Source organism: Marinomonas shanghaiensis (assembly GCF_003259175.1).
Lineage (GTDB): Bacteria > Pseudomonadota > Gammaproteobacteria > Pseudomonadales > Marinomonadaceae > Marinomonas > Marinomonas shanghaiensis.
Map to the genome: position 1 here is coordinate 1 of NZ_QGOK01000015.1, position 57,671 is coordinate 57,671.

Annotated in this window: 49 protein-coding genes, 1 tRNA gene and 1 pseudogene (1 of these 51 running past the window's edge); 15 read left to right on the top strand and 36 right to left on the bottom strand. The window is 43.7% G+C overall.

Annotated elements, in window-relative coordinates; translation table 11 throughout:
• Positions 1 to 160 precede the first annotated feature (160 nt).
• From DKT73_RS12620 to DKT73_RS12630, 3 genes are all read right to left on the bottom strand, one after another.
• Positions 161 to 1,678 (bottom strand): fumarate hydratase, encoded by a 1,518-nt coding sequence (locus DKT73_RS12620; RefSeq protein WP_111638917.1) that lies wholly within the window; start codon positions 1,676 to 1,678, stop codon positions 161 to 163.
• A 165-nt stretch (positions 1,679 to 1,843) separates the two neighbouring features.
• Positions 1,844 to 3,445 carry a DUF2786 domain-containing protein gene (locus tag DKT73_RS12625; protein WP_111638918.1) on the bottom strand — a complete coding sequence of 534 codons (1,602 nt, stop codon included), beginning with the start codon at positions 3,443 to 3,445 and terminating at the stop codon, positions 1,844 to 1,846.
• 62 nt (positions 3,446 to 3,507) lie between these two features.
• Positions 3,508 to 3,951, bottom strand: a complete 444-nt coding sequence (locus DKT73_RS12630) for an HIT domain-containing protein (RefSeq protein ID WP_111638919.1) — start codon at positions 3,949 to 3,951, stop codon at positions 3,508 to 3,510.
• A gap of 85 nt (positions 3,952 to 4,036) precedes the next feature.
• Between DKT73_RS12630 and DKT73_RS12635 the strand changes: the two genes are divergently transcribed.
• The 4 genes from DKT73_RS12635 to wrbA all read left to right on the top strand — a co-directional run bounded on the left by DKT73_RS12635 (position 4,037) and on the right by wrbA (position 7,768).
• Entirely contained in the window at positions 4,037 to 4,906 is an 870-nt protein-coding gene (locus DKT73_RS12635; protein WP_111638920.1) for an SMP-30/gluconolactonase/LRE family protein, read from the top strand.
• A 77-nt stretch (positions 4,907 to 4,983) separates the two neighbouring features.
• Positions 4,984 to 6,708 (top strand): proline--tRNA ligase, encoded by a 1,725-nt coding sequence (locus DKT73_RS12640; RefSeq protein ID WP_111638921.1) that lies wholly within the window; start codon positions 4,984 to 4,986, stop codon positions 6,706 to 6,708.
• An 84-nt stretch (positions 6,709 to 6,792) separates the two neighbouring features.
• The gene (gene arsC / locus DKT73_RS12645) at positions 6,793 to 7,137 is read left to right on the top strand and encodes an arsenate reductase (glutaredoxin) (RefSeq protein WP_111638922.1); all 345 of its coding nucleotides are present in this window, start codon (positions 6,793 to 6,795) and stop codon (positions 7,135 to 7,137) included.
• Positions 7,138 to 7,165: 28 nt separating this feature from the next.
• Positions 7,166 to 7,768 (top strand): NAD(P)H:quinone oxidoreductase, encoded by a 603-nt coding sequence (gene wrbA, locus DKT73_RS12650; RefSeq protein ID WP_111638923.1) that lies wholly within the window; start codon positions 7,166 to 7,168, stop codon positions 7,766 to 7,768.
• 87 nt (positions 7,769 to 7,855) lie between these two features.
• Here wrbA and cysB read toward each other — a convergent pair whose 3' ends face one another.
• Positions 7,856 to 8,830, bottom strand: coding sequence for an HTH-type transcriptional regulator CysB (cysB, locus tag DKT73_RS12655; protein WP_111638924.1), 975 nt, complete (start codon positions 8,828 to 8,830; stop codon positions 7,856 to 7,858).
• Positions 8,831 to 8,938: 108 nt separating this feature from the next.
• On the opposite strand from cysB, the gene DKT73_RS12660 reads away from it, so the two are divergent.
• Both DKT73_RS12660 and DKT73_RS12665 read left to right on the top strand, forming a co-directional pair.
• Positions 8,939 to 9,700, top strand: a complete 762-nt coding sequence (locus DKT73_RS12660) for a sulfite exporter TauE/SafE family protein (protein WP_111638925.1) — start codon at positions 8,939 to 8,941, stop codon at positions 9,698 to 9,700.
• 96 nt (positions 9,701 to 9,796) lie between these two features.
• The gene (locus tag DKT73_RS12665) at positions 9,797 to 10,873 is read left to right on the top strand and encodes a 3-deoxy-7-phosphoheptulonate synthase (RefSeq protein ID WP_111638926.1); all 1,077 of its coding nucleotides are present in this window, start codon (positions 9,797 to 9,799) and stop codon (positions 10,871 to 10,873) included.
• Between the two features lie 86 nt (positions 10,874 to 10,959).
• On the opposite strand, the gene nfuA is transcribed toward DKT73_RS12665, so the two are convergent.
• Positions 10,960 to 11,541, bottom strand: a complete 582-nt coding sequence (gene nfuA, locus DKT73_RS12670) for a Fe-S biogenesis protein NfuA (protein WP_111638927.1) — start codon at positions 11,539 to 11,541, stop codon at positions 10,960 to 10,962.
• 250 nt (positions 11,542 to 11,791) lie between these two features.
• Between nfuA and DKT73_RS12675 the strand changes: the two genes are divergently transcribed.
• From DKT73_RS12675 to fusA, 4 genes are all read left to right on the top strand, one after another.
• Positions 11,792 to 13,453, top strand: coding sequence for a nitrite/sulfite reductase (locus DKT73_RS12675; RefSeq protein ID WP_111638928.1), 1,662 nt, complete (start codon positions 11,792 to 11,794; stop codon positions 13,451 to 13,453).
• Entirely contained in the window at positions 13,437 to 13,913 is a 477-nt protein-coding gene (locus tag DKT73_RS12680) for a DUF934 domain-containing protein (RefSeq protein ID WP_111638929.1), read from the top strand. Before DKT73_RS12675 ends, DKT73_RS12680 begins: the two co-directional genes overlap by 17 nt.
• A 123-nt stretch (positions 13,914 to 14,036) precedes the next feature.
• The gene (locus tag DKT73_RS12685) at positions 14,037 to 14,705 is read left to right on the top strand and encodes a TIGR04211 family SH3 domain-containing protein (RefSeq protein ID WP_111638930.1); all 669 of its coding nucleotides are present in this window, start codon (positions 14,037 to 14,039) and stop codon (positions 14,703 to 14,705) included.
• Positions 14,706 to 15,191: 486 nt separating this feature from the next.
• Entirely contained in the window at positions 15,192 to 17,282 is a 2,091-nt protein-coding gene (gene fusA / locus DKT73_RS12690; protein WP_111638931.1) for an elongation factor G, read from the top strand.
• A 166-nt stretch (positions 17,283 to 17,448) separates the two neighbouring features.
• On the opposite strand, the gene DKT73_RS12695 is transcribed toward fusA, so the two are convergent.
• The 14 genes from DKT73_RS12695 to gorA form a co-directional block, all read right to left on the bottom strand.
• Complete coding sequence (locus DKT73_RS12695) at positions 17,449 to 18,501, bottom strand: aldo/keto reductase (RefSeq protein ID WP_111638932.1); 1,053 nt, start codon at positions 18,499 to 18,501, stop codon at positions 17,449 to 17,451.
• A gap of 159 nt (positions 18,502 to 18,660) precedes the next feature.
• Positions 18,661 to 19,842, bottom strand: coding sequence for a cytochrome-c peroxidase (locus tag DKT73_RS12700; RefSeq protein ID WP_111638933.1), 1,182 nt, complete (start codon positions 19,840 to 19,842; stop codon positions 18,661 to 18,663).
• Positions 19,843 to 20,008: 166 nt separating this feature from the next.
• Complete coding sequence (gene minE / locus DKT73_RS12705; protein WP_111638934.1) at positions 20,009 to 20,266, bottom strand: cell division topological specificity factor MinE; 258 nt, start codon at positions 20,264 to 20,266, stop codon at positions 20,009 to 20,011.
• Position 20,267: 1 nt separating this feature from the next.
• A complete protein-coding gene (gene minD, locus DKT73_RS12710; RefSeq protein WP_111639028.1) occupies positions 20,268 to 21,077 on the bottom strand; it encodes a septum site-determining protein MinD in 810 nt (269 codons plus the stop codon).
• Between the two features lie 61 nt (positions 21,078 to 21,138).
• Positions 21,139 to 21,864 (bottom strand): septum site-determining protein MinC, encoded by a 726-nt coding sequence (gene minC / locus DKT73_RS12715; protein WP_111638935.1) that lies wholly within the window; start codon positions 21,862 to 21,864, stop codon positions 21,139 to 21,141.
• A 315-nt stretch (positions 21,865 to 22,179) separates the two neighbouring features.
• Positions 22,180 to 25,908: an AAA family ATPase gene (locus DKT73_RS12720; RefSeq protein WP_111638936.1), complete on the bottom strand. Its 3,729-nt coding sequence runs from the start codon at positions 25,906 to 25,908 to the stop codon at positions 22,180 to 22,182.
• Positions 25,905 to 27,182 carry an exonuclease subunit SbcD gene (gene sbcD / locus DKT73_RS12725; protein WP_111638937.1) on the bottom strand — a complete coding sequence of 426 codons (1,278 nt, stop codon included), beginning with the start codon at positions 27,180 to 27,182 and terminating at the stop codon, positions 25,905 to 25,907. The genes DKT73_RS12720 and sbcD overlap by 4 nt, the downstream gene beginning before the upstream one ends.
• Before the next feature lie 53 nt (positions 27,183 to 27,235).
• Positions 27,236 to 28,117 (bottom strand): 2Fe-2S iron-sulfur cluster-binding protein, encoded by an 882-nt coding sequence (locus DKT73_RS12730; RefSeq protein ID WP_111638938.1) that lies wholly within the window; start codon positions 28,115 to 28,117, stop codon positions 27,236 to 27,238.
• Positions 28,118 to 28,379: 262 nt separating this feature from the next.
• Positions 28,380 to 29,120 (bottom strand): protein NO VEIN domain-containing protein, encoded by a 741-nt coding sequence (locus tag DKT73_RS12735; RefSeq protein ID WP_111638939.1) that lies wholly within the window; start codon positions 29,118 to 29,120, stop codon positions 28,380 to 28,382.
• A gap of 112 nt (positions 29,121 to 29,232) precedes the next feature.
• Positions 29,233 to 29,637 (bottom strand): hypothetical protein, encoded by a 405-nt coding sequence (locus DKT73_RS12740; protein ID WP_111638940.1) that lies wholly within the window; start codon positions 29,635 to 29,637, stop codon positions 29,233 to 29,235.
• Positions 29,638 to 29,725: 88 nt separating this feature from the next.
• Entirely contained in the window at positions 29,726 to 30,577 is an 852-nt protein-coding gene (locus DKT73_RS20205; protein WP_198666620.1) for a nucleoside 2-deoxyribosyltransferase, read from the bottom strand.
• Positions 30,578 to 31,061: 484 nt separating this feature from the next.
• Positions 31,062 to 31,316 (bottom strand): hypothetical protein, encoded by a 255-nt coding sequence (locus tag DKT73_RS12750; protein ID WP_157959185.1) that lies wholly within the window; start codon positions 31,314 to 31,316, stop codon positions 31,062 to 31,064.
• A 232-nt stretch (positions 31,317 to 31,548) separates the two neighbouring features.
• A complete protein-coding gene (locus DKT73_RS12755; protein ID WP_111638942.1) occupies positions 31,549 to 33,021 on the bottom strand; it encodes an aminoacyl-histidine dipeptidase in 1,473 nt (490 codons plus the stop codon).
• 247 nt (positions 33,022 to 33,268) lie between these two features.
• Entirely contained in the window at positions 33,269 to 34,642 is a 1,374-nt protein-coding gene (gene gorA, locus DKT73_RS12760; RefSeq protein ID WP_111638943.1) for a glutathione-disulfide reductase, read from the bottom strand.
• Positions 34,643 to 34,826: 184 nt separating this feature from the next.
• Here gorA and xthA point away from each other — a divergent pair, with 184 nt between their 5' ends.
• Entirely contained in the window at positions 34,827 to 35,642 is an 816-nt protein-coding gene (gene xthA, locus DKT73_RS12765; RefSeq protein WP_111638944.1) for an exodeoxyribonuclease III, read from the top strand.
• A 177-nt stretch (positions 35,643 to 35,819) separates the two neighbouring features.
• Entirely contained in the window at positions 35,820 to 36,134 is a 315-nt protein-coding gene (locus DKT73_RS12770) for an ArsR/SmtB family transcription factor (RefSeq protein WP_232827866.1), read from the top strand.
• Between the two features lie 14 nt (positions 36,135 to 36,148).
• Here the strand turns inward: DKT73_RS12770 and DKT73_RS12775 are convergent, their stop codons facing one another.
• The 5 genes from DKT73_RS12775 to DKT73_RS12795 form a co-directional block, all read right to left on the bottom strand.
• Entirely contained in the window at positions 36,149 to 36,841 is a 693-nt protein-coding gene (locus DKT73_RS12775) for an alpha/beta fold hydrolase (protein WP_232827867.1), read from the bottom strand.
• A gap of 17 nt (positions 36,842 to 36,858) precedes the next feature.
• Complete coding sequence (locus tag DKT73_RS12780; RefSeq protein ID WP_111638945.1) at positions 36,859 to 37,701, bottom strand: DNA ligase; 843 nt, start codon at positions 37,699 to 37,701, stop codon at positions 36,859 to 36,861.
• 175 nt (positions 37,702 to 37,876) lie between these two features.
• On the bottom strand, positions 37,877 to 39,805 hold the full coding sequence (gene htpG / locus DKT73_RS12785) for a molecular chaperone HtpG (protein WP_111638946.1): 1,929 nt from the start codon (positions 39,803 to 39,805) through the stop codon (positions 37,877 to 37,879).
• Positions 39,806 to 40,020: 215 nt separating this feature from the next.
• Positions 40,021 to 40,725 (bottom strand): O-methyltransferase, encoded by a 705-nt coding sequence (locus DKT73_RS12790; RefSeq protein WP_111638947.1) that lies wholly within the window; start codon positions 40,723 to 40,725, stop codon positions 40,021 to 40,023.
• Positions 40,715 to 41,446 (bottom strand): DUF599 domain-containing protein, encoded by a 732-nt coding sequence (locus DKT73_RS12795; RefSeq protein ID WP_111605999.1) that lies wholly within the window; start codon positions 41,444 to 41,446, stop codon positions 40,715 to 40,717. The genes DKT73_RS12790 and DKT73_RS12795 overlap by 11 nt, the downstream gene beginning before the upstream one ends.
• 182 nt (positions 41,447 to 41,628) lie before the next feature.
• Here DKT73_RS12795 and DKT73_RS12800 point away from each other — a divergent pair.
• Positions 41,629 to 41,713: transfer RNA gene (locus DKT73_RS12800), tRNA-Leu, on the top strand.
• 150 nt (positions 41,714 to 41,863) lie between these two features.
• Here the strand turns inward: DKT73_RS12800 and pyrC are convergent.
• The 5 genes from pyrC to sbcB all read right to left on the bottom strand — a co-directional run bounded on the left by pyrC (position 41,864) and on the right by sbcB (position 49,508).
• Positions 41,864 to 42,895, bottom strand: a complete 1,032-nt coding sequence (gene pyrC, locus DKT73_RS12805) for a dihydroorotase (protein WP_111638948.1) — start codon at positions 42,893 to 42,895, stop codon at positions 41,864 to 41,866.
• A 7-nt stretch (positions 42,896 to 42,902) separates the two neighbouring features.
• Positions 42,903 to 44,678 carry an LTA synthase family protein gene (locus tag DKT73_RS12810; RefSeq protein WP_157959186.1) on the bottom strand — a complete coding sequence of 592 codons (1,776 nt, stop codon included), beginning with the start codon at positions 44,676 to 44,678 and terminating at the stop codon, positions 42,903 to 42,905.
• Between the two features lie 252 nt (positions 44,679 to 44,930).
• The gene (locus DKT73_RS12815; RefSeq protein WP_111638950.1) at positions 44,931 to 46,841 is read right to left on the bottom strand and encodes a DEAD/DEAH box helicase; all 1,911 of its coding nucleotides are present in this window, start codon (positions 46,839 to 46,841) and stop codon (positions 44,931 to 44,933) included.
• Between the two features lie 168 nt (positions 46,842 to 47,009).
• Positions 47,010 to 48,044: an AI-2E family transporter gene (locus DKT73_RS12820; RefSeq protein ID WP_111638951.1), complete on the bottom strand. Its 1,035-nt coding sequence runs from the start codon at positions 48,042 to 48,044 to the stop codon at positions 47,010 to 47,012.
• Positions 48,045 to 48,053: 9 nt separating this feature from the next.
• Positions 48,054 to 49,508, bottom strand: a complete 1,455-nt coding sequence (gene sbcB / locus DKT73_RS12825) for an exodeoxyribonuclease I (protein ID WP_111638952.1) — start codon at positions 49,506 to 49,508, stop codon at positions 48,054 to 48,056.
• Between the two features lie 92 nt (positions 49,509 to 49,600).
• Here sbcB and DKT73_RS12830 point away from each other — a divergent pair, with 92 nt between their 5' ends.
• Positions 49,601 to 50,110, top strand: a complete 510-nt coding sequence (locus DKT73_RS12830; RefSeq protein WP_111638953.1) for a YchJ family protein — start codon at positions 49,601 to 49,603, stop codon at positions 50,108 to 50,110.
• Here DKT73_RS12830 and DKT73_RS12835 read toward each other — a convergent pair.
• From DKT73_RS12835 to DKT73_RS12850, 4 genes are all read right to left on the bottom strand, one after another.
• Complete coding sequence (locus DKT73_RS12835; protein ID WP_111638954.1) at positions 50,107 to 51,150, bottom strand: response regulator; 1,044 nt, start codon at positions 51,148 to 51,150, stop codon at positions 50,107 to 50,109. The two genes, DKT73_RS12830 and DKT73_RS12835, sit on opposite strands and share 4 nt — an antisense overlap.
• A 32-nt stretch (positions 51,151 to 51,182) precedes the next feature.
• Positions 51,183 to 53,594: an ATP-binding protein gene (locus tag DKT73_RS12840; RefSeq protein WP_111638955.1), complete on the bottom strand. Its 2,412-nt coding sequence runs from the start codon at positions 53,592 to 53,594 to the stop codon at positions 51,183 to 51,185.
• Positions 53,595 to 53,601: 7 nt separating this feature from the next.
• Positions 53,602 to 54,111: a putative pterin-binding protein gene (locus DKT73_RS12845; RefSeq protein ID WP_111638956.1), complete on the bottom strand. Its 510-nt coding sequence runs from the start codon at positions 54,109 to 54,111 to the stop codon at positions 53,602 to 53,604.
• A gap of 188 nt (positions 54,112 to 54,299) precedes the next feature.
• The gene (locus DKT73_RS12850) at positions 54,300 to 55,199 is read right to left on the bottom strand and encodes an aldo/keto reductase (protein WP_111638957.1); all 900 of its coding nucleotides are present in this window, start codon (positions 55,197 to 55,199) and stop codon (positions 54,300 to 54,302) included.
• Between the two features lie 284 nt (positions 55,200 to 55,483).
• On the opposite strand from DKT73_RS12850, the gene aroA reads away from it, so the two are divergent.
• Positions 55,484 to 56,761 carry a 3-phosphoshikimate 1-carboxyvinyltransferase gene (gene aroA, locus DKT73_RS12855; protein WP_111638958.1) on the top strand — a complete coding sequence of 426 codons (1,278 nt, stop codon included), beginning with the start codon at positions 55,484 to 55,486 and terminating at the stop codon, positions 56,759 to 56,761.
• Positions 56,762 to 56,972: 211 nt separating this feature from the next.
• Here aroA and DKT73_RS20495 read toward each other — a convergent pair.
• The 3 genes and pseudogenes from DKT73_RS20495 to DKT73_RS12865 form a co-directional block, all read right to left on the bottom strand.
• Positions 56,973 to 57,107, bottom strand: a pseudogene (locus DKT73_RS20495) (type II toxin-antitoxin system RelE/ParE family toxin); the annotation flags it as partial.
• Between the two features lie 23 nt (positions 57,108 to 57,130).
• Positions 57,131 to 57,250 carry a type II toxin-antitoxin system ParD family antitoxin gene (locus DKT73_RS20500; RefSeq protein WP_408631194.1) on the bottom strand — a complete coding sequence of 40 codons (120 nt, stop codon included), beginning with the start codon at positions 57,248 to 57,250 and terminating at the stop codon, positions 57,131 to 57,133.
• A gap of 132 nt (positions 57,251 to 57,382) precedes the next feature.
• A protein-coding gene (locus tag DKT73_RS12865; protein ID WP_111638959.1) for a Spy/CpxP family protein refolding chaperone crosses the window boundary here: on the bottom strand, positions 57,383 to 57,671 show its 3' portion. It continues 194 nt past the right edge of the window; only the last 289 of its 483 coding nucleotides appear in the window; the start codon falls outside the window, past its right edge; its stop codon occupies positions 57,383 to 57,385.

A 57,671-nucleotide genomic window follows, 5' to 3' on the forward strand; every position in this document is an offset into this window, starting at 1 on the left:
AATTATCTGATTATCTATTTTAAAGAGCGTCACCGCACTCATTATGCGGCTGAGGTCGTGTATAATACAGAGTATTTTTATCCATGCAACTCTTTTTTAAACAAAAAACCACCACATCGAATAATGTAATGGTTTTTTTTCAAAAACTACCGCAGTCCGATTATTTTATTTCAAGCGCCTGCGCTTCAATTCTCGCTTTCCATTCTGCTGGGCCCGTAATATGCACAGACGTACCAGCAGTATCAACAGCAACCGTTACAGGCATATCAACAACATCAAATTCATATATTGCCTCCATCCCCAATTCTGGAAAAGCAACAACATCCGCTTTTTTAATCGCTTTGGAAACCAAGTAAGCCGCACCACCTACCGCCATAAGATAAACCGCACCAAATTCCTTAATAGCTTCAATAGCAACAGGGCCACGCTCAGATTTACCAATCATGCCAAGCAACCCCGTTTTATCAAGGATCGTTCTGGTGAACTTATCCATTCGAGTCGCGGTAGTTGGGCCCGCCGGACCGACAGCCTCATCTCTTACAGGGTCAACAGGCCCTACGTAATAAATAAAGCGCCCTTTCAGATCGACTGGGAGTTCTTCCCCATTCGCCATCATCTCAACCATTTTCTTATGGGCCGCATCACGACCTGTCAACATTTTGCCATTCAGCAAAATCGTTTCACCAGGCTGCCACTCTTTTACCTGCTCAGGCGTAATAGTGTTTAAGTCAACTCGACGCACACTTTCACCCACTTCCCAAGTGATTTCTGGCCAGTCATCCAACGAAGGCGGCACAAGATCAGCAGGGCCAGAACCATCAAGCACGAAATGCGCATGGCGTGTAGCCGCACAGTTTGGAATCATTGCAACGGGCAAAGAAGCCGCATGGGTTGGGTAATCCATGATTTTCACATCAAGAACCGTTGTCAAACCACCAAGCCCTTGCGCACCAATACCCAAATTGTTAACCGCCTCAAAAATAGCAAGACGAAGCTCTTCCACACGAGTCTGTGGACCACGAGCCTTCAATTCGTGAATATCAATTGGCTCCATTAGAGATTCTTTCGCCATCACCATGGCTTTCTCTGCGGTACCACCGATGCCGATACCAAGCATTCCTGGAGGACACCAGCCCGCCCCCATAGTAGGAACTGTCTTCTTAACCCATTCAACGATATCATCAGAAGGATTCAGCATAGCCAGTTTAGACTTATTTTCAGAACCACCACCTTTCGCAGCAACATGAACCTCTACTGTATCACCAGGCACTACCTCCATATGAATCACGGCAGGCGTGTTGTCTTTGGTGTTTTTACGAGCACCCGCAGGATCAGCAAGAATAGACGCACGCAATACATTATCAGGATGAAGATAAGCACGGCGCACACCTTCATTAATCATATCAGTGACACTTCTAGTACTTTCCCACTGAACATTCATACCAATCTTGACAAACACGGTAACAATCCCCGTATCCTGACAAATCGGACGCTTGCCTTCCGCACACATGCGAGAATTAATAAGAATTTGCGCCATAGAATCTTTTGCAGCCTTACTTTCCTCTCGTTCGTAGGCTTCATGTACGGCTTTTACAAAATCCAGAGGATGGTAGTAAGAGATAAACTGCAATGCGTCAGCGACGCTATCGATCAGATCATCTTCTTTGATAATGCTCATGCTTCTCTCCTGCTGAGTATTACGATTGAATCGAAAATGAAATGGTAAAAGATGCGGACCTGCAAAGAAAGCATTAAGGTGGGTTTTAAAGCTATATACCCCTCATCAATTGCATGAATGAGGGGTATATAGTTAAGAAATTAAGAGCATACCGCTATATACGCATCAGCGGTTCGCTTTTTGCTCTCTATCAGACTTAGGTTTTTGCACAGAGTGCTGAATGTACTCTTCTAAAATTTGGGCCGTGAATTTTTCACGCTCAGGCAAAGAGGCAATGCGCTCCGCCTCCCAATTAATTAAACGAATAAAAACAGAATACTTTTTAATAAACCCATAACCAATGTCTCTTACGCCTATACCATTGGTTTCCATTAGATAAATAACTTGCTCTAGATTTTTCTGAGCCTCGAATTGCCCACCCTCACTTGCTGCAACAAGCAAGCGCTGAATGTGCTGAATCGGATTTTCTGACGCACGAGACTCTTTCTTAGCTTGGCTAGAAGTTAAAAACTTGTCTAACATTTCTTCCGTATGCGCCTCTCTTGCATGCACATCAGAAATACTGGCGGACTCACGCTCCAGCAATCGAATAAATAAACTCTTATTTTTTATATCTGAAAACTCTAGATCTTTAAGAGACAGACCATTCTCCGACATAATATCAATCACTTTTTCATAGGATGCCGAGGCTTCAGCACCAACCGAAACAGCCAAGGCAAGATGACGACGCAGCTCATGCATAATTTTCGCCGCTCTGTAGTCTTCTTTACGCTGCAAATGTTGCTTAAAGGATTCTTTGTTCTTTGTCAGTGCATGACTAATAGCGTCGTACCCTTGAACCGCTTCCTGCTCTTCTCGCAGACGCTCCATACGAACTTTAGTACAGCTATTTTCCCATGCCTCGTAAGATTTGGCTCTTGCTTGAAAAGCACGCTCAATAGCTTCTTCAAAACTCTGTTCAATACGAGCTCGCTCGGAGCGCTCTTGAATCTCATTTTGCTCATGCTCATAACGCTTCTTCTTTTTGAGCTGCAAATTCTCTTGAGCCAAAAGAAGCTGCTTATTTAGCGCCTCTATGTCCGCTTGAACTTTAAGCTCATCAAAATCGACAAGCTTTTCATAGACATTAGACCAGTAACTATCCTCAACAAAGGGGACACTTGGATTACTGGTCGCATATTGTGTTTTTAGCGTTTCAGTAAATTCATATCCATCGGGACGGAAGGCTCTCGTCGCATTAATAACATTGTCACTAGACGTATAGCTTGTTGTGCTATCTTGTCCACTATCACTTACAACAGACTGAGCTGCCATTTCCACACCATCCAACCTATTTTCAGGCACAACATCATCGACATCAACACTTTCAACACTTTCAACAGTAGAAGACTCTTTAAAAGCCTCATCCGACTCTTGATAACCAGATAGATCTATATCATCCAAAATAGTACGCGCTGATTCATACGCCCTACTGGCATCACTATTTTTTTCACTGAAACGACGCTGATAAACCGAACCTTCAGATGCAGGTTTGACCGGATTGTCTTTTTGATGACGTGGCGCAGCACCACCCCAACTTACACGATAAAGCATGGAACGATCACACAATTGCAAGATAGGTAGCTCTTTTTGAGCAACCTGATACTGCCTAATTAAAGATTCTGCATGGCGCAGAGCCATGACAGATTCACTTGAATTAGTGGAAGTAGCTAAATTTAACAATTTAACAACTTTTTGTATGGCCTTCTTCCTTTTGCTGATGCTCATAAAACATGCGTTCCAAGTTGGCTAATTATCACCCAGTATAGATTATAAATTCAGAAGCTTATCTAATAATACAGCTCTGCGTCATTGCTCGGCAAAGTTAAGTCATCACTTAACAATGAATGAACCTTTTGCAATATCTCAGCCAAGTTTTGCTTTTCATAAGGAATAGCGGCTAATTTACCCCAAACCGGACCGGGCCAACAAGGATCTGCCTTGTAACGTACGATATGATGCACGTGCAGCTGAGGCACTTGATTACCAATGGCGGCAATATTTAGCTTAGTCGCCGAAAAAGCATCATGAAGCACTTCCGCTAAAAGGCAACTTTCTGCCATTAGCTGTTGACGATCTGCTTCTACTAATTGATATATTTCAGTAATATCATTTCTCTGTGGCACCAGTATAAACCAAGGAAACTGAGCATCATTAATCAGACGAAGCTGACACAGTGAAAAGTGCCCAACAAGGATGGAATCACGACTCAATACTGGATCTAACTCAAACATCTTTACATCTTCCTATTTACAAAAACGGCTTTCATAAGCACTATAGCACCCTATTTTCTAAAACTCTCAGAGACTTGGAGCCCGCATGACTGATATGCAGTGTGCAATAGATGCACAAGCAAAATTAGCCGAATGTCCTCGTTGGGACGAACGTACTCAAACGCTCTATTTTGTCGATATAGATTCTTTCATACTATACGCTTATGACACAAAATCCAAAAGCCTAGTACATCGTAAATTTGATGAAGAAATAGGCTGTTTCGCTTTAGACGAACAAGATGGTTTTATTGCCGCCTTCCGCTCTGGTGTTTACACATTCGAACAATTCAATGCCGCTTTAAAACCCTATTGGCCTGCCTCTTACGATCAAAAAACCACGCGTTTTAACGATGGACGCTGCGACGCAAAAGGACGCTTTTTAGCGGGTACAATGTACTCACCTAAGGATGCATTTAAAGGCGCTTTACATCAATTTAGCCAAGGAAAAGATGTTCTTATAGACCAAGCTGCGTGGACATCAAACGGTTTAGCCTTCTCACCCGATAACACCATCATGTATTACTCCGATACGCCAAACCATGTGGTGTACCAGTTCGATTATGATGTAGAAAGCGGTGTGGCAACCAATAAACGCGTATTCATCCAGTTTCCACATGGCAATGGTCGTCCTGATGGCGCCGCAGTAGACAGCGAAGGCAACTATTGGTCTGCTCTTTATCAAGGTCAACGCGTTGTTAAAATCAGCCCTCAAGGCAAAATTTTGGAAGAATATCCGGTTCCAGCCACCTACCCAACCATGGTTGCTTTTGGTGGACCCGATATGAAAACGCTATTTGTGAGCACTTGCCGTGGGGCACAAACTGAAGATGAACTAAAACAATTCCCCCATGCTGGCGGAATTTTTGCCCTTAAAACCAATGTAAAAGGTCAAATTGAGCCTCGCTTCGCTGGCTAAAACACTTAGCGTTATGATTCCGCTTTATATTTTGCAATCTTACATTAATCACTCAACCTTAAAGTACAAAGATTATTATGCGTGCAAGCAATTATTTATTCTCTACATTACGCGATGCCCCTACTGATGCCGTCGTCACCAGCCACCAGCTAATGATTCGCGCAGGCATGATTCGTCAAGTGTCAAAAGGCTTATACACTTGGCTGCCGACAGGATTAAAAGTTTTTCGCAAAGTCGAAAACATTGTTCGTGACGAAATGGAGAAAGCCGGCTCACTTGAAGTCATCATGCCTGGCGTTCAACCCGCAGAACTATGGCAAGAAACAGGACGCTGGCAGAAGTATGGCCCAGAACTTCTTCGCCTACAGGATCGCCATGGTCGCGACTATTGCCTTGGACCAACCCATGAAGAAGTGATTACTGAACTTGCGCGTAATGAATTGACCAGTTATAAACAACTGCCAATCAACTTCTTTCAGATACAAACCAAATTTCGTGACGAAGTTCGCCCTCGCTTTGGCGTAATGCGTTCCCGCGAGTTTTGCATGAAAGACGCCTATTCGTTTCACGTTGGTGCTGAATCGCTACAAGAAACCTATGACGTAATGCATCAAGCCTACTGCAACGTGTTTGATCGTATCGGGCTGGATTATCGCCCTGTGCGCGCAGACACAGGCAGTATCGGTGGCGCTTACTCACATGAATTTCATGTACTGGCTGACTCCGGTGAAGATGACATTGCGTTCAGCGATTCATCCGATTTTGCCGCCAACATTGAGCTTGCTGAAGCCATCTGCTTAAAAGAAAAAGCCGACGCCCCCACACAAGACATACAAGAAGTATTCACGCCTGACTGCAAAACCATTCAAAAAGTGGCTGAATTCTTGAAACTCGATGTCACCAGCACGGTAAAAACCATGCTAGTAAAAGCCCTTGATGAAGACAATGAGCCCACCATAGCAGCCCTTGTGCTTCGTGGCGACCATAACATCAACGAAATCAAAGTCGAGAAATTATCTGGCATCGTTTCTCCATTTGAATTTGCGGATGAAGCAGACATCATCGCCAAGATTGGCTGCGCTCCAGGTTCAATTGGACCAAAAGGCTTAGCGGAAAAAGGCGTTCGTGTCATTGCAGATCGTTCAGCAGCCGTTATGTCAGACTTCTGCGCTGGCGCAAACAAAGACGATTATCACTTTACCGGCTTGAACTGGGAACGTGATTGCGCGGCATTTGAGATTGCCGACATCCGCAACGTCGTTGAAGGCGACCCATCTCCAGACGGACAAGGCACTATCGTCATTAAACGCGGCATCGAAGTAGGCCACATCTTCCAGCTTGGTCAGCAATACGCAGAAGCACTAAAAGCTACGGTTCTAGATGAAAACGGCAAAGCACAAATCATGCACATGGGCTGTTATGGCATTGGCGTTTCTCGCATTGTTGCGGCCGCAATCGAACAAAACTTCGACGAAAAAGGCATTTTGTGGCCGGAAAGCATTGCACCATTCGATATCGCCATTGTTGCAATGAACTATGACAAGTCTGAAGCCGTCCGCACTGAATGTGACCGCTTGTATGCTGAACTCAAAGCAAAAGGTTTAGACGTATTATTAGACGATCGCAAAGAGCGCCCAGGTGTTAAATTCGCAGACTGCGAACTACTCGGCATTCCACATCGATTGGTCGTTGGTGACAAAGGGCTAGAAAAAGGCACATTGGAATACAGATACCGCAAAGCAAGTGACAACGAAGACATCGCCATTGCTGACGCAATCGAGTTTATTCTAAGCAAAAAATAAAACGATCAAGCCTAACGAAAGCAATCACTTCCGTTAGGCTTTTCCATCTCTATAGAAATATCCCATCGTAAAAAAGGGGCAAACATGACCACCATTTACCACAACCCTCGCTGCTCAAAATCCCGCCAAACCTTAGAACTTCTAGCAAAACATAACATCCAACCTGAGATTCGCTTATATTTACAAGACACCCCCAGTGTTGAAGAAATCAAAACACTATTGACACAGCTTGCGATAACACCGTTAGAGCTCATGCGCACCAAAGAATCCACTTTCAAAGAGCTTAATCTAGACAAAGATTCAACAGACGAAGAGTGTATAGAAGCCCTGCATACCCACCCAATTTTAATAGAACGCCCCATCGTCATACACAACAACAAAGCAAAAATTGGCCGCCCACCGGAAAGCGTTTTGGCTTTGTTTGAGTAAGTGAAAGTAACTAAATAGGAATCATTGAATGACTCAGCCACCTTACGTCTTGATTTTATTTTATAGCCGACACGGCTCAATTGCAGAAATGGCAAAACACATCGCCCGAGGCGTCAATAAAGTCAATGGCATGGAAGCAAAAATACGCCAAGTACCAGAAGTGTCTGACATTACGACGATCGCTTCACCAGCACTGCCTGATGAAGGCGCTCCTTACTGCACACTGGAAGAGCTGGCCAGCTGTTCCGGACTGGCTATAGGCTCACCATCTTATTTTGGCAGCATGGCAGCACCACTTAAGCACTTTATCGACCAGACATCGACATTATGGTTAACTGGAAGATTAATAGACAAGCCTGCTTGCGGCTTTACAAGCGCCAGCACCATGCATGGCGGCCAAGAACAGTGCATCCATAGCATGATGACCCCCTTACTTCATCATGGCATGGTTTGGCTCGGCCTCCCCTATAAAAACAAAGAGCTGATTAGCACAACAGCTGGCGGCACGCCTTACGGCGCCAGCCATCTTGCCAACAGCACGCATGAGACAACACTAACCGATGATGAAAAAGCACTGTGCGAAGCACAAGGAAAGCGCATCGCAGAGATGGCAATAAAGCTACAAAAATAAACATCTGACGCACCAGCAAAGACAAAAAAGCCGCCATTCGAACATTCGCGGCGGCTTTTTGATTTTCTTTCAAACAAGAAACTTACATCAATGTCGTGGCAGCTCAATATCTTTAAACAGCAGCTCAACATCTTGTCGATTGCCCGCCGCCATTGCCGCCATAACCAAATCCTTTGTAAGATGGGGCGCAAATGACTCAATAAACTTATACATATAACCTCGAATAAACGTGCTACTGCGAATGCCTATCTTGGTACAACTGTCCGCAAAAAGATGAGAGGCATCAAGAGCAACCAAATCCGTGTCCTGCACATCGTCATGCGCCATTGACGCAACAATCCCCACCCCAAGACCTAATCGAACGTATGTTTTTATAACATCAGAGTCAGCAGCGGTAAAAACAACGTTAGGCTGCAAATCCGCGTCCTGGAAAGCCTGATCTAATTGTGAACGCCCAGTAAAACCAAAGACATAAGTCACAATTGGATACTCAGCCAAGGCTTGCAAAGTAAGCTTTTTAACTTGCGCCAAAGGATGCCCTTTTGGCACAACCACAGAACGATTCCAAGTATAACAAGGCAGCATGACCAAGTTTCCAAACAGCTCCAACGCCTCTGTTGCAATCGCAAAATCCACCACGCCATCGTTTGCCATTTCGGCAATCTGCATCGGTGTACCTTGATGCATATGCAAACTCACATCAGGATACCCTTCAATAAACTGATTAATAACCTTGGGCAGTGCATACCGCGCTTGCGTATGAGTCGTTGCAATATCAAGAGAACCTTTGCGCTCATCACTAAATTCTTTTGCAACACGTTTAATATTTTGCGTCTGACTCAAAACCTCTCCGGCCAAAGCAATAATTTTTTCACCCGCTGGCGTAATATGTGTCAAGTGCTTTCCACTCCTCGCAAACACCTCAACACCCAGCTCATCCTCTAAAAGACGAATCTGTTTGCTAACGCCAGGCTGTGACGTGTATAAACTTTGCGCCGTCGCTGAAACATTTAAGTCATGACGCGCCACTTCCCATATGTACCTAAGCTGTTGTAACTTCATCGCGAGCCTTATTCGAAAAAGAGTTAAAAACATAATAAAATATTACTTTATAGAATAGTAAAAAACCTCTAGTGTTGCCAGCTTAAATAACCTCAATATGGCGTTCTAATGGATTTTCTTTGGTACATTTGCGCAGGTGCGGCCGTTGGATTGGCAGTCGGCATTACCGGCGTTGGCGGCGGCTCACTTATGACGCCACTTTTATTAATGTTCGGCTTTCCGCCTCATATCGCCATTGGCACAGACCTAATGTATGCCGGTATAGCGAAAAGCACTGGCGTCGTGATGCATGCAAAACGCGGCAATGTGAACTGGAAAATCGTTTTCGCCATGGCAGCAGGAAGCATCCCCGCCTCTTTTATCACCGTCTGGGCACTGTCTCAATTTGAAAAGCCAGACCATTACCAAGAAATCTTAACCAGTACGCTGGGAGTCATGCTGCTTCTAACCGCTATTGTCATCTTATTTAGAGCCAAGCTTACAAATGCATTAAGCGTCAATATAGCTGAGCACAATAGTACAAAGATTGTGTTTGTCTGTGGCTTTATTTTAGGCGTCCTTGTCACACTGACGTCAGTTGGCGCTGGCGCCTTAGGAACGGCCATTATGATGATATTATTTCCCGCCATGAGGGCAAGAAACATTGTCGGCACTGATCTTGCTCATGCCGTCCCCCTCACCCTAGTTGCAGGCACGGGGCATATTTTTTTAGGGAATGTTGACTACACATTGCTGGCGGCCCTTTTGATCGGCTCCATACCAACAATATACATAGGAACACGTATCGCCAGCCATGTGCCAAACCATGTACTACAACCTTTGCTAGCAACAGCTTTACTCTCTTTTGGGGTGAAGTATCTTTTCTTCTAAAAAGTCAAAAAATCGCGGCTAAGCGGTTCATTCAAAGAGAAAAACACGATATTGTAAGCAGCTATAACTAAAAGCAAAAAAGCAGGAAACCCCGCAATGAGTAACAAACGTCTTGAAGACTTAAATATTGCCTCTTTTACCCCGCTGGTAACACCGAGTCAATTGAAGAAAGAGCTGCCAGTAAGCGAAAATATCAGCAGCCACGTAGCCCAATCACGTGACATCATCAAAAATATTATGGATGGTAAAGACCATCGCCTAGCGATCGTTATTGGACCATGCTCTATTCACGACCCACAAGCTGCACTCGATTATGCTACACGCCTAAAAGGGCTGGCCGAAAAACTGGATGATACTCTCTACATCATCATGCGCGCTTATTTTGAAAAACCACGCACAACCGTTGGCTGGAAAGGTTTGATAAACGACCCTAATCTAGATGGCACTTTTGATATCAACAAAGGCATTCGCATTGGCCGTAAGCTATTAATCGATTTAGCTGAACTTGGCCTACCTCTTGCCACTGAAGCCCTAGACCCTATCTCACCACAGTACATTCAAGACCTAATTAGCTGGTCTGCTATTGGCGCTCGGACCACTGAGTCGCAAACACACCGAGAAATGGCATCTGGCTTGTCTGGCCCAGTTGGCTTTAAAAACGGCACTGATGGCGGCCTGACGGTAGCGATTAATGCCATGCAATCTGTTTCTCACCCGCACTCTTTCTTGGGTATCAACGAAGAAGGCCAAGTTACAGTTGTCAACACAAAAGGCAATGATTACGGTCACATTGTACTTCGTGGCGGCGGCGGCAAACCTAACTACGAAGCAAAATTTGTTGTCGAAGCTGAGCAGGAATTAGCAAAAGCCAATCTCAAAGTGAACATCATGGTGGACACGTCTCACGAGAACTCCAGCAAAAAGCCTGAGCGTCAAATAACGGTTGCAGAAGATTCAACTCAACAGATCATTAATGGAAACCAATCCATTATGGGATTAATGATAGAAAGCAACATTGGCTGGGGCAATCAAAAAGTACCTGCTAACCTAAGCGATCTAGAATACGGTGTGTCTATTACAGACGCCTGCATTGATTGGGAAACCACTGAAAAAGCACTGACCGAGATGGCAAACGCTTTGCGTGATGTATTACCCAAACGCCAGCGCGGATAAATATTAGAAAAACATCTAACAAAAAAGGGGCACCTCAATTAAGAGATGCCCCTTTTTTTACATAACGCTTTCTTCGGTAAAGAAATTTACATGAACGCGTTATCAGTGACAGTATGATCCGTTGAATCTTTTACTGCAGTCAAGCCTGGCACCTTCTCCATCAAGGTTTTTTCCACACCTTCTTTAAGAGTAAGATCCACCGCACTACAGCCTTGGCAACCACCGCCAAATTTCAATACAGCAATTTTGCCATCAATCACTTCAAGCAGACTCACTTCACCACCATGAGCCGCCAAACCTGGATTGATATCGGAATAGAGCACGTAATTAATCTGATCTTCTATCGGACTGTCTGACGTAACTTTCGGCATTTTAGCATTAGGCGCCTTAATCGTTAACTGACCACCCATTTTTTCTGTGGCGTAATCGACAAAAGCTTCATCCAAAAAGTTGACTGAATTTTTTTCAATATATACTTTTAACTTTGGCAGATTCAAAATTTCATCTGTCTCATTCACTTCATCTGGACGGCAATAAGCAAGGCATGTTTCAGCATAAGGCGTACCCGGCTGCTGAATGAAAATTCGCACAGCAATACCTTCAACGCCTTGTTTTTCTAGTAACGAGGAAAGATATTCTTGGGCACCATCAGTAATTGTAATATTCATAATAACCCTTTCAAAATCTACATAACGATCAATGCACACTATATTACAGGAGAAGAAGCGCAAAGCCAAAGACCAAGTAAAAAAGTAGGGTATTTTTCCTCTTTCTATTCGCGGCTTTTTCTCATCATAAGATTCTTAATAAGGCTTATTAGGAAAACCCCTAAAGATATAGATAAATATTCATTTTTAGAATAAAGGATATTTGCTAACATGGGTCAACTTACATTTATCAACCACGGTTCATTTCACTATGTATCAGTACGACGCCATTGACCAACAGCTTGTTGAAGAGCGTGTAGCACAATTCCGCGACCAGACACGCCGCTATTTAAACAAAGAATTGAGCGATCAAGAATTCTTACCATTGAGACTGCAAAATGGTCTTTATGTGCAACGCTACGCCCCTATGCTACGCATTGCGATTCCATATGGAATGCTATCCAGCGCGCAGTTAAGAAAACTGGCCGATATTAGCTGTCGCTATGACAGATCATATGGTCATTTTAGTACGCGTCAAAACCTGCAACTGAACTGGCCAAAGATAGAAGATGTGCCGGATATTTTGGCAGAACTGGCACAAGTGCAAATGCACGCTGTTCAAACAAGCGGTAACTGCATTCGTAATACAACGACTGACCAGTACGCAGGCGTCATCTCTGATGAAATCGTTGACCCACGCCCATACTGCGAACTGATTCGTCAATGGTCTACTTTTCACCCAGAATTTGCCTTTTTGCCACGTAAATTCAAGATCGCTGTCAACGCCACCGAATCCGCGGATCGCGCAGCGACACAAGTGCATGACATTGGCTTACATATTAAGAAAAATGACGCTGGCGAAATCGGCTTTAAAGTCATCGTTGGTGGCGGTTTAGGCCGTACACCTATGGTTGGCGTTACCATCAGTGAATTCATTCCACGAATGGACCTATTGACGTATCTTGATGCCATTATTCGCGTCTACAACCAACAAGGCCGTCGTGACAACAAATACAAGGCTCGTATCAAAATATTGGTCAAAGCCCTTGGCATTGAAGAGTTCCGCAACCGTGTTGAAGCAGAATGGCAACATTTACGCGGTAAAGAAAGCACAGTTCCAATGAGTGAATTCGAACGCTTACAAAGCTTTTTTAGCGAACCAAACTACAATGCATTGGAAAACAATCCTGCAAGTTTGACCAGCAAACTAGCAGACAGTGCCGGCTTTGCTCGTTGGTTCGAACGCAATACATTCGAACACAAAAAAGCGGGTTACCGCATAGTAACACTGACACTGAAAAAAGCAGGTCAAGCACCAGGCGATGCAACTGCCGAGCAAATGCACAAAGCGGCTGATCTTGCCGATCGATTCAGTTTTGGCGAACTGCGCGTGAGCCATGAACAAAATCTTGTTCTAGCAGATGTCCGCCAAGACCAATTAGTAGAACTTTGGGATGCCGCCAAAGAGGCAGGTTTTGCGACCCCAACGCTTGGCCTATTAACCGACATGATTTGCTGCCCAGGCGGTGATTTCTGCGCCCTAGCAAACGCTAAATCAATCCCCATTGCCGCTCAAATCCAAGAAACATTCAATGATCTAGACTACCTATACGACCTAGGCAATATTGACCTGAACATTTCTGGCTGTATGAACGCATGTGGTCACCACCATGTCGGCAACATAGGCATCTTGGGGGTAGATAAAAAAGGCGAGGAGTTTTATCAAATTTCTATCGGAGGCGCATCTGGCCACGACGCAAGCATAGGCAAAATCTTAGGCCCCTCCTTTGCTCAAGAAGAAATCAGTAGTGTTATTCAGAAGCTGATGAATGTTTACGTCGAAAACCGCTATGAAGATGAACGTTTCATCGACACTTATCGCCGCGTTGGCATCACACCATTTAAAGAGGCCGCTTATGCCAAAGCTAATTAAAAACGGTGAAATCATCGAAAACCAATACCACTGGCTACAAGAGGCGGAACAAGAAGTAACCGCAACCAGTATTGTTGCCGCGCAAAAGTGGCTAACGGAAAAAGATACAATGACCGGTATCGCAGGCATTTGGCTTGAAGCCGGTGACGGGGTTGAGTTTCTAGAGGGCGTTGACTTAACCCAATTTGATGTTATTGGCGTACATTTTCCAGCCTTTACCGATGGAAGAGGCTTCAGTTATGCACGCCTTCTCAGAGAAAGATTGAACTACCAAGGCGAAATCAGAGCACTTGGCAACTTCATACCTGACCAATTGGGCTATCTTTTACGAGTCGGATTTAACAGCTTTCAATTTAATGAAAGCGTCGATTTAGAAAAAGCGCTTCTTTTGCATAAGTCCTTCTCGATCGCGTATCAGGGTGATGTTTCGGAACCAAGACCGCTGTTTCTACGCCGTTAACCATACTTTTTACAATTAAAACCACAGAAAAGGCCATTACGATGGCCTTTTCTATTGCGTAATGATCACCTCATGATTATCGTACTAATTAGATAAAGTGATTGATTGTTAAAGGAACTTAACGTGTCTAAAAAACGCATTACAGGCCTAATTGTTGGCCTACTACTTTCTGCCACTGCGCACTCAGCGACAGTGTACATCTCCGACATCCAATTTGTCGCCATTAGAGAAGGACTTGATAACAACACAAGAGCGGTAGAAAGAGGCTTAAAAAGCGGTACACCACTCGAGGTATTAGAACAAAGCGAAGGCTACACTAAGGTTCGCACCCCCAGCGGCAACGAAGGCTGGGTGGCTGATTATTTTCTGAGTGACAACATCATTACGAGAGATCAGCTGGACGCAATGCAGACTGAGCTCGACAAAAGTGCGGCTAGCCGTGAAGAGATAGCAAAATCGCTCAACTTGAGCCAAGGCAAAATCCAAGAACTCAACAACCTCAATAATACCCTAAAAGAAGAAAACAACGCTCTTAAGCAACAATTGCAAGAAGCGGTAAACTTAACGAAAAAAGCACAAGTCATTGTTTCCCAAAATAACGACGCAAGTTATCAACTAGAAAGTCTAAAACAACAAGCAGACGCCGCCATCGCCCAATCGGAAAAACTGCAAGATACAACCCAGCAACAATGGTTTATTATTGGTGCGGCCACACTGTTTGGCGGTTTATTACTGGGCACTTTATTGCCCATGCTAAGACGTAAAAAGAACAGTTCTGGCTCTTGGGGCTGATCAAAATAATGGCATAGAGGTACCGATTGATTGTTCTTAGTTTTTCAAATTAACTAAAACAAGCGTCGTTGCCTCTGGTGCTTAACCCAAAAAAACCAAACACCTTCACCCTAAACCTCTCTCCTTGTACTTTCGCACTCAGAGCAAACAGACTGTTTGTTATCGGACAAACCACTATTACCCCACCCTCTCAATCATGCCCTTGATGTTTTCATACACAGCCAGTCTTAACCAAACGAAGCTAGAATGACAATGAGATCGATTAACCACTTTTGACATAAAGAACAAAAGGGGCCGAGATAAGAGCTTTTAGAAACATTTTCATCACAATTCCATCATCTTACTATTCATTTCTAAAATGCTTTTATCTTACCCTTCCTTTAAACACATAAAATATAATAGAATAGCGCGAAATACCTGACTACAAAGCAAAAAGTCTTGTATACTAACGCGCAAATTTCGTCCTCACTTATTTAGAGTAATGTAATGGCTGACTTATCAAAATACAGAAACATCGGTATTTTTGCTCACGTTGACGCGGGCAAAACCACCACCACAGAACGTATTCTTAAACTTACCGGTATGATCCACAAAATCGGTGAAGTTCACGAGGGTGAATCTACTACTGACTTCATGGAACAAGAAGCGGAGCGCGGTATTACCATCCAGTCTGCGGCTGTTAGTTGTTTTTGGAAAGATCACCGCTTTAACGTTATCGACACACCTGGACACGTTGACTTCACAGTAGAAGTATACCGTTCCCTAAAAGTTCTTGATGGTGGTATCGGTGTATTCTGTGGTTCTGGTGGTGTTGAACCACAATCAGAAACAAACTGGCGTTACGCGAACGATTCAGAAGTTTCACGTCTGATTTTCGTTAACAAACTAGACCGTCTTGGCGCTAACTTCTTCCGTGTAACAGAACAAGTTAAAAAAGTACTAGGCGCGACACCACTAATCATGGTTCTACCTATTGGTACTGAAGACCAATTCTCAGGTGTTGTTGATCTGCTAACTCGCAAAGCGTACATCTGGGACGAATCTGGCCAACCAGAAAACTACAGCGTTGAAGACATTCCAGCTGACATGGAAGAGATTGTTGAAGAATACCGTGAAAAGCTAATCGAAACTGCGGTTGAGCAAGACGATGACGTGATGATGGCTTACATGGACGGCGAAGAGCCTTCTATTGAAGACCTAAAACGCTGCATCCGTATCGGTACTCGTGATCTAGCATTCTTCCCAACATACTGTGGTTCTGCTTTTAAAAACAAAGGCATGCAACTTCTTCTAGATGCGGTTGTTGACTACCTACCAAGCCCAACTGAAGTAGAGCCTCAAGATCTTACTGACGAAGAAGGTAACCCAACTGGTGCGAAAGCGATTGTTGATGCTAAAGAGCCTCTTAAAGCCCTTGCATTCAAAATCATGGACGACCGTTTCGGTGCTCTTACTTTCGTACGTATCTACTCAGGCGTATTGAACAAAGGCGACACCATTCTTAACAGCTTCACGGGCAAAACTGAACGTGTAGGTCGCATGGTGGAAATGCAAGCAAACGATCGTAACGAAATCAGCACGGCGCAAGCGGGCGACATCATTGCTATCGTAGGCATGAAGAACGTTCAAACTGGTCACACTCTATGTGATCCAAAACACCCTTGTACACTTGAAGCGATGGTTTTCCCTGAGCCAGTAATTTCTATCTCTGTTACACCAAAAGACAAAGGTGGTAACGAGAAGATGGGTATTGCTATCGGTAAAATGGTTGCAGAAGATCCAACTTTCCGCGTTGAAACGGATCAAGATTCTGGCGAAACTATCCTTAAAGGCATGGGCGAGCTTCACCTAGACATCAAAGTAGATATCTTAAAACGTACTTACGGTGTAGATCTAATCGTTGGTCAACCACAGGTTGCTTACCGCGAAACGATCACTAAATCGATTGAAGATACTTACACGCACAAGAAACAATCTGGTGGTTCTGGTCAATTCGGTAAGATCGACTACCGCATCAAACCAGGTGAAGTGGGTTCTGGCTTCAAGTTCACTTCTACCGTTGTTGGTGGTAACGTACCAAAAGAATTCTTCCCTGCGGTTGAAAAAGGCTTCAAGTCTATGATGAACCAAGGCGTTCTAGCAGGCTTCCCTGTACTAGACGTTGAAGTTGAATTGTTTGACGGTGGCTTCCACGCGGTTGACTCTTCTGCGATTGCCTTCGAAATCGCAGCAAAAGGTGCATTCCGTCAATCTGTGCCAAAAGCTGGCCCACAATTGATCGAACCAATCATGAAAGTTGACGTGTTCACTCCAGATGACCACGTTGGTGACGTAATCGGTGACCTTAACCGTCGTCGCGGCATGATCAAAGACCAAGAGAAAGGCCTAACAGGCGTTCGCATCAAAGCGGAAGTACCTCTTTCTGAAATGTTTGGTTACATCAGTACTCTACGTACAATGACATCTGGTCGTGGTCAGTTCTCTATGGAGTTCTCTCACTACCTACCATGTCCTTCTAACGTAGCTGAAACAGTTATCGCTGCTGTTAAAGAAAAGAAAGAAAGAGAAAAGAACTAATCACTCGTTTTTATTAGTTTCTAAAAAAACCCGATACACTTGTGTATCGGGTTTTTTATTGCTAAAAATAAAGACGAGATAACACTTAGCCAGCCACCTCATTTTAAAGAAATAAAAAAAGCGCCGAAGCGCTTTTTAAGTTCATTCCAACTCGCTAGTCTAGCAACTAAAAAGGCACTGGATATTCTTTAAAGACGGCCATAATATCTTTGAGCGCCTCTTCAGATAGCACCATATCAAATGCGGCCATATCTTCTTTAAGCTGCTCCAATGAGGTCGCACCAATGATAGTTGAACTCACCCCATCCACCTGATCACACCAAGCAAGAGCAAGCTGAGCCGCTGTAAAGCCATGTTTCTTAGCAACTTCAATATAGGCACTCACCGCCTTATCCACCAAAGGGGTATCACGGAAAATCCCATTGCGCTGCGAATATGTCCAACGACTCCCTTCAGGACGAGCACCACCAAGATATTTCCCCGTTAAAGCACCAGCTGCTAAAGGCGACCAAGGCAAATACGCCACATCCTCGTGCACACAGTTTTCGATCAAATAAGGCCAGTCTTTTGTATGCAATAAACTAAACTCATTTTGAATAGAAGCAACTCGAGGCAAATCATGCTTTTCACTCAGACGAATGAACTCATTAATCCCCCAAGTGGTGTCATCAGACAAACCAAAATGACGAATTTTGCCCGCTTTAATACAAGCATCAAGCCCTTGCAAAATATCCAACATCTGAGCAGAGTGATCTTCACGATCAACATCGGTAAAACTGATAACACCAGGAAAATGCTTAGCAAAGTGAGGAGTAGAACGATTTGGCCAATGAAGCTGATAAAGGTCAATATAATCTGTTTGCAAACGCTTTAAAGAAGCATCAACCGCTTCAATAACTGTCTTACCAGAGATATTGCTACCGTTACGTACGTATTTCATACCAGGACCAGCAATCTTCGTAGCAAGCACAAACTCTTTACGACGAGATGGGTTGCGAGAGAGCCAATTCCCTATGATGGTTTCCGTTTTACCGTAAGACTCTGGCGTTGGCGGAACAGAATACATCTCAGCCGTATCAATAAAATTCACACCATTTGCTAACGCATATTCAATCTGTACATCCGCATCGGCTTGGTTGTTTTGCGTCCCCCAAGTCATAGTACCCAAGCAAACACGAGAAACTTCTAAGCCAGTTCGGCCGAGTGGAACGTATTTCATTCTCTCAATCCTTCAAATCCAAGTGACACATACAAGATGCAAAAAGATAAACCAAAGAGACAATGTAATAAAAAAACCGCTCACTCGCCAGTTTTATCAATGAAAACAATAAGGAGACACAACATCACCAATACGCCACTTCACCTAAACGCCTTATGCTCAATGATTAAGCAATGGCTCATAGCGCTTATCCGTTAGCGTTTTTAGAAACGCAACAATGGCATCCACACGCTGATCAGGTAATGCCGGACCTTTTTCGAGATTGACCAAATCAATATTTTCAGCCACCTCAGGTTCCGCCCAAGGCTCCCCCGTCTCCGGATTCACAGTACGCTTTGGGTTGTTATACTTATCGTAAAAAAGCACCACAGTACGGAGGTCTTTAAACACACCGTTATGCATATAAGGCCCCGTTACAGCAACGTTACGTAAAGACGGCACTTTGAACTTACCCGCTTGCTTAGGGTCATCTATGGACGGATTATCCAATAAACCAAGATCTTTCTTATTACCATTATGAGCCATCAAATCTGGGTTGGCCGGGACACCAATATTGCGATACTCATAATTACTAAAGGTTTCTTGCGCATTAAGCGGTGACGTACTCAACTGATGGCAAGCATTACAATTTGTAAACTGCTGAGAGAAAAACAGCGTTTTCCCTAACTCCTCTTGCGGCGTCAATTTCTCTTCGCCACGTAAAGCACGATCATATTTTGAATCAAATGGCATAAACAAAGACGTTTTCTCAAACGTAGCGATGGCGTTCGTAATGGCTACGTAGCCTTGTTCGGCATCGTCTAAAATACCTTGACCATAAAGCGTATTAAACAAGTCGACGTAACGCGCGTTCTCTTTTACGCGCGCAACAACAGAGGCACCATCGGGAAGCGCCATTTCTAAGGGATTCACAAAAGGCCCTTCGGCTTGTTGAGCCAAGCCAGAGGCTCGACCATCCAAAAATTGCCCGCCACGATATTCACCATTAGGCAGGCGATAAAAAGCAGGGGCAAAAGCCGCGTAACCGGCGGTTGGCGTATTTCGCCCGCCTATTGAATGCCCATCACTTCCCAACGAAACAGCACCAAACAAGGCATCCTGTCTTTTATCAACAAATGCATTGGCAATGTCATGACACGTGCCACAAGACTGATTACGGTTTTTTGACAAATTTGTGTCAAAGAACAACTGCGAACCAAGCAGTGCTTTCGGATCTGAAAGAGAAACAGGAAGTTCATCAGAAGATTGCCCAACTTTAGACACATTCACCACTTGTTTAGGCTCACTACAAGCAGAAAGGCACACCACAACAGCTATCACACTAAGACAAGAACGCAGCATTAAATTTTGCTCAAGTAGGAAAACGAATAACCTAGATAATACACCGACGCAAAATATCAGTAAAACAATGACAATGATTCTTAATTCATTTTACATAAAAAAGCACCTAACACGACCTATATCAAGATCTTGTTAAGTGCTTTTAATAGCGACCCGTAAGCTAAGACTAATTTTGCTCAGGCAAAGTCACATTCAACTCCAACACAGAACAATCATCTGTATTATCGAGCTGTATCTGCACATCTTCATTACCGATATTCACATACTTACGAATCACATCAATGATTTCCTGTTGCATCTGCGGCAAATAATCCGGCTGATGGCGTTTACTACGCTCATGAGCCACAATAATCTGCAGTCTATCTTTAGCAACAGACGCGGAGCTAGGCGCACTTTTACTTTTAAAATAGTCAAAAATTCCCACTCTAACCCCCTAATAATCGTTTGATGAAGCCCTTTTTCTGGACCTCTAAGAAGCGCAACGGGCGCTCTTCACCCATCAAGCGATCAACCGCATCCATGTAAGCAAGACCCGCCTCGGATTCGGTATCCAAAATAACAGGCGTTCCTTGGTTTGATGCCTTTAAAACCGCCTCGGATTCTGGAATGACCCCAAGTAATGGAATCGCTAAAATGTCTTCAACGTCCGATACGCTTAACATCTCCCCCAAAGCAACGCGCCCTGGATGATAGCGAGTCAAAAGAAGGTGCTCCTCTATCGGCTCTCTTCCTTCCTCTGCGCGCTTTGATTTACTCTGCAGAATCCCCAAGATACGATCTGAGTCACGTACAGAGGAAACCTCAGGATTGGTGACCACAATGGCAGCATCGGCAAAATACAAAGCCATTTGAGCACCCTTCTCAATTCCTGCTGGGGAATCACAAATGATATACTCAAACTCTTTTGCTAGCTCTTCAAGAACGCCTTGAACACCTTCAACAGTCAACGCATCTTTGTCACGAGTCTGAGACGCTGGCAAAATAAACAAATCTTTAGTACGTTTATCTTTAATCAACGCCTGAGACAATGTTGCTTCTTTGTTGATGACATTAACAAAGTCATAAACAACTCGACGCTCGCAGCCCATAATCAAATCTAAATTACGCAAGCCCACATCAAAATCAATGATAACCGTTTTATGCCCTTTTAACGCAATACCAGTCCCAATAGCAGCACTGGATGTCGTCTTGCCGACGCCACCCTTGCCTGAGGTGACTACTATAATTTTTGCCAATGCCTTATCCCCCGACAAACCCAAAAGAGGCTTATCTAACTAATTAAATGAATAGTAAATCTTAAAGCGGTACGATTTCTAAGCTATCGTCAACTAATAACACTTGCGCGCTGTCTTTCCAAACGATATTTCGCAGCGCATCGCTCAACATAAAATTACCCGCAATAGAAACCAACTCCGCTTCCATGCTTCTACAAAAAATTCTTGCGTCTACATCACCCTTAACACCCGCCAAAGCTCGGCCTCGCAGGGCACCATAAACATGAATATTGCCATCGGCTAGGACTTCTGCCCCCGCACTCACCTGATTCAAAATAATCAAGTCTCCTTCGGCATAAACTTGCTGACCAGAACGAATCGGCTTGGTAATCACTTTTGTTGCTTGAGGCACTAAACGCTCTTCAACCACCGTTTTCACCACCACATCTGGACTTGCGTTTTCTTTGTCCACCGGTGACGTATTAATCGATCTCGCTTTACTTGCAGGCAAAAGCGGGATAGTCACAGAAGCCTTCCATACTGGCAACGCCTCTGGATCACAACGCCAGCCTATAACACCAAGACCGAGTGCACTGACCGACTGAATCAAGAGTTCAAATTCGTCTATCGTAATGCCGCGCTTCATTTTTGAAATATCAATAATGATCGGCGCTTGATTAAAAAAATGCGGAACCTGATCAATCTTTTCTTTTAAATGAAACACAATGTCATCTAATGAAAAAGTCTGAATCTCCAGCAAAATCGTCGTAACGACACTCCCTTTAAGTCGGAAGCCTGAGTCTGTCATGCAAACTGTCCTTTTTTAATACCTTAAATGGCCCCAAATACTGCCAAACCGTACTGAATGTTCACTATCAGCATTGAAAATCTATTCTATCAAGCTGCCTGATTAAAGAAAGCCACCAAGACACACTATTTACATTCTTAGTACATATTATTTGCTCTCTTACAGTGCCAAGAATAACGCAAAATGCGCAATAATGAACGAAAGATTAAGCGTTTGATTTAATTAATATTTTACAACTTACTTACATACTTGTTCCCATTAATCTGGGGAAAACTTTTGCACCATGAACGTCCAACACATCAGCCCACTCTCATCTCACTCTTCTGACGAATGAACCGCAAATTCAGGCGCAAGGCGGCTGACACCTAGACCACTTTGCTTGGTTAACTTAATCTGTACCGGAATACGCTCTTTTAGGGCATTGATATGACTGATAATACCAATGGTTTTGCCACTGGAATGCAAATTATCCAAAGCATCCAGAGCTGACTCTAACGTCTCGCTATCCAAAGTACCAAAACCCTCGTCCAAAAATAAAGAATCAATACTGGTTTTATGGGACACCAAATCAGACAAGGCCAACGCCAAGGCAAGACTTACCAAGAAAGATTCACCACCAGACAAGGTTTTCGTGTCACGTGCCGCATTGGCTTGCCACGTATCGACAACCAACAAAGACAATGCCTCCTCGTTGCGCATCAACTGATAACGACGATGTAAAATATCCAAATGCTGATTGGCCAAATACACCAGATGATCCAAGGTAAGACTTTGCGCAAAACGACGGAACTTTGCGCCATCTGCCGAACCAATCAAATGATTCAAACGCTCTAAATGCACAAAAGCCTCTCGACGAACCGCTAACGCTTCCTTAGATTTCGCCACCTGTTCCCTACGCTGAATTTCCTCTTGAATCTGCTGAGAAACCACACCCCATTGGCGATGCAATGCTTGGCGCTCCGCATCCAGCTCAGCATAATTCGCTTCTAAGGTCTCTAAAGAGAGCCCCTCAAACTCCGCACCAACCAATTCACTCAGCTCAGATTTGCTGTCGTTGTGCTTAAACAAGGACTCTTCAGACTGATGAAACAGTGTCTGCAATCGAGAAAACGCTTCCTGAAGCCCCTTGAGCGTGGTTTGACGCTGATCGATCTCGTCTTTTGACAAACTCGCCTGTAACCAAATCGCTTCGCTCTCAAAGCCTTTTTCAGAAAGCGACGTTTGCCAATGAGCCAGCGCCGCGTCATAGTCTTTTTCAAGCGTTAAACGGGACTTATTAAGTGTTTCTAACGTCGCTTTGCTAGACGCCAAAGCTTGCGCAGTGTGTTGTCGCTCCGCTTCGACCTTTTCAAGGGTTTGCTGAGCATGATCAACCAGTAACTGTGCGGCTTGGCGAAGCTCACCAATGCTCTTATCGCCTAGCAACTCATGCAACTGCTGGGCGATATCCGCCAAGCTAGCCTCAAGCTCAGCGACTTTCTTTTGAACATCGTCACGTAATTGCAAGCTCTCTTCTAAAGCACTTTCTAGGCTTTTTGCTTCATAGCTAAGCTGTTCGCGTTGCTGCAAAAGCGCCTCGTAACCCGCTTTACTGTCGCGCCATTGCTGCATCGCTTCTTGCAACTGCGCCAAGGCTTCAAGCAATGACAATTCAAAATAACGGTCTGGCACCCCCGCTTGCTGCATAGCATTGCGCAAATGCCCAACAATTTGTTCTTGCTCATCTTTCTTGCTAACGAGACTTTGTTGCTGTGAAGCTAAGGTTTGCCACAACAATTGACAGTGAGAATCCTCTTTCGCTACCTGCTGTAGTGTTACTTGATAGCGGGCATTCATGTTTTGTAACTCAGTCTCTAGGGCTAAACGAGACTGATGTAATGTTTCAATCTGAGATGCATTACCTTGCTGAACGTGCCAATCCTGGCCAACCAGCTGAACCAATGCCAAGATCGACTCTTTATCAGACAAGCTAACCACAATATCTTGGCTATTGGCATACTCAGTAAGCGACGCCAACCATGCTTGCAGATCCTTCTCTGTCGCCAGCAAACCATTGACTAAAGGCTCCCGTCGAGTTTGACCCGCTGTTAATTCTCGCTGCATGGCTTCCAAGTCTGCTGCCAGCTGCATTCCTTGGCCTTTAAGACTGTCCAGCTCCTTAGCTAAACGAGCAAATTCTTCTTGGCTGCCAGAATCCGCTTGATACAAAGCATGAGCAAGATTGTGCTCCGCTGAACCACACAAGGGACAAGCATCCTGCTCACCCAACTCATTGCGCAATTGTGTTAATGTCACAATATGACGCTCTGCCTCAGCAAGTCTCTCAACCGATTTTTGATGACGCAACTTGTCTTTGTAGGTTTGCCTTTGTTGTTCCAACTGGCTTTGCTGTTGCTCAATGCGGCTTGCCATCGCCTTCAAATTCGCGTCCAGCTCGGCCAATTGCGAGTGCTGATCTTGGTATTGGTGAAACTGCTTCCAAAGAGACTGCGCATTATACTGAGCACGTTCAGCCTGATGATAACTTTTCTGCCAATCCGCATAGTCACGGTGTGCTGACATCTGCATAAAAGCATCTGTAGCACTCTGCAGCATTTGCTGACGTTCGACTATGCTAGCTTGCTCCTGTTCTAACGTAGCCCGATTATTTTCATAAACAGAGCGAGCGTCCTCATAGCCTTGTGTCGTTTGCGCAATATTCGTCTCAAGCTCGCTGATGGCGTGAGCATTCGCCGTCATGCTTTGCGCTTGATGCTGCCAACTAGACAATTCACTTTCAATTTTTTCTGGTGACGGCCAACGATTCAAAATCGCTTTGCTATCGTCACACGCTTGATGAATTTCGGTCTGTTTGACCTTTATGCTGTTTAATTGCGCCTGCTGATTGTCGACCTTTTCGGACGCGTGTTTTAAGCGAGCAGACACATCCTGATGCTGTGCTTTCACACTTTCTTGACGAGATAAAACCGGCTGAATGTCATCATTGATCTTATTATTCAACGCTTGCCATTCGGCACGAGCATTGGCTAATGTTTCTTTTGCCTGTTCAACGGATTCATTCAAGATCTGGCTTTGCTTGAGTTGCGCTTCTTGCGTTTCAGTATATTGGCTAACATCCGCCTGATTCTGCTCCAAGCGAGCTTTTAAGCCTTGCTGCTTTTCATAATCCGCTTGCAGGACTTGCGCAGTCAATGCTTGCTCAAGTTGCTGCTGTTGAGGCGCGAAATCCGTCAGAGCCTGATTCGCTTCGTCAAGTTGCTGCTGATATTGAGCCACTTGTTGTTGCAACTTTTGCTCCGTTCGACGCCATTCAAGAATACTCTGATGAGCTTTGAGCGCTTGTGCATTGGTTTGCTCTTTAGACGCAAAACTCGACTCAGTCTGCTTTAATTCAACAAAAGCGTCGTCCGCCATTAATTGAGCTTGCTCACTAACACTTTCTAAGGCAGCAATAGCCTGTTTTTCCTGCTTGTGTTTATCAAACACCCACTTAGACACATCGCCATAAATTTCTGTGCCAGTTAACTCTTCTAATAACTCCGCTCTGTCATTGGGCGACGCGTTCAAAAAGGCCGAAAAACCGCCTTGGGCCAGCAACATAGACTTGGTAAAACGCGAAAAATCCAACCCGGTGATTTCGGCAATCTTATCGATTTTTTCGTTAATCTTAGTGGTAATAATGGTACCGTCGCGTTCGCACAGCTCACAGGTCATCGGCTGCAACTTGCCATCACTTTGACCACGGGCACGTCGTTGCCCCCAGAAAGCTCGATAGCCTTTTCCCTTGATTTCAAACTCCACTTCCGCCAAACACTCCGCCGTATGACGCGTCATCACATCATTCTGGCTTGGTGATACTTTTAAACGTGGTGTTTCATGATACAAAGCCAAACAGATGGCATCCAACAAGGTGGACTTACCCGCTCCCGTTGGCCCAACAATGGCGAATACGCCAGCGTCATCAAAGGGTGTCTTGGTAAAATCAATTTCCCATTCGCCTTTCAAGGAGTTCAGATTCTTTAAGCGCAGTTTGCAAATTTTCATAATGGCTTCTCCCCACCGTCTTGCTGGTGCTCTTCCAACTCCACCAAACACGCATTGAAAAGCTCGGTCAGGATTATAGACTCGTCTTCGTCCAGCTCTAAATTCGATTTAAGACTCTGTTCAAACACATCGCCCACGGTTAATTCTGACAAGGTTTTACGTGCCTCAAAGCCTTCGTTCTTTTTCTCTACCGTACTGCGGCGCATCACTCGAAGTAACTCTATGGGCTTGTCATCAATGGCCTCTAACACACGCTTATGCACATCGCTCAAATACTCATCAGCGATCACAGTGACTTCCAACCAAAGGGTTTTGTCTGCAGCCAATTCCAAAGCGGCGATCTGTTTGATCACCTCTTTTAAATTGCCTTTCAAACTCGCCATAGGCTGAAAATTTGGAATCGACACTAATTGCAAAGGGTCCGCTGGCTCGGCAAACAAATCGTCAACGAAAGCATCTTCTGCTAACAAATCGGTATCCACTATCACCACGGTTTTGTCACGACCCAGCTCATCAAAGCTTAACGGAATAGGTGAACCGCTGTAGCGGAATCGTCCATTTTTACTGATCGGTTGAGCACGATGAATGTGCCCAAGGGCGAGATAATCAAACGCAGGAAACACCGACGTCGGTAAAGCCTCCAAAGTACCTACATAAAGATCACGCACCGATTCACTCACCTGACCGCCTACCGCCGTCAGATGCCCAGTTCCAATAATTGGCACAGGTGTTTTTAAGCTTTTATTTTTCTCACAAGCGGCGTCATATACACGTTGGTAGAAATCCCCAATCATCTGCAACAAGCCAAGTTTCTTCTCCTGCTCAGATTGTCCTGCCACGCTGTGCATCACATCTTTTGGGCGTAAATACGGTACCGCACACACCCAAGCAGCCACATCGCCTTCTTTGTTTTTAAGCGCAATCACATGGGAATCGATCTCCTCAAGATTCGCCTGACTCGCTACTTGAGTATCCAGATACGCCAGCAAACTCTTAGATTCGTTTAGCATACTGACCGAATCGTGATTGCCCGCGACGATCACCAACTGACATTGACGCGCCTTCATGTCCAACACCAACTGATGATACATTTCCCGCGCATAACTTGGCGGTGACCCAGTATCAAACACATCGCCCGCGATAATCACCGCATCAATGGATTCTTTGTCCACCAGCGCCAACAGCCAATCGATAAAGGCTTTGTGCTCATCGCGTCGAGATTTCCCCATAAAATGCTGACCAAGGTGCCAATCTGAGGTGTGCAGAATTTTCATTTATAAATCCAAGCCATAAAAAAACATAAAAGTAAAAAACCAAAAAGGCCAAACTACCGAACAAAATACAACTGATTCGGATGAATCCGCAAAGAGCGTAACAAGATCGCCCACTCTTTTGCAGACACCTTTTGACCATGGTAAATAAGTCGTAACGAAGCACCGCCGGCATTCGCCAACGCGTCGTTAAGAAAAGAGATAAGCGCATCGTCCGCCAAACTCAGTGCCAGATCCTGATTCGCAAACAGACTAAAATGCCCAAGAAAGCTTGGCGTATAATCCAACAAGGCGTCACGCCAGTAAGGCTCAAACATCGCATTGTCAGGAGAAGCAATCACCACAACCGGTGCATCGGCAATGTCCATTTCAAACAACAAACGCCCCTTCCTACTCCCAGCCAATAACTGAACCGCCATCGGATCCTCCGCTGAAAGCGCCAAGGCTCGCCACCAATCCTCATCGGAAAGGTGGTCTTTCTGAAGCACAATTTTCAAAGGCGCTCCAACAGGGTTTAGCGCCATACACTCGTAAAAATGAGCTCGCTCACCCAGCGACGTTTTGGGCCGTTCTTTAGACAAGGCTTTACACAGAAAAGCCACCGAAACACGGTCACCGAAGGATTCATCACTCGGCCCTAATAAGACAAGCTCGATAGAATGATCATTAAGGGGAACATTGCTTAATACAGAAAAAACAGAAAACTCAGCCAGTACTTGCCGAGTCAGTGACATAGACGACGTCACCGTAGTTTGACAGGAAAGAATCGACTCGCAATGGCTCGCATCATAAAGACGACACGCACCACAAGCCCCAGCGCGACAACCGTAACGAACATTCGCCCCCTGATTCAGCAAAGACGTCAGCAAATTTTCGCCTAACACCGCCTCAAACTGCTCATCATCCAACTCTATCGTCAGCGCCTGTGAATCCATCATCCAACCTCATCTTTGATCTGGCTATTATGCCATAATCTCACCCACAGACCTTGCACCAATCCTAAAAAAGAAAAGGCAATGCTTGGTGAAAAGCATTGCCTTGGGTATCAGGATAAATTAGGAATTTTGCTATAACTCAGCAATACGTGACAAAGTTTCCGGATGACGTTGCACCAATTTTAAAAGTGCCATGATGGCCTCTCCTAACCTAACGCAAACTAAGTGACGCTGCTTTGCTGCGTCCTTGCTTGAGCGCATTGTGTTATGTTTGCGGAATTCTACATTCCCAACATAAAGGTTCGAAGTTGAAAATTTTTTCCATTTCTTCAGTGTTATATATGGATAACTCTGGATTATCTAAAGCATTCGAAACAATAGCTAAACGCCATAGCGGATCAACTGACATAGCGCGCTCATTTCTGGAAAGGAAAAAGCGTTGTTCATCAAGTGATGTACCTTTAACTTCGATTTTTAGAACTACCTTACCCATTTTGGCAAACAAGTCATAACCACAATTATCACTCTGACGATCTGAAACAGAGTAGCCCTGACACTCATAGTGGGTTACAACATAATCAATGGCCGCAAGCTCGACCTTTTTACGTTTCTGGAGATCGGGAAAGCTCGGGGAAGTTACCTCAATATCATAACTTTCCTCTGCCGAGAGAAACAGTATTCCGTCAACTTTTTCAGCGGGACGGTGCTGGCGATGTCTTTCGATGATTTTTGGATCTTGCGAATATTTATCAGCCTTATATTTACCTAGCAACTTCCAAGCATTCACAGCCTGTTTTAGATAAACAGGTACATATTCCTGTTGCTCCAAAAACAACCTAGCATTTTCTTTAATACGTACACCATTGCCCACAACAATAACTTCAGGCGCTTCGGGATTTAGCTCAGTTGTAATGGCTAAACCTTTCACAACATTGTTCTTGGTTCGAATATAAGAGTCTCCGCCAGCCAATCTTTCAGCCAGGTCAGGAGTAGTTAAAATGGTCATTTGATTTCCATATATATGAGCAAATATAACGCCCCAAGAAGGGCCAATAATACGTGGACTAAATTACGGAACGAAGTGACAGCACGTGTTATTGTCCCGCTTACTTGGTTTGTTATGTGCCTACGATGTTTAAAACGAGGTAAGCACTGGTAGAGAGAATTGCCACACCTAGGGTTACGTAGGATGAGTGAATAAGCCAGTAGCGTTTTGACTTAAAGCCTTCATTTGCATCCCAATTTCGCTCTGTTTCAGGCTTGCTTAACTCTTTAGCCAACGAGAAGAAACGCTTTGCATCCATACGAAGTTCATACAGGCATAAAACTACTGTTAAAACAAATGCTATCAACGCTATTGAAAGCAGCCACTTTTCAGAACAAGCTAAAGGATTTTTATCTGTTTTATTAGTAAGCGCTAAGAAGAATACGCCTGTTGCACCAGATGAAACCGATAAAATGTAAGCCCTAAGCCGATTTCCTGCGTCCTTGGCTAATTCATGATATTTAGATATCTCATCCATGATTCAAATTTCCATTGCCACGTAACGCTCACAGCAGAGGCGCGAGCTTGCGAACGTCCTAATTGACGCGATTGTTATGTGAATTTTGCTAGAATGGAAACTCATCACACACGACATCAAGGGATAACTCATAGTCAAAGTTGCCTTCTGACGTAACCAACCTCAATATTGCTCGACCGGAAACCCTATACTCGCTTTTTATTTCTTCCCCTTTATGCGCAAATGCTAGGTACTTATTGCCTGAAAACTTGAGTTGCGCCCATGAATTCTTATGGAGCTTTCGTAGCGGGGGAGTAATAAAATGGCGCTTTCCAAAATCTGGAATATCTGAATCTGTTGACGGGCATTCTTTTCCATCTTGATCTAGCGTCCACCCTTTTGTGGAATAAAAGTAAATAGCTTCAATTTCTGCCGATGTTTTGGCAGAATCATTGAGTAGGTCAATTTTGAATTCCACTTTACCTTTTGCAGAACTCTTAGTCTTTTCCAACTCGCCGTGAAGATTTTTTAAGTTAACCTTGATATGGCTAGCCTTTACGTTTTCAATTTGTTTCTTTGCCCACGAAAGCTCATCAGTTAGCATAGTTCTAAGATTCGAAATCGAATCCCCATAGACAATATGCCGGTGATGCCTTAAATCAAAAGGAATATCACTTGTGTCGCTAGTTAAGAGAAGGCATATTTTTTCTTTGGCGTGCGCATATCCAACCTCATAAAACACATTTGGATTTTGCCCTGACATATCTGCAACAATTATGTCAGCGGCGTCAATCTGTCTATAGATGCGTTCAAGGATTCCCTCTTGGAATATTTGTTCGTCAACTCGCTCTGCAACAATATCAAGTTGAGCGGCAGTTTCTTTGATGCCCATTTTATATATATCATCAAATGATTTATCAAATGGCATAAGGACAAATGCAAAAATATTATCAGTGCTCAAGCTGTCTCCCTTTTCACATAACAATTAAGGGTTATACAGCAGCGTAGCTGCAGGTATAACCTACTGTTGAACGGCTGCGTTTCTATATAGGGAATTTGCTTTTTTCATGGTAGGACTTCCCTGTTATATAACTCGCTAGAGACCAAAATCTGTTTGGACGATGCCGCTTCAGATGGTCTTTGATCGCCGCTGTATTGGTTCTTTACTAATCCTTTTGTAGCGCGATTTGACCCGCGAGGCAAGCGATTCCCTCAGTTCTTATGATCGGATCTTTTTTTATACTCTAAAATCCCAAGTAGTCACTTCGAAAATCATTTCAATATCGGCCTAAAGTCGCGACTTACAAAAGTCTCTATAAACGGGACTAACGCGTGTCAATCACCTTGGTTTGGTTTTGCGCTGACGCGTTGAGCCTGCGAAACAGGCGCAAGCAAAGCAATGCCAAGGTGAGATATAAGCTGAACCTACAAAAATTTTTAGGCCCTCAAAACCTCATCACACCAAAGAAAATCCCTTGACGCGCTAAAGCACGACCTACAACAGCCAATAACCTCATCACACCAAAACAAAACCTTTGACGCGCTAAAGCACGACCTACAACAGCCAATAACCTCATCACACCAAAGAAAATCCCTTGACGCGCTAAAGCACGACCTACAACAGCCAATAACCTCATCACACCAAAACAAATCCCTTGACGCGCTAAAGCACGACCTACAACAGCCAATAACCTCATCACACCAAACAAATCCTTTGACGCGCTAAAGCACGACCTACAACAACCAATATATACAGGCGCAAGAAAAGCGAATACCAAGGTGATATATGGGACAACGGCCTTGCAGCCACAAAGAAGTCCATTCGATGCAACGATGCTGATTAACGAGAATAAGAGTGACATTCACCTGAGGTAGGCGATAGTTTCGAAGGGAATGTCACTCGGTTCGAGTTATGTGTGCGACTGCAAAAAGTTAGGCCTTTGGAACAGATTCTAATAGAGCGACAAGTAGTCGCCAGAAGTCCCCTACTGAATCGATTTCCATGCGTTCGGTTGGCGAATGGGCGCCGCGGATGTTGGGGCCGAATGAGACCATTTCCATGCCAGGGTATTTTGCGCCGATGATGCCGCATTCTAGGCCAGCATGAATCACTTTTACATTGGCTTCGTGGCCCATGACCTCGGTGTGAACCGTTAGGAAGTGTTTGAGCAAACCGGCATTTGGATCTGGGCGCCAGCCTGGGTAGCCGTTTTCTAATTTGACGTCGGCTTGGATCAATGAGAAGGCAGATTTTGCCACGTAAGCAAGGTGCTCTACCGCGGAGTCTACTAACGATCGCACTAACAAACAGGCATCAAAGGCTTTCTTGCCGTCGGCCGTATTACGCAGGTTCATCACGCCAAAGTTACAGGAAGTTTCTGTCACACCTTCCAAGTCTGCACTCATGCGATGAACACCATGAGGTGCGCAGTACATAGCGTTTAACAAAGCGTCTTTGGCGTTGGCCTCCAGTTCTGTATCCAATTCAGCGGTGGCTAATGTCACCGTGAGATTCGTTTCCGTGGCGCTAAATTCCGCTTTAGTGGTTTTTTCAAACGCTTCGATAAAAGCAAACAGCTTGGTTTGGTCTTGATCATTTACGTTTATTGTCGCTACAGCGTCTCGTGAAATCGCATTACGAAGTGTGCCGCCAGTAAAGGCGCTTAAGCCGAAATCACAACGTTCTTTTAGTAGGTTTAACAATCGAATCATCAAGACATTGGCACTGGCGCGGCCTTTGTGAATATCCAAACCGGAATGTCCGCCACGCAAACCTGAAACGGTAATTTTAAAGGCTTTTTTGTTGCTATCAGCCGCTATTACGGAATAGTGTTTTGCGATGTTGATGTCCATGCCACCCGCACAGCCGATGTAAACATCCCCGCGATCTTCCGAATCTAAGTTCAATAGGATCTTGCCTTTAAGAATGCCTTCTTCCAGCTGCAATGCACCTCGAAGGCTGGTTTCTTCTTCAATGGTAAACAAGGCTTCAATTGGCCCATGGGCTAGATCAGTCGATTCCAACACAGCCATGGCCGCCGCCACGCCTATGCCATTGTCCGCACCCAGCGTGGTTCCAGTGGCGTGAACCCAGCCATCAATTACTTGAGTAATAATCGGGTCTTTGGTGAAGTCGTGGTCAATGTCGGCGTTTTTCTGTGCCACTATGTCTAAATGACCTTGCAAGACAACGGTTTCTCTGTCTTCCATGCCTTTGCTCGCGGCTTTGCGGATTAACAAGTTACCGACGGGATCCACATAGGTTTCATGGCCTAGCTCGGTCGCCCATTGAATGAGGTGTTCTCTTAGTGCCGCTTCATGATAGGACGGTCTTGGTGTGTTACATAATGTTTGGAAATGGCGCCAAATAGCAGCAGGTTGTAACGTTGTTAGTACTTCGTTCATTTTAGTCTCGTGTATTTTTTTAAGAACATGTTGCGAATGCTAGCCACACTAATGAAGTGCCGCCATTGAGGCAATCGAAATTAAGACTATGCTGATAGAGAAAACGTATGCGCTGTACAATGTGATCGTGAAGAAGAAACCAAATTCTAGGCTAGATGGACAAACATTAGACAAACAAAAAAGACGCCCTGATAAACCGTATCAAGGCGTCTTTTTTCAGCGCATTACTCGAGCTTGTTTGTCCGTCTTATTTCTTCTTTAAAGACGCAGCGGAAAAAGTCACAAACTCTTCTGCGCTGGTTGGGTGAACCCCTACCGTATCGTCGAAATCGGCTTTGGTTGCACCGGCTTTGATCGCAATGCCTAAGCCTTGAATAATCTCACCGGCGTAATCACCCACCATGTGTGCGCCAATCACTTTATCGTCAGCATTGTTCACCAATAGCTTCATCAAAGAGCGTGATGTACTGCCACTTAATGTGTGTTTCATTGGACGGAAATCCGTTTGATAAACACGGAAATCTAAACCACGTGTTTCTGCTTCCTGCTCGGTTAAACCGACAGTGCCGATGGCGGGCTGGCTAAAGACGGCCGTTGGAATATTGTCGTAATCAAAGCTCACTTCTTTGCCATCAAACCAGTAGGCAATAAGCGCCATGGCTTCTTTTATGGCCACGGGGGTGAGCTGGATACGATCGGTCACATCACCCAACGCAAAAACACTTTTCGCTGAAGTGGTAAAGTTCTTATCAATGATCACGGCGCCATTTTTGCCTGTTTTAACGCCCGCTTTATCAAGCGCTAACGAGGCAATATTGGGCACACGTCCGGTTGCGTAAAGGATCAAACCAAACTCTTCAGCATGACCACCTTTAAAGTGAACAGTACGAGCCCCTTTGGGATCGGCTGGGTCGGTAAGCTCAATACTCTCAACATCGGTATTCAAACGCACATCAATGCCAGATTTTTTGTATTCTTCACTGGCGAAAGATCGAACATCTTGGTCAAAACCGCGTAATAGCTGATCGCCACGATAAGCAAGGCTGGTTTCAACACCTAAGCCATTTAGAATGCCAGCAAATTCCACTGCGATATAACCGCCGCCAACCACCAAGGCTTTTTTAGGCAATTCTTCTAAGAAGAACATGTCGTTGGAACTCACAACCAAATCATTGCCTTTGAATTCTGGAATAAAAGGCTTAGCACCTACCGCAATTAAGATTCGTTCAGCGGTATAAGTCTTTCCATCCACCATCACGGTATGCGCATCCACGAAGCTCGCATAGCCAGCAATCACTTCAACACCCGCATTGCCGAGTAAGTTTCCGTAGATACCATTTAGACGCTGAATTTCTTTGGTTTTATTGTCACGTAACACCGACCAGTTAAATTCAACCCCTTGATGAGACCAACCAAAACCAGCGGCCTCGTCGAAACCATGACCAAATTCAGAGCCATAAACAAAGAGTTTTTTCGGCACACAACCAATGTTTACACAAGTTCCACCTAACGCACTGCCTTCGGCAACCGCCACTTTATACCCTTTAGATGCCGCAACACGGCTAGCACGAACGCCACCTGAACCGGCGCCAATCACAAATAAATCGTACTGATAAGACATTATTCGTCTCCAAAAAATGATTCCATGATATATGGTGCAGAGTGTAACAGGGCTAACGAAAGATGTTAAAAAGAATGACACTATTAGCGTCATAACGAAAAGGTACCGTCTTTAAAACGTTAAGCACTTTATGGACTGACAACATCTAGGTATCATTAAGAAAATTCGCTATGGAATCCTTTGCATGAAATTTGTCTCTTTTAATATCAATGGCTTGCGCGCTCGACCGCATCAAATAGAAGCTCTTGTGCAATCACACGCACCCGATGTCATCGGCCTACAAGAAATCAAAGTCCACGATGACGCTTTCCCTCACGAGATCCCTGCGTCCATTGGCTATCACGCTTATTATTTTGGACAGAAATCCCACTATGGCGTGGCTATTTTTAGTAAGCAAGAAGCCACCAAAGTGGAATACGGTTTTCCAGGTGATGAAGAAGATGCTCAACGTCGTATGATCATTGCCACGTTTGACACGCCACAAGGTCCCGTTAAAGTCCTAAATGGATACTTCCCTCAAGGGGAAAGTCGAGACCATGAAACTAAGTTTCCGGCAAAACGTAAATTTTATGCAGACCTTATGGAATACCTTGCTGCGCACTCTCCAGATGAAAAAATCATCGTCATGGGCGACATCAATATCTCCCCAACGGATTTAGACATTGGCATTGGTGACGTTAATGCAAAACGCTGGCTAAAAACCGGCAAATGCAGCTTCTTACCTGAAGAAAGAGAATGGTTTACGACATTGGCAAATTGGGGGTTAACAGACACTTATCGTCAACTTAATCCCACAAAAAATGATCGTTTTAGCTGGTTTGACTATCGCTCAAAAGGCTTTGAAGACACACCGAAGCGTGGTTTAAGAATCGACGTTATCATGGCGTCGAACGGTTTGCTTCCTTACTTAGAAGACTCCGATGTCGACTATGATCTACGCGCACTGGAAAAGCCCTCTGATCATGCCCCCATATGGACTCGCTTTAATTTAGACAAGTAAAAGCACTAAGACGGTCATTGTGCAAATATCGTACAAAGCCATATAATGACCGTCTTACTTGCCAATCACTGCCGCTCAACAGCACTAGTCCCCGTCTTATCCACAGACAATGTGGATGGTTTTATGAATACCGTAAAGCGCAAGGTGCCATTTGCCGTATAAAAACGAGAAAAGATCATGAAAAACGAAACTCCGACCATGGAAGATATGCTGCAACAGTCCACGCAAGCAGCCACTTTTTTAAAGGCGCTCAGTAATGAAAATCGACTGATGATTTTATGCCACATATTAGATCAAGAGTTGTCAGTGACCGCTCTCAATGAAAAGCTCCCTTTGAGTCAGTCTGCTCTTTCTCAGCATTTAGCGGTGCTCAGAAAAGATGGACTGGTGCATACTCGCCGCGAATCCCAAACCATCTTTTACAGCATTGGCGATCACCGTGTCAAAGAGCTCATCAAGACCCTGCATGGCTTATTTTGCGCCACAGCTTGAACCGAGCGAGCTGTTTATTGATAAAAATTTCTCAGTGAATCTGCCAATAACGCAGGCTGCTCCAAGGGCACCATATGACCACACGCCTCTACAACTTGAAGCGTTATTTGATCAGACGTTTTCATCACTTCAATCGTATCATTCGATAAGAGCACGTCATCACGGCCAACTATAAAACCAAGTGGAAACTTGGTTTTTTCCAGTTTAGGCAATAAGTTAGGGCGATCTAAACTGCTTTTTAATTGCTGAATAAAAACGGCCTGTCCCAGCGTTTTGTCCATGGCTAAAATACACTCCAGCAACGCCGTTTTCGCTTGGTTTGAAGGACTCAGCATCGCGATGGCCTTTTTCCGTGGTATGCCATTATAACCTTGCTTTGCAACCCAATTAAGGGCAACTTCCCGCTGCTGACGCTCTGAGTCGAGTAAACCGCTTGCCGTATTAGATAACACCATCAGTCGATTAATACGTTCTGGGTAGGTCAAGGCAAAGGCACAAGCCAAATAACCGCCCATTGAAAACCCCAGTAGATTGATTGGGTCTTCCGGTAATACACTCGCGAGCTCTGCAAGGATTAATTCAATAGAATGTTCCATCGGAATAGCAACATGGCGCAGACTCAAGGAAGTGCCCAGCGCCTGTTGAGTGGTTTCCCAAAGACGCTGATCACACATAGTACCGGGTAAACAATAAACGTCTGTTAGCACAATCACCTCATAAAAAATTAAAACTCAATGTCTTCTCGAAGCCGCAAAAAACTGGCAAACCTTGGAATGCCTCGTTCTGTAAAACCATGGTATTTATAGGTGACATACTCCCCTGGCTGGGGCGGATGACGTCTTTCATCATCGGAAAAACCACTGCCTATTTTAAAGCGAATACCAGACGGCATTTCAACCAATATTGATCCCATCATGCCATCGTATTTTCCAGCGCCATTTAAAATCGCAACCACTTTAGCCTCCGCATCCATATAAGGCTTTAGTTTTAACAGGTTATCCGTACGACCGTTTTCAAATGTGGCCAATTTACGATGCAACATCAAACCCTCTGCGCCGTTTTTCACATAGGTCTCTAATAACAGAGACAAGGCTTGGTTGTTCTCTACAGAAAATTGTTCGACTGGGCGTACATGAGAGACATTTAGACGATTAACAATAAGACTATACCGTTGATAACGTTTTTCAAACGGCATTTCTTTTGCCTCGTCTGGGGCATCAAACACCATGTAACGGATTTTGCGCCATTCATGGTCAACTGGCGCATTCTTTCGTACCGTAGACATAATAAAAGCAAAATCATTGTGTGTAGACCAAAGCTCGCCATCAAGCCAAACATCCGGTAAGGGATCAGTAAACCAAGTGGGCGCATAGATAGGGTTACCTTGGCGGGTAATGAGCTTATCCCCGGTCCAAATAGCACGAATGCCATCGTATTTTTCGCTGACTAAATAGTCATCAACGTGAACGTCATCAGAAAATCGGGACGCCAGTTGCACGTCTTGTTGAGAAAGCGCAAATGCAGAAAAAAATAACAGGCAAGCGGCTAGGCATTGTTTTAAAAACATAATCTCACTCCTTTGATAGTAAACACACTGTCCTTAGTGCTTTATCAACCTAAAGAATTATCGAGCAAAAAGCAAACGTTCCGGCACAAAAAAAGCCTCTATCTGGCGAAAAATAGAGGCTTTATTGAGCTTAACCTGATGGCGTTTGTTTCAACAACTACGCCATTTAAAGGGGTTACTTACTTAGCTGCACGATCAATTTGTTCATACGGCTAACGAAGGTTGCTGGGTCCTCTAGCTGACCACCTTCAGACAAGGTCGCTTGTTCGAACAACAACCATGCCATATCAGCAAAGCGTTCTTCGTCCGTTTCCGCATCCATCTTAGCCACGATCGGATGATCTGGATTCACTTCCAATGTGGGTTTAGATTCTGGCAACTTCTGACCCGCTTGCTCAAGCAAACGACGCATCTGTAGACCCATGTCATATTCACCCACCACTAGACACGCAGGAGAGTTTGTCAAACGGTCTGTGCTGTTCACAGCAGTAACCTTAGACTCAAGCACGGCTTTCATTCGATCAAGAAGCGGCTTGATTTGCTCAGCCTTCTCTTCTTTCTCTTTCTTCTCTTCTTCGTTTTCTTGGTCAGCTAAGTCTAACTTACCTTTGGTCACATCTTGGAAAGATTTGCCTTCAAACTCTTGTAGAGAAGACATCATCCATTCATCGATACGATCGCTCAGCAGTAAAACTTCGAAACCTTTCTTACGCAAGATTTCTAAATGTGGACTGTTTTTCGCCGTATTATGGCTCTCAGCGTAGATGTAATAGATCTTATCTTGGCCTTCTTTCATGCGCTCGATGTAGTCCGCCAAAGACACGGTTTGTGCTGCTGCATCAGTGTGAGTAGAACTAAAACGCAACAAGCCTGCGATTTTGTCTTTGTTGCCCATGTCATCAGCAGGACCTTCTTTGATGACGTTACCAAACTCATTCCAGAATTTTTGGTAATCTTCAGGCTCGTTTTTCGCCATTTTGCTCAGCATATCCAATACACGCTTAGTCAATGCGGAGCGCATAGAATCAACAGCATGGTCGTTTTGCAAAATTTCACGAGAGACGTTCAGAGACAAATCATTTGAATCTACCACGCCTTTTACGAAACGCATGTATGGCGGCAAGAAGGCTTCTGCTTCATCCATAATGAACACACGCTGAACGTACAATTTCAGACCGCGTTGCATATCACGATTCCAAAGGTCATAAGGTGCTTTAGAAGGAATATACAACAAACTAGTGTATTCCAGTTTCCCTTCCACCTTGTTGTGAGACCATTTCAAAGGTTCTTGGTAGTCGTGTGAAATGTGCTTATAAAACTCTTGGTATTCTTCGTCTGTCACATCATTACGAGAACGTGTCCATAGCGCTTTAGCCGAGTTAACCGCTTCATATTCAGGCGCCTTGTTCTCATCAACTGGCTTAGGATTGCCCTCTTCGTCCATTTCTGGATAAACCGGTTTCTCCATTTCCACAGGAATGGAAATATGATCAGAATATTTTGTCACTAGATGACGAAGACGGAAATTATCCGCAAACTCTTTCTCATCTGCTTTTAAATGCAAGGTTATACGGGTACCACGTGTGGCTTTTTCAATGTTTTCAATGGTGAACTCACCAGAACCATCAGACACCCAGCGTACCGCTTGGTCGGCAGAAACGCCTGCACGACGGGTTTCCACAGTGACTTTATCCGCCACAATGAAGGCAGAATAAAAACCCACACCAAATTGACCAATTAGCTGACTGTCTTTTTTCTGATCGCCGCTCAATTGCTCTAGAAATGCAGATGTACCAGACTTAGCAATGGTACCTAGGTTGGTAATCGCTTCTTCACGGGACATGCCCACACCGTTATCGTCGATCACAACGGTATTTGTGTCTTTGTCAAATTCAATACGAACGCGTAGGCTTGGATCTTCGGCGAGAAGGTCTGCGTTAGCGACAGACTCAAAACGAAGCTTATCTACCGCATCGGATGCGTTCGAAATCAGCTCTCGTAGAAAGATCTCTTTGTTGGAGTACAAAGAGTGGATCATCAAATGAAGTAGTTGTTTAACTTCCGTTTGAAACCCTAACGTTTCTTTTTGAGTATCAGTTGCCATGTTGTAGCTTGCTCCTATTTGAATGAACCTTCGGACAAAAACCAAAGGCGTATTTCGTTTCACTTGTGACACATAGATAAAGCCTCTTGATGCAATTTCAAGAGGCTAATGCGATAAAAAGAGGCAAAAAGTCACAATAAACTTATAAGTAGAAAGGATTTAGAGGTGTTCAGATAGGAACAAAGCAAGATGCCTGATGATTTATCCATCAAGAATCAGGCATTTTTTCGAACTAAGGTCAGCCCATCACCAATCGGAATTAACGACAACTCAACCTCAGTGTCTTCGTGGATCGTTTTGTTTAATTCACGCACTATTTGGGTGTCTTTATCGGTAAAGGCCTCATCTGCGACATTCCCCCACCACAAAGTATTATCAATCACTAAGCAGCCACCAGGTCGCAATAGCGGCTTGGCCAACTGATAATAAGCCAAGAGATTTTGCTTATCGGCATCGATAAAAATGAAGTCGAAACTTTCCCGCTCAGCGACTAAGAAAGACTGCATGACAGGCAAAGCTTTATCGCAATAAGTGGTAACACGATCCATCACCCCTGCTTGCTCTAAATAACGCGTCGCAATATCTAGCCACATTTGTTTTTTTTCAATGGCAATTAGCCTTGCGTCTTTTGGCATGGCCATCGCCATCGATAAAGTACTGTACCCCGTAAACACCCCTATTTCGAGTAGCTTTTTAGGGGCTTGTAGTTTGACTAATAACGCCAGCAATTGCCCCACTTCAGGCGAAAGCTGCATACGCGCCATATGATACTGAGCTGTCTCACGGCGTAATTCTTTTAAAAGATCACCTTCACGAACAGAGACGTCGACTAGGTATTGATAAAGCCTGTCATCCACATTAACCGTTCGATTTACAGGCGTATCGTCTTCAGATAAAGGTTTGGGGAAATTAGGAAGCATGAGATTTCATCACGAGTCCACGGCTCAATGTTTTGAATGTTTTAGAACGGAATTCACGGCGATACAATACCGCTACCACCATGACACTGGCCGCCATACAAAAATAGGGACCCAGGAACCAACCACAAAACGCCATTGCAAAATAAAAAGCCCGCAGTCCATAGTTAAATTGATTTGCCGCTAAACTACAAATTTGCGCCATATGCATGGCATACAATTCACGCTCGCTGTCTTCAATACCACGCTCTGTTGCAAGTGGCGCACTGCCAACTAAAACAGAACAAAAGTTGTACTGTCTAACCGACCAAGTAAAGGTGAAAAACGCATAAGAAAAAATCGCCACTAACACGATTATTTTCAATTCCCACTCTTGCTGACTCATGGGTGAGACAAGGTAAAAATCGGATAAAATGCCAATGGCTTTTTCGGAATAATTAAAGGCAGTGAACAAACCTGCGATAATCAGCAAGCTACTCGATGCAAAAAACAAACTGCTGCGCTCCAAATTCGCCATTACCGAGGCATCAGCAATTCGATTGTCTCGTCTAAGTAAACGAGACATCCAAGCTAAGCGAAATTGATGCAACACACTCACCAAACAAGAGCGGCGCTTAGAATTGTATTGTGCATAAAAAGCGTATCCCCACCAGCAAGCAAAAAAGACAAAAAGTGTAACAAGATCAAGAGGATTTAATAACATTAACACCGAATGACTTTCCATATTTTCACTCTGCTGAAATAACAATTTAGGGTGCCGTTATTAGACCATTTTTGATTTTATAAGTCCTGTGTCATCTTATAAAATTCTCTACCCTATTCTAAAAAAATAAAAATAAATACTTCTCCAAAAAACGCTTGCATCGGCAAAAAATATCGGTAAGATCTCGCACATCAACACGACATGCGGATGTGGTGGAATTGGTAGACACGCTGGATTTAGGTTCCAGTGCTTCACGGCGTGAGAGTTCGAGTCTCTCCATCCGCACCATCTTATTTATGCCCTTCAATACAATCCATAAAGCAACTTTTCTTTTCTACTGCCACTCTATCTAATACACATTTTGCTTGCATGTAAAAATTAAAAAAACCGAACCCATCACTGAATTCGGCTTTATGCAATTACTTGCACTAGATTACTTTATTTCAGCTTCCACGATACTTGCTTACCAGCGAAGAAAGGCACAATGGGCTCACCATTTGGCAAGGTTATGCTGGTTGGCACTTCCCATGACTCACGCACCAAGGTCACGGTTTCTGTATTGCGAGGCAAGCCATAGAAATCAGCGCCATACAAACTAGCAAAACCCTCTAGCTTATCGAGTGCACCTAACTCATCAAATATTTGAGTGTAAAGCTCAAGTGCAGACCACGCACTGTAGCACCCAGCACAACCGCAATCAGATTCTTTGCGGTGTTTTGCATGTGGCGCAGAATCCGTGCCCAAGAAAAACTTCGACGATCCTGATTGCACCACGGCACGCAATGCTTGTTGATGGGTGCTGCGTTTAAGAACTGGCAAACAATAGTTGTGTGGGCGAATACCGCCATCCAACATATCATTTCGGTTCAACAATAAATGCTGAGGCGTAATCGTTGCGGCAACGCCCTCTCGAGCCGCCAACACAAAGTCAGCGGCATCTTTGGTTGTGATGTGCTCAAACACAACCTTGAGATGAGGCACGCGCTCGACAATCTTCACCATGTGTTGATCAATAAACTCTTTTTCACGGTCGAAGATATCAATGTGCTTCTGAGTTACCTCACCATGAATGAGCAGTAACATGTCATTATCCGCTAACGCCTCAAACACAGGATACAAAGACTCTAAAGAATTAACACCAGAATCAGAATTGGTTGTGGCCCCAGCAGGGTACATTTTTGCCGCCAAGACACCGGCATTTTTTGCTTCTTTGATGTCTTGCACACTGGTTTTATCTGTTAGATAAAGGGTCATGACAGGCATAAAAGTACTGCCTGCTGGACGAGCCGCCAAAATGCGTTCTTTGTAACTTAACGCCAATGCAGCCGTTGTCACTGGCGGCACTAAATTGGGCATTACCACAGCTCGCTCAAAACAACGCGCCGTCGCAGGAACGGTTTCAAGCAACATATCATGGTCGCGAAAGTGTAAGTGCCAATCATCTGGCTTGATAATAGTAATTTCGTTCATTAGTTACCTACTGTGTGTTATTAGATGAAAAGTCGTATAACGAATTATCAATCAGTCCATTGGTATAAATCTGCACATACGCTTTTAATCGCTTCTCTAGCTTATCGAGATTCGCTGACTCCTGCTTGTCAGCCGGCTGAACAAATGTCACGGGGAGATCCCCAGTTTCAATCATTTCACTTTCCCTCATGGACAACTTTACATATTTCCCCTGAGACAAAAGCCAGTATGAATCGTCTTCTTTGATAATAGCATCCGACCGGACATCATTTTTCAGCAATGAACGCCCAAATGGCAAAATTTTGTCATTTTCTGGCAAATTTAGGTAGTCAATAATAGTCGCCGGAATGTCTGTTTGTTGAGCAATGTCTGTCACTATGCCTGAATCTATTTCTTGGTTCGGCTGATACAAAATAATTGGAATTTGATGACGCCCTAAGGAGGTTGCAAAACGAGAATCAAAATTATCCGATGTATGATCAGCTGTGATAACGAAAAGTGTATCTTTATACCATTCTTGTTTTGACGCCTCTTCAAAGAAACGCTTCAAAGCAATATCTGAGTACTGAATCACACTGTGCATTGGTATAGCACCCTCTTTAATTCTATCCTTATACTGCTCAGGTAAGGTATATGGCGGATGAGAGCTGATAGTAAAAATACCCGCCATAAATGGCTTAGGCATTTTATCTATTTCATTGATTGTGAACTGAAGAAAAGGCTCGTCAAAAATACCCCATTGACCATCAAAATCGGAAGAATCTGGATACTCATTTAGTCCAAAATATCGATCAAAACCAAATCGGTACGTTGTCTCATCAAAATACATACTGCCATTTTTAGCACCATGAAAAAATGCAGTGCTGTACCCGTAAGGTTTTACAATCTGCCCCAAACCATGAACCGTGTTTGACTGATAAGGAGAGCGCATAAAGGCTTCGGACATCAATGAAGGGATACCCACCAAAATAGAAGGAACCGCCTCAATAGAACGACGTCCATTGGCAATTCCATTTGGAAAAAATCGGCTTTTTTTAGAGAGTTCCTCTAAAAATGGAACATAGGAATGCATACCGTAAGGTGGACCAAAATATTCTAAACCAAAGCTTTCTAGTATCAAAATCACCACATTGTGATTGTTGATTGCGGCCACGTCTTCTCTTTGCATTTCGGGGCGCAATGATGCTTTTATATCATCATATGACGAAAAATATGCCGCCCTATCGAGATGATCGGCATCTTCCTTCAACAAAGCAAAAGGTGTGTTTAATACCACTGCCCCCAGACTACTAGAAGGGTAACTGTACGCGTTAAGCGCTCGAATCGGCTTAGATTGAAAGCCTCCCCTAATCGCAACGACAAATACAATAAACAGTGTAAAACACAATAAAAGTGCGAAAAACTTATTTGAAAACACAAGAGGACAACGGCTTTTTATTTGTAAGAAAAACCAGTAATACGCTATAAGAATCAACGCACTAGCAACGGCATATCCCCAATAAACAACAATCAGTTCAGGCAACTGTGATACAACATCATTGGCCATGGAAAAAACTTCCATGCCGCTTCGACGACCAGTATATGGAAAATAAATCGTATCAACGAAATTAATGACAACAGCCAAGGCATTGACGACAAAAAGGTAGCAAAAAACCAACACCATGTTTGCTTTAAACAATACTCGAAACCAAATTGACACAAACAAAAACAGCAGTAGAGGTGCATTCAGGAGCGCTATTGCCGACAAATCAAAACGCACACCATGCCACATAGCGAGGAGCATGTTTATCAATGGCTCAGATGAAAAGTGCCCAAAATTTGCGACAAAAAAATATAGTCGGGTAAAAGAGTACCCTAACAATATAAAAAAAAGCCCAATACCCAAAAAGACAAACGGCGTTATATTTTTTTTCTGCCCATTAAGTAAAGCATTTTTTATCATTGCCTACCTTCTTCACCTGAATAAAAAATCGAGTGCTATATGATACAAAAAAAACCGCTATAAAGCGGCTTTTTTTGTCATTTTTTTACACAATTAACTATTCTTTCTTGGTGCTCTTGGGCGACGCTCGCTGCTACGATTTGCATCGCGGTCACGGCCGCCACCAGCGCCAGCACTTGCACGACGACGCTCGCCACCATTAGATGGACGACGCTCACCGCCACCAGCTGGACGCTTACGAGTAGAAGGTGCCGCTGCACGCTTATTCAACTCATCAGCATTGTCTAGCTTAGCAATGTCCGTACGTTGACCACAAATACGTGTTTTACCCAACTTACCTAGCGCCTCAGCACTTAAGTTTGAAGGCAAATCCACGGTTGCGAAGTCTTCATAGATTTCAATGTGACCAATGAAGCGACTTTCGATGTCCGCTTCGTTAGCAATTGCACCAACGATATTACCTGGCTTAACACCGTCACTGTAGCCGACTTGAACTACGTAGCGCGTCATTGATGTATCAGGATCATCTTTCAGCGGCATCGCATCTGCCGTAACAGGGCGAACTTTACGCTCACGCGGGGCACGATCACCTCTGTCACCACGATCGCCTCTGTCACCACGATCTGGACGAGAACCATCGCGATCTTCACGACGCTCTCTGCGCTCTTGACGAACTTCCATTTCAGACAATAGCAATGGCGTTTTACCTTGAGCCATATGTGCTAAAGCCGCCGCCATTTTCAAAGGATCCACTTCATTTTCTTTTTGGTAGCTCTCTACAAGCTCCAAGAAGAAATCAAGGTTTTCATTGTCCATAGCATCCGTGATGCGCTGCTTAAAACGATTAACGCGATGCGCGTTAATATCTGAAGCCGTTGGCAATGTCATGCTTTCGATTGGCTGACGTGTCGCACGTTCAATGGCTTGCAACATACGACGTTCACGATGAGCAACGAACAAAATCGCCGTTCCCAAACGACCAGCACGACCTGTACGTCCGATACGGTGAACATAAGATTCAGTATCGTATGGAATATCGTAGTTGACCACGTGACTAACGCGCTCTACATCTAGACCACGAGCAACAACATCAGTGGCAACAAGAATGTCAATTTGACCATTTTTAATGCGATCAACCGTACGCTCACGCAAGTTTTGACTAATATCACCATTCAACGCTTCACAAGCGTGACCGCGGGCAGTCAGTTTCTCAGCAAGCTCAATAGTCGCAGCTTTTGTACGAACGAAGATAATCATACCGTCATGTTCGTTCATCTCAAGAATACGAGTCAAAGCGTCTAATTTATGCAGACCACTTACTGACCAATATTTTTGAGTAATCGTCATTGCCGTAGACGTCTTTGTGACAATTTTCACTTCTTTTGGATTATTTAAGTGACGGTTAGCCACTTGTCTAATCACAGCAGGCATTGTTGCAGAGAACAAAGCAATTTGACGTGTAGGTGGTGTTTGCTCAAGGATCCATTCGACATCATCGATGAATCCCATGCGCAACATTTCATCCGCTTCATCAAGAACTAAGGCTTTAATGCCATCTAGTTTTAATGTTTTACGACGAATGTGATCCATTACACGACCAGGTGTTCCAACAACAACTTGAACACCACGTTTTAGTTGGCGAAGTTGAGTGTCATAAGACATGCCGCCATAAATAGGCAAAACATGAAAATCCGGAAGGTTGCGGGCATAGCTTTGAAATGCTTCAGAAACCTGAATAGCAAGTTCACGAGTTGGAGCCAGTACAAGTAATTGTGTCGTTTTATCTGTAACGTCAATGCGAGACAGTAATGGGAGCGCGAACGCTGCTGTCTTACCAGTACCCGTCTGCGCTTGCCCCAAAAGGTCTCGACCTTCTAATAGATATGGAATACTTTGCGCTTGGATAGCAGATGGTTGCTCGTAACCTAGGTCAGCAACCGCTTTAAGAACAGGGGCGATTAGGCCCAACGAATCAAATGTAGGCTGAGTATCAGCGTCAGACATGTAAATAAGTACCTTTTATTGGTGAGTATAAGGCCTGTAAGTATTTACATGCCTTAATAGATTTCTTCGGACGAAAATCCGATGGCGAAGTATACGTGGAAAAAGAAAAAAAAGCCAGTAAGGCTCAAAATAAGATCTTACTGGCTAAAATAACCATAACAGGCTCAATTAACGCTTAGAATTGGTCGAATCTGAGTCAATCATAATCGCCAGCCAATGCATTTTTGGGTGCGCCTCAAAAGCCAACTTCATGATAATAGTTAAAGGAATAGAGAGTAACATTCCAACAGGACCAAAAACCCAGCCCCACAAGAGTAAAGATAGAAAGACCACAAGCGTTGACAGCCCCAACCCCTTCCCCATATAACGTGGTTCAATCACATTGCCAATGACCAAATTAACCGCTAAAAAACCCGCTGCAGTTAGCCCAGCAGACAAGCTACCCAGTTGTACAAATGCCAACAACACGGCTGGCACAGCAGCAATGATGGAACCAATATTTGGAACAAAATTCAAAAGAAATGCGCACACACCCCATAAGATCGGAAAATCAACACCCAGCAACCAAAGCCACAGAGTAATAAGCACCCCAGTCAAAACACTTACTAACGTTTTGATAACAAGATAACGATTAACCGACTGAATAAAAGATTCAAATTTTTGCAGTGATTGCGACGCATCATTTAAGGCAATGGACAACTTTTTTGGCAATTCAACCGCCTCAAACAAAATAAAGATGACGATCATGACAACCAAAATAAGATTCGTTAGAGCACTGCCTAAGCCACGTAAAGCGTTGGCAACCATCTGCATCAAGGCGGATGGATCAATATACCCTTTCACCTGATCGTACGATATTTGCAAACCCAATCCATTAATAAGCTGGATCAAACGAGACGTTTCTTCAGCAAAGCGTGTCTTGTAACTGGGGAGCTGACTGGAAAAATTATCTAAGGAAGCGCCAACCAAAACCGCTAAAGACCCAATCCCAACCAATATCAGCATCACCACCAATATAATGGCCAACCAAGTTGGCACCCTACGCTGGCGTAAGCTTGACATCATAGGGGCGCAAATAATGGCGATGAACACAGATAGCATAAAAGGTATGACTATTTGTGAGGCCGCTTTTAATCCTGCAATGATGATGATAAAAGCAGCAAAACCGACTAACCAATTCGTACTATTATGTTGTTCGCTCATTTTGGTTCCTTATAGGGGAATAGGATAGATACTTTGTGCATAATCAGCTAAATCCTGCAACATTATCTGTTTTGCTGCTGGCAAATCTGGTGTTTGGGCAATCTGATTCAAACGCTCAAAATATTGCTCCATATAAATAGAACCACCGCCGTCTTTTTCAAGCAAACGAACTTGACGATACTCTTCCCATTCAACCATTTGCTGCTCACTCAATTGATCAGGATAATTTCGTCCAATATAACGCATCAACATTTCAGACAACCGACGATCATCAAAAGATAACGTCAGCTCAGACAAACAATCTGACGGTGTTGAGCGAATCGTCTCCATCCTCACCTTATCTTCACGGGAGAAAAAACCACCTGAGTACAACATCACATCAGGATCTTTGTGAATCGGCCGCTCTTCTTGCATAAAGACATCACTGAGCTTAGCTGCCAAACCAGCATAGCCTTTAATAATGGCAAGATTATGGCGACAAACCGAACCATCCAGTCCTAAGCGTTTGACAACATCACTGTCTTTTAGAAAAGTCGCCGGCGCTACCGCTGGAGATTTATTGTAGTGGATGACCTTTAAAGGCAGCCGCTCTTCGCCATTAAGCTCTTCTTGACGAGTAAAGACACGATGTCGAATCTCTTCCACACTTAAATCGATTAGGGGTTGAGCATCCGCCATTAAATCAAACACGATGACACCGTTTTTGTTGGTTGGATGTGGCGCAATGGGAACAACAAAGGCCGCATAATGCCTTGCCTGACCAAACATACCTGAAATATGCAAAAAAGGTTTCAGACGAGCAACATCGATAAATTGCTGCAGCTCATGTTTTTGACGCATCTTAAAATAGTAAGCAAATAACTTAGGTTGCTTCTCACGAATTAACTTAGCCATTTCAATAGTACCATACACATCTGACAAGGCATCATGTGCTTGTTCATGGACGATACCATTGGCTTTGGTAAGTGCCTCAAGCTTCATTGACACTTGCCCATCTTCTCCTTTCGGCCAAACAATACCATCAGGACGCATGGCATAAGTCATACGGACGAGATCAATAATGTCCCATCGAGAACAATGGTTTTGCCACTCGCGCGCGTAAGGATCAATAAAATTACGGTAGAAGCCATAGCGCACGACTTCGTCATCAAACCGAATGCTGTTATAACCCAAAGCACAAGTACCAGGTACCGACAGTTCCGCCTCGATCGCCTGCATAAACTCGGCTTCACACATTCCCTCTCTGTTGGCATCTTGCGGACTGATACCTGTTAACAAACAAGCTTCAGGCTGAGGCAACACATCCTCCGCGAGACGGCAGTAAAACATGATAGGCTCGCCAATGGGATTAAAATCGAGATCTGTTCTTATGCCTGCAAATTGCATGGGACGATCACGCGCAGGGTCCGTTCCGGTTGTTTCAAAATCAAACCAAAAAAATGAAGTAGGGCCCGATGAGGTCACAAATAATTCCTGTTAGCCATTAAATAAAAAGGTATTATACGCATCTTAAAGAATATTTGTGAAAGTGCATTTGGCGCTGAGAGGAGTGATGTATGCCAATCCCAGTAAATTGTCCTTGTGGAACAGGTAGTCCTTACGAGATATGTTGTGGTATGTACCATAACAATCCAGGCAGCGCCCCAACAGCAGAAACGTTAATGCGCTCTCGCTATACGGCGTTTGCTATTGGTAATTTTGACTACATCGCAGCCACACAAAAACTTCAAGATGAACCAGACCAATCTGGCTCCGACATACAGGACAGTAATGAACACACTCAGTGGATTAAGCTTGACATTAATGCGACAGAAGAAGGACTGGAAAAAGACAAAAAAGGGATAGTGGCTTTTTCCGCTCATTTCAAAGAAGGCAAACACATTGGCCGATTAAGCGAACGGTCCAATTTTAAAAAAGAACAAGGTCAATGGTTCTATGTATCGGGTGAACATGAAATCTTGAAAAACACACCATTGATCAATTCAGAAGCGATGAAAATAGGCCGTAATGACCCTTGTTTATGTGGGTCAGGTAAAAAATTCAAAAAATGCTGCGCCGTTGATTAATGAACGGCGTCCCACTTAGATTGAACATCACGTACCTGATTTTCAATAGATAAGAAACACGCCACTAACTCTGGATCAAAATGAGAATTGGCCGCATTTTTAATATGCTCAAGCGCCTCTTCGACACTCCAAGAACGTTTATAGGATCGCTTCATCGTGAGCGCATCAAACACATCAGCCAAGGCAACGATTCTAGCCGATTGTGGTATAGCCGTTCCTATTAGACCATAAGGATATCCCGAACCATCCCATTTCTCATGATGCCCTAACGCCACTTCTGCCGCCAATTTAAAAAGTGGAGCTTCACTTTTAATCAGTATTTGATGACCAATCACCGTATGCTGACGCATAATCTCCCACTCCGCTTCATTCAACTTGTTCGGTGATTTTAATATGGAATGTGGAATTCCCACTTTCCCGGTGTCATGAAGAGGCGCGGCTAATTTCAATAACTCAACTTGATCCTCACTCCAGCCAATTGCTCTTGCCAAAATGGCACAATAATCTGCCATACGCCACATATGTACACCCGTATCAGTATCATTAAGCTGGCCAACTTCGCCCAACATACCAATCGCAGACTGTAAGGCATCATCCAACTGCCTTGTTCTGTGTTCAATAATCTGCTTATTTTGCTTATTATTTTCCGCTAACTTCAAATGAGTCGCCACTCTCGACAGAGTTGTCAAAGGCGTTATTGGCTTAGTGATGAAATCAACACACCCAACATTAAAACCCTCTTGTTCATGCTGAGCATCATTAATTGCCGTTAAAAAAATAACGGGGATATCCATGGTCTCAGGAGCCGCTTTAAGTCGTTTACAGACTTCAAATCCGTTCATTCCTGGCATCATAATATCTAATAGTACAAGATCTGGAGGATAACGATGTATGATATCCAATGCCGCTTGACCGCTTTTTGCCACTTGTACTTGATAGTGTTCGGCGAGAATTTCTTTCAATAAATCAATGTTTCTCGGTACATCGTCCACGATAAGTACACGCTTATCCTTTAAGCCTATCTGATTCGTTACTTTCATTGTATTCGCCTATGCCTTTTATACAGTAAACCTTACAAAAAACGATTTTTAAAAGACTGCACTTTTAATAGAGCGTCTTGATAATCATAGGATAAAATATCTTCATAAGCCAAAGTCAGAAGATCCAGCCCTTTACTTGAAGCACACTCATTGATAATAAGCGACATCTCTTTTTCAGAAGCTGCATTTCCTTCAATCAACAATTGCTCTAAAGCTTCAAACTTTGAGAGAATAGATTCAATATTTTTGCTCTTCATGCGAGAGGAATTTTTCTCTTTGCTTTCTTTTAAAATCTCTCTCTGGTTGTTGGGCATGTAAAAAGACATTTTTTCAATCAATAGATAAGGATCTAAAGGTTTAAATATCACATCATCAATACCCGAGCTTTTTAGATCATCATTCTTAATGTTAAAAGTATCCGCAGTTAAAACAAGTATAGGTGGCTTCCTGTCACCGAGTGACTGAAAAATCTTCTCACTGGCCTGAAAACCATCCATAACAGGCATCCTAATATCCATAATTATCAAGTCATAGACATTGGAAAGAGACTTATTAACCGCTTCCTCACCGTTTTCAACCCAATCCACTGAGGCACCGACTTTTTCAACAATCGCTTTCACAATATTCGCATTAATTAAATTGTCTTCCGCCAATAAGACAACTCTATTTTTTAAATTCACAATTTCATTAGATGATTTTGGAATCGCTGGTACTGGTAAAGAGACAGTTCCCTTACTTCTCGATTCTAAGAAAAGTACCTGCTTAGTAATATTGTTAGGCGTCACAAGTCCTGACGAGAGATATTTTTTGTCATTCATTTTTCTCCCAGTTAAAAATAATACCTTTTCTCTTAAAAAATCTTCCATTTGTTCGGACACAATCGACTCAACATCAAGCCAATGACGGCTTGCTATAATAGCGGCATGACAATCTAAGAGGTCTGCTGTACTCCATTCGGTATAGTTATCAACATCAAGCGTCTTTAATAACTGAATCATCTCCTTATCTTCTTTGATACAAGCGATATTTTTTAAATGGGGATGGGCTGAGTTTTTATCTGGCTTATATGGAAGATTAATCAGAAAGGTGCAACCCTCACCCAAAACACTTGTGTAGGAAATAGTCCCACCCAACAAAGCGACTAATTTTTGTGTGATACTCAGTCCAAGACCCGTTCCGCCATAGAGACGAGTCGTACTGCTATCCGCCTGCTTAAATACATCGAACACATCGACACCATCTTGAATCCCAACACCACTATCTTTTACTTCGATGAACAAGTCTTGATGACTGGATAAAGACACGTTAACGTGCACAAAACCTTTGTGGGTAAATTTGATTGCGTTACCGACCACATTGAGCAGAATCTGCTGCAATCTTACCTTATCGCCCACCAAGCAATCAGCAATCAAGAAACTGCGTGATACAACAAAATCAATATCTTTGGACACCGCTACTGTTTCATTGCTTTGATATACATACTCTAAAACATCATCCAAACTAAAAGTTTTCTCTTCTAATTCCAGCTTACCGGAATCCACTTTAGAATAATCTAATATACTATTAATTATCTCAAGCAAACTATCGGCAGACTTTTGAATTTTTATTACTTTTTCACGGTGATCTTTTTCTAGCGCCTCGTCTAAAAGCAAGTAACTAAAACCGATAATAACATTCATCGGTGTTCTAATTTCATGACTCATTGTTGCTAAAAACTCGGACTTGATTTTCAAGGCTTTTTCTGCCGAATGAACGGCCACCTCTAATTCATCAGCTAGCTTTTGTGCTCTATTATACGACTCACGAGCAACCTTTAATTGTTTAAAAAGCATTAGTATTATGAAAATCATGGTTATGGTTAATAACGCAATCAAAGAGCCTAAATAGAGAAAAAGACCCAAAGAGTCATTTCTTTGCTTCACTTTTTCTTCTGATCTAAAAGCGACCGTTTCCAATACGGCATTCTCTATTTTCTTAGATAACTCATCAACCTCATTGATTAATAATGCAACATCCACTTCCCTCTTATTCAGGAAAAGCAAATGATCAATGGTGGCTATTTTCATTTTAAAAAAAGCCAATAACTCATCAGAATTTTCAAGCCGATCAAACAGCATTCTCAATTGGCCTTTTTCCAATATATGCACGCGGCTGTATAAAATATCAAATCGTGTTCTGGCATTTGCAAGACGCTCATCCGTGAATCCATCTGACAATAAATCAAGCGCACTTCTTAGTTTTAATGCCTCTCTATCCAATTGATAAGCCGCCCACATGGCATCTTCTTCTACGGCAGACATAATGATTTTTTGTCTATCAACTAACTCAGAGAAAATAAGTACCGACGCACCCATAAAGATAACGGCAGAAAATACCAATACAAAAAATGGAGAGAACTGCCTATCCGCTATTTTGTTAAACACAGGCAAAAAATGGAAGCGCATGATACTGCTACTCCACGCTTATTGATTTAATCTGCCAAACCGATCGATTGTAAATCACTTCATTATTTAAACTTGCAACATCACTGAAAGGGTACAATAAAAACAATGGGCCTTTGGTTCTAACAGACATGGGCTGCCCGTTAATATCCATGGCTAGAATGACTTTATAGTCATAAGCATCTTCAACCGGAACAACCGCACTAAAATCATTCAATGCAGTGACAGTTAAGGTACCGGATTTCACACCAAGAACAGCCATCAAAGATTTGAGCAAGGGACCTCGATATAAATCAACACCTTCACTCCAAGGTGTCGTTGTCTTTTGTTCAACCACCTCTAATTTCATAAGCATTTCACGATCAAATTCAGCGGTTTTGTTGTCTGTATTAGTATTTTTTATGTTACCAGTAACGGTTAAGATGACAGGACCTGTTGGTTTAGACAGCGCATGTGCATATAAACTGGAACAAACCGACATGCCGAACACGATTAAACCAACAGTAAAATATTGTTTCATTTCCAACACCTTAAATTAAAATGAGTTTTATAATGAAGGAGTATAGAGAATAAAAAACCACTTTCCATCTCGCAGTTACGAAATGATACGCTTTCTACACCAAGTAAAACAAAGACCTAACAATAGACACAAAAAAAGCTGCAAAGGCAGCTTTTTCTACAGGACAATCTCTTTACCAGAGTAACGCACTAAGGCACGGGTTGACCTTGGGAGGCAATCCAAATACGAAACCAATCATCATCACTAAGTGAAATTGACATACCATCAACCGCGGCCGCTAAACGCGCAACTTTCCCAGACCCCATAACAGGACAAATACCAGCTGGATGACGTAATAACCAAGCTACAACAATCTGATCCATCTCGCAGTTTTTTTCCTGCGCCAAATCATTCAATATCGTTTGCACACGCTTGGCCTTTTCACTGGAGCCTGAGAACAGTTCACCACCAGCAAAAGGCGACCAAGCCATTGGCGTCACAGCGTGTTGCTGTAAATGGTCCAAGGTACCATCTTCAAAGTGCTGTAAAGCCAAAGGGGATAATTCTACCTGATTAGTAATCAAAGGAGCATCAAGACGAGATTGCAACAAATCAAATTGACGAGGGGTAAAATTCGACACACCAAAATACTTTACCTTGCCAAGCGTAAACAGCAAATCAAACGCTTGCGCCACTTCATCCGCATCCATCAAAGGGCTTGGACGATGCAACAGGAGAGTATCAATGTACTCACACTGTAAATTAGCCAGTGACTTATCAACACTGGCTAGAATATGTTCAGCACGATAATCGTAACGATGAACCTGTATATCAGGACGGCTCTCAGATGGCAGCAATATTCCACACTTGGTTACAATCTCCATTTTATCGCGTAATGCTGGCTGGAGCTTAAGCGCCTTACCAAACAGAGCTTCGCACTGGTAACCACCATAAATGTCGGCATGATCCAATGTCGTTACGCCTAAATCCAGACACGCTTGAATAAAACCTAGCGTTTCTTCAGATGTCATATTCCATTCTTGTAGGCGCCAAAAACCTTGGGCGATACGAGACCCTTCGAAACCAAGAGGATGATACTGATGTCTCATAAATTGTTTCCTATATGTCATTATTTTATTAATGAGCATTCTAAAGAGACTTGATGATAAAAAACAGCAAACTGAGTGAATTTGCAGAACTGACAGCACACCTCATCAAAGGTATACTATTGCGTATTCAAGACTGACCTCTTCAGAAAGAGCGATGCGACCACCTAACAACGGACACACTATAACGAATAAATTACGGCCAATATCGAACACTTATCATTCACACGCAGCGACTCAACGAAGCGCAAAGTCGAAACAATAACACCACTGTGATGGACATAATAATGAATTCAATTACGCTAGGCCCTCTTTCTAAAGCCAATGGAGAAATCCAGATTCCAGGCTCAAAAAGCCTTTCAAACCGTATTTTATTGTTAGCAACGCTAGCAAAAGGCACAACAAGAATTACCAACCTACTAGACAGCGATGACATTCGTCGTATGCTAGAAAGTCTCACCCAGTTAGGCGTGAACTACACCTTAGAAGATAGCGGTACAACCTGTGTACTAGAAGGCCTTGGCGGTCCAATTAAAGCCGACTTTGGCGACTTATTCCTTGGTAATGCTGGCACAGCCATGCGCCCCTTAACGGCTGCGCTTTGCCTAGGCAAAGGAGAGTTTCATCTGCATGGTGAGCCACGCATGCACGAACGCCCCATTGGCGACCTTGTTGATGCTTTGCAAGCACTGGGAGTAGACATCGCGTACGAAGGTGAAAAAAATTACCCACCACTGCGCATCAATGCTAATGGCTTATCTGGCGGAGAAGTCTCCATCAAAGGCAACATCTCAAGCCAATTTTTAACCGCCATCTTGATGAGTGCGCCTTTGGCAAAAAGTGATTTAACCATCAAAGTGGATGGCGAATTAGTCTCTAAGCCATACATCGACATTACCTTGCACGTTATGAAGCAATTTGGTGTAGAAGTAGAGAACCAGAATTACCAAGCATTTATTGTGAAAGGCCAACAAACCTACCAAAGCCCAGGCGAAATCATGGTGGAAGGCGATGCGTCATCGGCGTCTTACTTTTTGGCCGCCGCCGCCATTGCCGGTGGAAAAATCAAAGTACATGGTGTTGGCACAGACAGTGTACAAGGCGATGTGAAATTTGCTGATGTATTGGCAAAAATGGGGGCAAAAATCACCTATGGTCCAACATGGATCGAAGCGGAGCATAGCCACTTAAACGGTATTGATATGGACATGAACCACATCCCAGATGCGGCCATGACCATCGCAACCACCGCCCTATTTGCCAAAGGCCCAACAACGATTCGCAACATCTACAACTGGCGCGTAAAAGAAACCGACCGCCTGTATGCTATGGCCACTGAACTGAAAAAACTCGGTGCTGACGTAATTGAAGGCGAAGACTTCATTACTGTTAATCCCGTTGAGAAGCTCCAACATGCGGCCATTGACACCTACAATGATCACCGCATTGCGATGTGTTTCTCTCTGGTGGCTTTTTCTGATACACCAGTGACCATAAACGACCCAGGCTGTACTTCAAAAACCTTCCCAACGTATTTTGAACTGTTTCATTCTATAGCAAGTTAAAAGCTTGCATAACTCCTTACCCTTTCTTCAAAGGTAAGGAGTTATGCTACTCAAAACCACAAACACTGGCTCTTGTAGGCTTTACTATTATTGAATTAGCACTAAGTTATGACCATAAGTGATTGATTCCCGCGAATGCTGGAATGACGATCATGGCTATGATTATTAGCGCAGCTAAGAGGCAAGTAATTACACCCGAAGAGATAAACATTCAGTCAAGCTCTTGATCAGTCACATCCATTCGCTCATGCAAAACGCTTACTATTTCAAGTTTTGTCTGGCTGGTCTGATATAGAACCAGATGATGCCTAAAATGGATTTTCCGAATGCCAGCTAAAATATCGTCCGCAGAGCGACCTAATTACGATATCAAGCATCGATCCCTGCCCGTCCCTTTGCCTCCGCAATAATACTAGCAACATTAAAATCTGCTGCCTGACCACTCTCTAAACCAGCAGCAACAGCAGAGCGCAAAGCCTTCAATTTCATTTGATAAACTTCGTCTTGTTGCATTTTTAGACATTATTAACTCAACTAACAACCACCGAAAAATAAAAAAGCCCCAGCTTTTTGAGGCTGGGGCAAGGCTCTCAATACAAAGGGAAATGCATCGATAAAACACTAAGAATGGGGTTGTGCTGGCGTTTCTAGCTTTTCAATTTGCTCAGGTGTTAGCAAAGCATACAAGCTTGCACGGTTTTTTGCGTAAGCAAGGGTAAGATCTTCTGTTAACTCGCCCGTTTTTTCAGCAAGATCATCAACCTTGTCTAGGTAGTCTTTTGAGCTTGGTGACAAACTACTTAGCTCCATTTGAGTCGTTTGTAATTGCTCTTGAATGTTACGGATGGCCTTACCATCTTTTTCGAAAAGATCAGACACTTTCGATTGTGTTTTCTCGTCCAAGCCAAGC

Bases quoted from the DNA above. Each gene is read 5' to 3' on its own strand.
- DKT73_RS12730 (WP_111638938.1), bottom strand. From the start codon at position 28,117: ATGATGGATTCACAGGCGCTGACGATAGAGTTGGATGATGAGCAGTTT.
- DKT73_RS12770 (WP_232827866.1), top strand. From the start codon at position 35,820: ATGAAAAACGAAACTCCGACCATGGAAGATATGCTGCAACAGTCCACG.
- DKT73_RS12830 (WP_111638953.1), top strand. From the start codon at position 49,601: ATGCCAATCCCAGTAAATTGTCCTTGTGGAACAGGTAGTCCTTACGAG.
- DKT73_RS12700 (WP_111638933.1), bottom strand. From the start codon at position 19,842: ATGCTGCGTTCTTGTCTTAGTGTGATAGCTGTTGTGGTGTGCCTTTCT.
- DKT73_RS12820 (WP_111638951.1), bottom strand. From the start codon at position 48,044: ATGAGCGAACAACATAATAGTACGAATTGGTTAGTCGGTTTTGCTGCT.
- DKT73_RS12815 (WP_111638950.1), bottom strand. From the start codon at position 46,841: ATGTCTGACGCTGATACTCAGCCTACATTTGATTCGTTGGGCCTAATC.
- DKT73_RS12625 (WP_111638918.1), bottom strand. From the start codon at position 3,445: ATGAGCATCAGCAAAAGGAAGAAGGCCATACAAAAAGTTGTTAAATTG.
- DKT73_RS12740 (WP_111638940.1), bottom strand. From the start codon at position 29,637: ATGGATGAGATATCTAAATATCATGAATTAGCCAAGGACGCAGGAAAT.
- DKT73_RS12640 (WP_111638921.1), top strand. From the start codon at position 4,984: ATGCGTGCAAGCAATTATTTATTCTCTACATTACGCGATGCCCCTACT.
- DKT73_RS12735 (WP_111638939.1), bottom strand. From the start codon at position 29,120: ATGACCATTTTAACTACTCCTGACCTGGCTGAAAGATTGGCTGGCGGA.
- DKT73_RS12790 (WP_111638947.1), bottom strand. From the start codon at position 40,725: ATGCTTCCTAATTTCCCCAAACCTTTATCTGAAGACGATACGCCTGTA.
- DKT73_RS12845 (WP_111638956.1), bottom strand. From the start codon at position 54,111: ATGAAACAATATTTTACTGTTGGTTTAATCGTGTTCGGCATGTCGGTT.
- DKT73_RS12795 (WP_111605999.1), bottom strand. From the start codon at position 41,446: ATGGAAAGTCATTCGGTGTTAATGTTATTAAATCCTCTTGATCTTGTT.
- DKT73_RS12675 (WP_111638928.1), top strand. From the start codon at position 11,792: ATGTATCAGTACGACGCCATTGACCAACAGCTTGTTGAAGAGCGTGTA.
- DKT73_RS12720 (WP_111638936.1), bottom strand. From the start codon at position 25,908: ATGAAAATTTGCAAACTGCGCTTAAAGAATCTGAACTCCTTGAAAGGC.
- arsC (WP_111638922.1), top strand. From the start codon at position 6,793: ATGACCACCATTTACCACAACCCTCGCTGCTCAAAATCCCGCCAAACC.
- DKT73_RS12850 (WP_111638957.1), bottom strand. From the start codon at position 55,199: ATGAGACATCAGTATCATCCTCTTGGTTTCGAAGGGTCTCGTATCGCC.
- DKT73_RS12630 (WP_111638919.1), bottom strand. From the start codon at position 3,951: ATGTTTGAGTTAGATCCAGTATTGAGTCGTGATTCCATCCTTGTTGGG.
- DKT73_RS12665 (WP_111638926.1), top strand. From the start codon at position 9,797: ATGAGTAACAAACGTCTTGAAGACTTAAATATTGCCTCTTTTACCCCG.
- wrbA (WP_111638923.1), top strand. From the start codon at position 7,166: ATGACTCAGCCACCTTACGTCTTGATTTTATTTTATAGCCGACACGGC.
- DKT73_RS12660 (WP_111638925.1), top strand. From the start codon at position 8,939: ATGGATTTTCTTTGGTACATTTGCGCAGGTGCGGCCGTTGGATTGGCA.
- cysB (WP_111638924.1), bottom strand. From the start codon at position 8,830: ATGAAGTTACAACAGCTTAGGTACATATGGGAAGTGGCGCGTCATGAC.
- DKT73_RS20500 (WP_408631194.1), bottom strand. From the start codon at position 57,250: ATGAAATTGAAGGCTTTGCGCTCTGCTGTTGCTGCTGGTTTAGAGAGT.
- nfuA (WP_111638927.1), bottom strand. From the start codon at position 11,541: ATGAATATTACAATTACTGATGGTGCCCAAGAATATCTTTCCTCGTTA.
- DKT73_RS12695 (WP_111638932.1), bottom strand. From the start codon at position 18,501: ATGAAATACGTTCCACTCGGCCGAACTGGCTTAGAAGTTTCTCGTGTT.
- DKT73_RS12620 (WP_111638917.1), bottom strand. From the start codon at position 1,678: ATGAGCATTATCAAAGAAGATGATCTGATCGATAGCGTCGCTGACGCA.
- htpG (WP_111638946.1), bottom strand. From the start codon at position 39,805: ATGGCAACTGATACTCAAAAAGAAACGTTAGGGTTTCAAACGGAAGTT.
- DKT73_RS12635 (WP_111638920.1), top strand. From the start codon at position 4,037: ATGACTGATATGCAGTGTGCAATAGATGCACAAGCAAAATTAGCCGAA.
- pyrC (WP_111638948.1), bottom strand. From the start codon at position 42,895: ATGAACGAAATTACTATTATCAAGCCAGATGATTGGCACTTACACTTT.
- DKT73_RS12680 (WP_111638929.1), top strand. From the start codon at position 13,437: ATGCCAAAGCTAATTAAAAACGGTGAAATCATCGAAAACCAATACCAC.
- DKT73_RS12840 (WP_111638955.1), bottom strand. From the start codon at position 53,594: ATGCGCTTCCATTTTTTGCCTGTGTTTAACAAAATAGCGGATAGGCAG.
- fusA (WP_111638931.1), top strand. From the start codon at position 15,192: ATGGCTGACTTATCAAAATACAGAAACATCGGTATTTTTGCTCACGTT.
- xthA (WP_111638944.1), top strand. From the start codon at position 34,827: ATGAAATTTGTCTCTTTTAATATCAATGGCTTGCGCGCTCGACCGCAT.
- DKT73_RS12835 (WP_111638954.1), bottom strand. From the start codon at position 51,150: ATGAAAGTAACGAATCAGATAGGCTTAAAGGATAAGCGTGTACTTATC.
- DKT73_RS12755 (WP_111638942.1), bottom strand. From the start codon at position 33,021: ATGAACGAAGTACTAACAACGTTACAACCTGCTGCTATTTGGCGCCAT.
- DKT73_RS12780 (WP_111638945.1), bottom strand. From the start codon at position 37,701: ATGTTTTTAAAACAATGCCTAGCCGCTTGCCTGTTATTTTTTTCTGCA.
- gorA (WP_111638943.1), bottom strand. From the start codon at position 34,642: ATGTCTTATCAGTACGATTTATTTGTGATTGGCGCCGGTTCAGGTGGC.
- sbcD (WP_111638937.1), bottom strand. From the start codon at position 27,182: ATGAAAATTCTGCACACCTCAGATTGGCACCTTGGTCAGCATTTTATG.
- aroA (WP_111638958.1), top strand. From the start codon at position 55,484: ATGAATTCAATTACGCTAGGCCCTCTTTCTAAAGCCAATGGAGAAATC.
- DKT73_RS12810 (WP_157959186.1), bottom strand. From the start codon at position 44,678: ATGCTCCTCGCTATGTGGCATGGTGTGCGTTTTGATTTGTCGGCAATA.
- minC (WP_111638935.1), bottom strand. From the start codon at position 21,864: ATGACAGACTCAGGCTTCCGACTTAAAGGGAGTGTCGTTACGACGATT.